The sequence below is a fragment of the Achromobacter sp. FW305-C-30-7 genome (assembly GCF_058783105.1).
Genome location: NZ_JBYSYI010000005.1, coordinates 278,934 through 334,618, shown reverse-complemented (window position 1 = coordinate 334,618; position 55,685 = coordinate 278,934). Strand labels below are relative to the sequence as shown.

At 65.1% G+C, this 55,685-nt stretch carries 53 protein-coding genes (2 of these 53 cut by a window edge); 14 read left to right on the top strand and 39 right to left on the bottom strand.

What is annotated here, in order from left to right:
* Nucleotides 1–333 carry the 3' portion of a CHAT domain-containing protein gene (locus AC3WOB_RS18470; protein WP_492275812.1) on the top strand. Its footprint begins 1,299 nt before the window's first position, so the window shows 333 of its 1,632 coding nt (coding positions 1,300–1,632); its start codon lies off the left edge, out of view; the stop codon is at nt 331–333.
* Nucleotides 334–356: 23 nt separating this feature from the next.
* Complete coding sequence (locus AC3WOB_RS18465) at nt 357–1,700, top strand: hypothetical protein (RefSeq protein ID WP_492275811.1); 1,344 nt, start codon at nt 357–359, stop codon at nt 1,698–1,700.
* Between the two features lie 28 nt (nt 1,701–1,728).
* Here AC3WOB_RS18465 and AC3WOB_RS18460 read toward each other — a convergent pair whose 3' ends face one another.
* The 5 genes from AC3WOB_RS18460 to AC3WOB_RS18440 form a co-directional block, all read right to left on the bottom strand.
* Nucleotides 1,729–2,469 (bottom strand): IclR family transcriptional regulator, encoded by a 741-nt coding sequence (locus AC3WOB_RS18460; protein ID WP_013391022.1) that lies wholly within the window; start codon nt 2,467–2,469, stop codon nt 1,729–1,731.
* A gap of 96 nt (nt 2,470–2,565) precedes the next feature.
* Complete coding sequence (locus tag AC3WOB_RS18455) at nt 2,566–3,342, bottom strand: citryl-CoA lyase (protein ID WP_492275810.1); 777 nt, start codon at nt 3,340–3,342, stop codon at nt 2,566–2,568.
* A 1-nt stretch (nt 3,343) separates the two neighbouring features.
* The gene (locus AC3WOB_RS18450; RefSeq protein ID WP_492275809.1) at nt 3,344–3,874 is read right to left on the bottom strand and encodes a MaoC family dehydratase; all 531 of its coding nucleotides are present in this window, start codon (nt 3,872–3,874) and stop codon (nt 3,344–3,346) included.
* On the bottom strand, nt 3,874–5,040 hold the full coding sequence (locus AC3WOB_RS18445; protein ID WP_492275808.1) for an acyl-CoA dehydrogenase family protein: 1,167 nt from the start codon (nt 5,038–5,040) through the stop codon (nt 3,874–3,876). The genes AC3WOB_RS18450 and AC3WOB_RS18445 overlap by 1 nt, the downstream gene beginning before the upstream one ends.
* Nucleotides 5,041–5,082: 42 nt before the next feature.
* Nucleotides 5,083–5,835: an SDR family NAD(P)-dependent oxidoreductase gene (locus AC3WOB_RS18440; protein WP_492275807.1), complete on the bottom strand. Its 753-nt coding sequence runs from the start codon at nt 5,833–5,835 to the stop codon at nt 5,083–5,085.
* Between the two features lie 265 nt (nt 5,836–6,100).
* Here AC3WOB_RS18440 and AC3WOB_RS18435 point away from each other — a divergent pair, with 265 nt between their 5' ends.
* The 5 genes from AC3WOB_RS18435 to AC3WOB_RS18415 are packed head-to-tail and all read left to right on the top strand — an operon-like array spanning nt 6,101 to nt 12,727.
* The gene (locus AC3WOB_RS18435) at nt 6,101–8,203 is read left to right on the top strand and encodes an acetate--CoA ligase family protein (protein WP_492275806.1); all 2,103 of its coding nucleotides are present in this window, start codon (nt 6,101–6,103) and stop codon (nt 8,201–8,203) included.
* Between the two features lie 55 nt (nt 8,204–8,258).
* Nucleotides 8,259–9,239 (top strand): Bug family tripartite tricarboxylate transporter substrate binding protein, encoded by a 981-nt coding sequence (locus tag AC3WOB_RS18430; protein ID WP_492275805.1) that lies wholly within the window; start codon nt 8,259–8,261, stop codon nt 9,237–9,239.
* A gap of 10 nt (nt 9,240–9,249) precedes the next feature.
* A complete protein-coding gene (locus AC3WOB_RS18425; RefSeq protein WP_492275804.1) occupies nt 9,250–10,311 on the top strand; it encodes a CaiB/BaiF CoA transferase family protein in 1,062 nt (353 codons plus the stop codon).
* Nucleotides 10,312–10,938: a flavin reductase family protein gene (locus AC3WOB_RS18420; protein WP_207469142.1), complete on the top strand. Its 627-nt coding sequence runs from the start codon at nt 10,312–10,314 to the stop codon at nt 10,936–10,938.
* 7 nt (nt 10,939–10,945) lie between these two features.
* A complete protein-coding gene (locus tag AC3WOB_RS18415) occupies nt 10,946–12,727 on the top strand; it encodes an acyl-CoA dehydrogenase family protein (protein ID WP_492275803.1) in 1,782 nt (593 codons plus the stop codon).
* Nucleotides 12,728–12,731: 4 nt separating this feature from the next.
* Here the strand turns inward: AC3WOB_RS18415 and AC3WOB_RS18410 are convergent, their stop codons facing one another.
* The 6 genes from AC3WOB_RS18410 to AC3WOB_RS18385 form a co-directional block, all read right to left on the bottom strand.
* Entirely contained in the window at nt 12,732–13,511 is a 780-nt protein-coding gene (locus tag AC3WOB_RS18410) for a fused MFS/spermidine synthase (RefSeq protein ID WP_242702565.1), read from the bottom strand.
* Between the two features lie 69 nt (nt 13,512–13,580).
* On the bottom strand, nt 13,581–14,000 hold the full coding sequence (locus tag AC3WOB_RS18405; protein WP_492275802.1) for a universal stress protein: 420 nt from the start codon (nt 13,998–14,000) through the stop codon (nt 13,581–13,583).
* Nucleotides 14,001–14,023: 23 nt separating this feature from the next.
* On the bottom strand, nt 14,024–15,007 hold the full coding sequence (locus AC3WOB_RS18400; RefSeq protein WP_492275801.1) for a TerC family protein: 984 nt from the start codon (nt 15,005–15,007) through the stop codon (nt 14,024–14,026).
* A 169-nt stretch (nt 15,008–15,176) separates the two neighbouring features.
* Entirely contained in the window at nt 15,177–15,953 is a 777-nt protein-coding gene (locus tag AC3WOB_RS18395) for an SDR family oxidoreductase (protein ID WP_492275800.1), read from the bottom strand.
* Between the two features lie 12 nt (nt 15,954–15,965).
* A complete protein-coding gene (locus AC3WOB_RS18390; protein WP_013391008.1) occupies nt 15,966–16,880 on the bottom strand; it encodes a beta-keto acid cleavage family enzyme in 915 nt (304 codons plus the stop codon).
* A gap of 5 nt (nt 16,881–16,885) precedes the next feature.
* The gene (locus AC3WOB_RS18385; protein WP_492275799.1) at nt 16,886–18,109 is read right to left on the bottom strand and encodes an ABC transporter substrate-binding protein; all 1,224 of its coding nucleotides are present in this window, start codon (nt 18,107–18,109) and stop codon (nt 16,886–16,888) included.
* Nucleotides 18,110–18,250: 141 nt separating this feature from the next.
* Here AC3WOB_RS18385 and AC3WOB_RS18380 point away from each other — a divergent pair, with 141 nt between their 5' ends.
* Both AC3WOB_RS18380 and AC3WOB_RS18375 read left to right on the top strand, forming a co-directional pair.
* On the top strand, nt 18,251–19,000 hold the full coding sequence (locus AC3WOB_RS18380; protein WP_013391006.1) for a Crp/Fnr family transcriptional regulator: 750 nt from the start codon (nt 18,251–18,253) through the stop codon (nt 18,998–19,000).
* A gap of 132 nt (nt 19,001–19,132) precedes the next feature.
* Nucleotides 19,133–19,627 carry an Ohr family peroxiredoxin gene (locus AC3WOB_RS18375; RefSeq protein ID WP_041652077.1) on the top strand — a complete coding sequence of 165 codons (495 nt, stop codon included), beginning with the start codon at nt 19,133–19,135 and terminating at the stop codon, nt 19,625–19,627.
* Nucleotides 19,628–19,690: 63 nt separating this feature from the next.
* On the opposite strand, the gene AC3WOB_RS18370 is transcribed toward AC3WOB_RS18375, so the two are convergent.
* On the bottom strand, nt 19,691–20,821 hold the full coding sequence (locus AC3WOB_RS18370; protein ID WP_492275798.1) for an MFS transporter: 1,131 nt from the start codon (nt 20,819–20,821) through the stop codon (nt 19,691–19,693).
* A gap of 92 nt (nt 20,822–20,913) precedes the next feature.
* Here AC3WOB_RS18370 and AC3WOB_RS18365 point away from each other — a divergent pair, with 92 nt between their 5' ends.
* Nucleotides 20,914–21,702, top strand: a complete 789-nt coding sequence (locus tag AC3WOB_RS18365; protein WP_013391003.1) for a helix-turn-helix domain-containing protein — start codon at nt 20,914–20,916, stop codon at nt 21,700–21,702.
* A gap of 57 nt (nt 21,703–21,759) precedes the next feature.
* Here the strand turns inward: AC3WOB_RS18365 and AC3WOB_RS18360 are convergent, their stop codons facing one another.
* The 10 genes from AC3WOB_RS18360 to glmS all read right to left on the bottom strand — a co-directional run bounded on the left by AC3WOB_RS18360 (nt 21,760) and on the right by glmS (nt 37,542).
* A complete protein-coding gene (locus AC3WOB_RS18360; protein WP_013391002.1) occupies nt 21,760–22,968 on the bottom strand; it encodes a pectate lyase family protein in 1,209 nt (402 codons plus the stop codon).
* A gap of 12 nt (nt 22,969–22,980) precedes the next feature.
* Nucleotides 22,981–24,885: a Vi polysaccharide transport protein VexE gene (locus AC3WOB_RS18355; protein ID WP_492275797.1), complete on the bottom strand. Its 1,905-nt coding sequence runs from the start codon at nt 24,883–24,885 to the stop codon at nt 22,981–22,983.
* Nucleotides 24,878–26,053 (bottom strand): KpsE/RkpR family capsule polysaccharide export protein, encoded by a 1,176-nt coding sequence (locus AC3WOB_RS18350; RefSeq protein ID WP_013391000.1) that lies wholly within the window; start codon nt 26,051–26,053, stop codon nt 24,878–24,880. Before AC3WOB_RS18350 ends, AC3WOB_RS18355 begins: the two co-directional genes overlap by 8 nt.
* Nucleotides 26,031–26,747 (bottom strand): P-loop NTPase family protein, encoded by a 717-nt coding sequence (locus AC3WOB_RS18345; RefSeq protein ID WP_013390999.1) that lies wholly within the window; start codon nt 26,745–26,747, stop codon nt 26,031–26,033. Before AC3WOB_RS18345 ends, AC3WOB_RS18350 begins: the two co-directional genes overlap by 23 nt.
* A 9-nt stretch (nt 26,748–26,756) precedes the next feature.
* A complete protein-coding gene (locus tag AC3WOB_RS18340) occupies nt 26,757–28,097 on the bottom strand; it encodes an ABC transporter permease (protein WP_013390998.1) in 1,341 nt (446 codons plus the stop codon).
* Between the two features lie 7 nt (nt 28,098–28,104).
* Nucleotides 28,105–29,259 carry a polysaccharide biosynthesis/export family protein gene (locus AC3WOB_RS18335; RefSeq protein WP_492275796.1) on the bottom strand — a complete coding sequence of 385 codons (1,155 nt, stop codon included), beginning with the start codon at nt 29,257–29,259 and terminating at the stop codon, nt 28,105–28,107.
* A gap of 41 nt (nt 29,260–29,300) precedes the next feature.
* Nucleotides 29,301–31,355 carry a glycosyltransferase gene (locus AC3WOB_RS18330; RefSeq protein ID WP_492275795.1) on the bottom strand — a complete coding sequence of 685 codons (2,055 nt, stop codon included), beginning with the start codon at nt 31,353–31,355 and terminating at the stop codon, nt 29,301–29,303.
* Nucleotides 31,352–33,832, bottom strand: a complete 2,481-nt coding sequence (locus tag AC3WOB_RS18325) for a hypothetical protein (protein WP_492275794.1) — start codon at nt 33,830–33,832, stop codon at nt 31,352–31,354. Before AC3WOB_RS18325 ends, AC3WOB_RS18330 begins: the two co-directional genes overlap by 4 nt.
* A 39-nt stretch (nt 33,833–33,871) precedes the next feature.
* Nucleotides 33,872–35,131: a nucleotide sugar dehydrogenase gene (locus tag AC3WOB_RS18320; protein WP_080551036.1), complete on the bottom strand. Its 1,260-nt coding sequence runs from the start codon at nt 35,129–35,131 to the stop codon at nt 33,872–33,874.
* A 578-nt stretch (nt 35,132–35,709) separates the two neighbouring features.
* On the bottom strand, nt 35,710–37,542 hold the full coding sequence (glmS, locus tag AC3WOB_RS18315) for a glutamine--fructose-6-phosphate transaminase (isomerizing) (protein ID WP_013390993.1): 1,833 nt from the start codon (nt 37,540–37,542) through the stop codon (nt 35,710–35,712).
* A gap of 152 nt (nt 37,543–37,694) precedes the next feature.
* On the opposite strand from glmS, the gene AC3WOB_RS18310 reads away from it, so the two are divergent.
* Nucleotides 37,695–38,183 carry an Lrp/AsnC family transcriptional regulator gene (locus AC3WOB_RS18310; protein ID WP_492275793.1) on the top strand — a complete coding sequence of 163 codons (489 nt, stop codon included), beginning with the start codon at nt 37,695–37,697 and terminating at the stop codon, nt 38,181–38,183.
* A gap of 12 nt (nt 38,184–38,195) precedes the next feature.
* On the opposite strand, the gene AC3WOB_RS18305 is transcribed toward AC3WOB_RS18310, so the two are convergent.
* The 6 genes from AC3WOB_RS18305 to AC3WOB_RS18280 all read right to left on the bottom strand — a co-directional run bounded on the left by AC3WOB_RS18305 (nt 38,196) and on the right by AC3WOB_RS18280 (nt 45,015).
* Nucleotides 38,196–39,254: a glycosyltransferase family 4 protein gene (locus tag AC3WOB_RS18305; protein WP_492275792.1), complete on the bottom strand. Its 1,059-nt coding sequence runs from the start codon at nt 39,252–39,254 to the stop codon at nt 38,196–38,198.
* The gene (locus tag AC3WOB_RS18300; RefSeq protein WP_492275791.1) at nt 39,251–40,573 is read right to left on the bottom strand and encodes a UDP-glucose dehydrogenase family protein; all 1,323 of its coding nucleotides are present in this window, start codon (nt 40,571–40,573) and stop codon (nt 39,251–39,253) included. The genes AC3WOB_RS18305 and AC3WOB_RS18300 overlap by 4 nt, the downstream gene beginning before the upstream one ends.
* 127 nt (nt 40,574–40,700) lie before the next feature.
* Nucleotides 40,701–42,113, bottom strand: coding sequence for an MFS transporter (locus AC3WOB_RS18295; protein WP_492275790.1), 1,413 nt, complete (start codon nt 42,111–42,113; stop codon nt 40,701–40,703).
* Nucleotides 42,086–43,459 carry a bifunctional UDP-N-acetylglucosamine diphosphorylase/glucosamine-1-phosphate N-acetyltransferase GlmU gene (gene glmU, locus AC3WOB_RS18290; RefSeq protein ID WP_492275789.1) on the bottom strand — a complete coding sequence of 458 codons (1,374 nt, stop codon included), beginning with the start codon at nt 43,457–43,459 and terminating at the stop codon, nt 42,086–42,088. Before glmU ends, AC3WOB_RS18295 begins: the two co-directional genes overlap by 28 nt.
* 75 nt (nt 43,460–43,534) lie before the next feature.
* A complete protein-coding gene (locus AC3WOB_RS18285) occupies nt 43,535–44,305 on the bottom strand; it encodes a PhaM family polyhydroxyalkanoate granule multifunctional regulatory protein (protein WP_492275788.1) in 771 nt (256 codons plus the stop codon).
* 44 nt (nt 44,306–44,349) lie between these two features.
* The gene (locus AC3WOB_RS18280) at nt 44,350–45,015 is read right to left on the bottom strand and encodes a glycine zipper 2TM domain-containing protein (RefSeq protein WP_492275787.1); all 666 of its coding nucleotides are present in this window, start codon (nt 45,013–45,015) and stop codon (nt 44,350–44,352) included.
* A 131-nt stretch (nt 45,016–45,146) separates the two neighbouring features.
* Between AC3WOB_RS18280 and AC3WOB_RS18275 the strand changes: the two genes are divergently transcribed.
* A complete protein-coding gene (locus AC3WOB_RS18275; RefSeq protein ID WP_492275786.1) occupies nt 45,147–45,365 on the top strand; it encodes a DUF3717 domain-containing protein in 219 nt (72 codons plus the stop codon).
* A gap of 46 nt (nt 45,366–45,411) precedes the next feature.
* On the opposite strand, the gene AC3WOB_RS18270 is transcribed toward AC3WOB_RS18275, so the two are convergent.
* The 5 genes from AC3WOB_RS18270 to AC3WOB_RS18250 all read right to left on the bottom strand — a co-directional run bounded on the left by AC3WOB_RS18270 (nt 45,412) and on the right by AC3WOB_RS18250 (nt 49,614).
* Complete coding sequence (locus AC3WOB_RS18270) at nt 45,412–46,017, bottom strand: SCO family protein (RefSeq protein ID WP_492275785.1); 606 nt, start codon at nt 46,015–46,017, stop codon at nt 45,412–45,414.
* 17 nt (nt 46,018–46,034) lie between these two features.
* Nucleotides 46,035–46,928 (bottom strand): heme o synthase, encoded by an 894-nt coding sequence (cyoE, locus tag AC3WOB_RS18265; RefSeq protein ID WP_013390983.1) that lies wholly within the window; start codon nt 46,926–46,928, stop codon nt 46,035–46,037.
* A 13-nt stretch (nt 46,929–46,941) separates the two neighbouring features.
* Complete coding sequence (locus AC3WOB_RS18260; RefSeq protein WP_492275954.1) at nt 46,942–47,976, bottom strand: COX15/CtaA family protein; 1,035 nt, start codon at nt 47,974–47,976, stop codon at nt 46,942–46,944.
* A 156-nt stretch (nt 47,977–48,132) separates the two neighbouring features.
* Nucleotides 48,133–48,714: an SCO family protein gene (locus tag AC3WOB_RS18255; RefSeq protein WP_492275953.1), complete on the bottom strand. Its 582-nt coding sequence runs from the start codon at nt 48,712–48,714 to the stop codon at nt 48,133–48,135.
* A gap of 93 nt (nt 48,715–48,807) precedes the next feature.
* Nucleotides 48,808–49,614, bottom strand: coding sequence for an SURF1 family protein (locus tag AC3WOB_RS18250; protein ID WP_013390980.1), 807 nt, complete (start codon nt 49,612–49,614; stop codon nt 48,808–48,810).
* Between the two features lie 39 nt (nt 49,615–49,653).
* Between AC3WOB_RS18250 and AC3WOB_RS18245 the strand changes: the two genes are divergently transcribed.
* A complete protein-coding gene (locus AC3WOB_RS18245) occupies nt 49,654–49,854 on the top strand; it encodes a twin transmembrane helix small protein (RefSeq protein ID WP_006224570.1) in 201 nt (66 codons plus the stop codon).
* Nucleotides 49,855–49,958: 104 nt separating this feature from the next.
* Here the strand turns inward: AC3WOB_RS18245 and AC3WOB_RS18240 are convergent, their stop codons facing one another.
* The 5 genes from AC3WOB_RS18240 to coxB all read right to left on the bottom strand — a co-directional run bounded on the left by AC3WOB_RS18240 (nt 49,959) and on the right by coxB (nt 54,133).
* Nucleotides 49,959–50,834, bottom strand: a complete 876-nt coding sequence (locus AC3WOB_RS18240; protein ID WP_013390979.1) for a cytochrome c oxidase subunit 3 — start codon at nt 50,832–50,834, stop codon at nt 49,959–49,961.
* A gap of 38 nt (nt 50,835–50,872) precedes the next feature.
* Entirely contained in the window at nt 50,873–51,097 is a 225-nt protein-coding gene (locus AC3WOB_RS18235) for a DUF2970 domain-containing protein (RefSeq protein ID WP_013390978.1), read from the bottom strand.
* 9 nt (nt 51,098–51,106) lie between these two features.
* Nucleotides 51,107–51,232 (bottom strand): cytochrome oxidase small assembly protein, encoded by a 126-nt coding sequence (locus AC3WOB_RS18230; protein ID WP_013390977.1) that lies wholly within the window; start codon nt 51,230–51,232, stop codon nt 51,107–51,109.
* A 31-nt stretch (nt 51,233–51,263) separates the two neighbouring features.
* Nucleotides 51,264–52,871, bottom strand: coding sequence for a cytochrome c oxidase subunit I (ctaD, locus tag AC3WOB_RS18225; RefSeq protein WP_173144564.1), 1,608 nt, complete (start codon nt 52,869–52,871; stop codon nt 51,264–51,266).
* 104 nt (nt 52,872–52,975) lie between these two features.
* Complete coding sequence (gene coxB / locus AC3WOB_RS18220) at nt 52,976–54,133, bottom strand: cytochrome c oxidase subunit II (RefSeq protein ID WP_041652075.1); 1,158 nt, start codon at nt 54,131–54,133, stop codon at nt 52,976–52,978.
* 289 nt (nt 54,134–54,422) lie between these two features.
* Here coxB and AC3WOB_RS18215 point away from each other — a divergent pair, with 289 nt between their 5' ends.
* Nucleotides 54,423–55,235 (top strand): NUDIX hydrolase, encoded by an 813-nt coding sequence (locus tag AC3WOB_RS18215; RefSeq protein WP_492275784.1) that lies wholly within the window; start codon nt 54,423–54,425, stop codon nt 55,233–55,235.
* Between the two features lie 42 nt (nt 55,236–55,277).
* Here the strand turns inward: AC3WOB_RS18215 and AC3WOB_RS18210 are convergent, their stop codons facing one another.
* Nucleotides 55,278–55,685: the end of a cation:proton antiporter gene (locus AC3WOB_RS18210; RefSeq protein WP_492275783.1), read on the bottom strand. 2,331 nt of this gene lie beyond the right edge of the window; the window shows 408 of its 2,739 coding nt (coding positions 2,332–2,739); its start codon lies beyond the right edge, outside the window; the stop codon is at nt 55,278–55,280.

Sequence of the window (55,685 nt, the reverse complement as noted above, 5' to 3'; positions counted from 1 at the left end):
GAAGGCGAGGGCCTGCAACTGTCCATACGCCTGGTGGGCCGCTGGATGAAGGCCGGCAATTGCAAGCTGCTGGTGCTGTCGTCATGCCGCGGCGCCTCGGTGCGGACGGCGCTGGAGGTCATGCGGGCCGGCGCCATGGGCGTGCTGGCCTTCCGTTGGCAGGTCGAGGAAAGAACCTGCGCGCGCTTCATCAGGCGTTTTTATGCCGCCTATTTCGATCCCGCCAATACCCAGGGATTCGCGGAAGCCTACCGGCGCGCCTGCGCCGGTTCGCACGACGAATCCCGGGGCTCGCCCACCTGGGCTTCCGCGCTGGCGGTCGTGCGCGACTGACACCGCAATCAGGAACGGACATCATGGCTTCGTTATTCGGCATGCTGCGCAAGATCGGCGACCTGGGAACTTCGGCGGACGGCGTGGGCGCCTTGATGGCGACCGTGCCAGCAGGCCGCAACTTCTATGCGGAGATCGATCCGCCGCCCGGCGGCGCGGCTGCGGGCGAAGCAGGACTGAACGGCGAAGCCTTCATTCCGGGACAGTGCTATTTCAGCGTCCGCATGGTCGAAATGCGCCTGACCGATGCCGGCAACTACATTGCCGCCTTCCTGCCCCTGTGCGCCTTTTTCCTGCGCTACACCGAGGCCGGCGCGCAGCGCGAGATTCCATACGTCGTAGGCTATGACGCGATCCAGCAGGCGATGGGCGCGGCGGCGCCGCAATCAGGCGCGGGCAGGGTCGTGTTCCGCGACGTCTATATCGCCCGCAACGTACCCTACAACAGCGACGGGCTGGAGATGTTCGCCGCGCTGTGCCGCTTCAGCGACAGCAGCCTCACCCGCGGCATACTCGACTTCGTCGCGACCACGGTCAGCATGTTCGGCGGCGCGGTGGGCGGCGCCGTCGTCAAGGCCGGCGAAGGCCTGCTCAAGCCCCTGAGCAAGCTTTTCGGTACCGATGGCGTCAGCATCCGCTTCGGCGTCTTCGACGGCTTGGCGCTGCGCCGCAGCGGCTATCGCGTATTGGCGGGCACCGACTCGCAAGACAGGCTGCAAGGACTGCAACTGGTGGACGGCGTGCTGCACCGGCAGAATGGAAGCGGCGGCCTGGAGCCCGTGAACGACGTGGACTACCTGGTGCTGGCCTTCGAGCAGCGCGCCACGCTGGGAGAGGACATGTTCAGCGCCGCCGCGGCCCTGCCGTTCCATCGCAAATGGACCGAGACGACCACGGCCCTGCTGAGCGACAACGCCGTGGCCGCGCGCGCCGCGTTTCAGTCGCTGGCGGTCGACATCGCGGGCTCGCCGCTGCTGATCGAGCGCGACCGTTTCGCGCTGCTGGCGGCCTACTCCAGCGAAAGGGAAAAGTGGAAGGCCAGGAAGAAGTCCCTGAAATCCGCTGCCGGCGACGGCAAGAGCCAGAACATCACGTCCGCGGTGGCGGACAGGCAGAAAGCCGCGGCCGCCAGGAACAGTCCCGTTGCGCAACCGCTGGACGCCGCGAGGCTCCTGCTGGCGAAATCGGCGGCGGCAGGCGCGGGCACGCCCCCCGCCGGGCAAGACAATGCTTCGTTGACGCTGGCGCTTTCCGCACTGCTGGATACGCTGCAACCCGGCGCAAACGGCAAGCCCGGCGCACCGCCCGCCGCCTTGTCCGGAGCCTCCCGGGAGATGCTGTCGGCGATACTGGGAGAATCGTCCTAGCGGCCGGTCGGCGACCGCGCGATGCCGCCTACGGCTCGCGCGTGAAGACTTTCCCGGCGACGCCGCGCAGGACCTCGACGTACTCGTCACGCTTGCTTTGGAAGCGGTCGGAAGGGCCCGAGATGGCCATGGCGACGCATTCTTCGCCCAGCCAACCCGACACGGCCAGCGCGTCCGCGCCGTCCCCGCCTTCACCATGAGTGTGATACCAGCCTCGTTCGCGGCTCTTGTCGATTTCGGCCAGGAGCGCATCGGGCTCGGTAACCGTGGCGGACGTCAGCTTGCGCAGCGGCTTGGCGGCCAGCAGCTTGCGCGCCGCCTCCGGCGGCAAGCCGCCCAGCAAGGACTTGCCCATGGCGGACGCATGCAGCGCAATGCGCTCGCCCAGGCCCAGGATATAGCGCAGCGGATACTTGCCATCGCGCACGGCGACGATCTTGACCGCGGCGCCGTCGATGCGCCCGATGTAGGCGGTTTCCCCGGTACGCTCGGACAACTGCTCGAGCGCTTCGCGCGTGGCATGGATGATGGGATCGACCGTGCTTATCTGCTGGACGGCAAGCAACAGTTTGCCGGTCGGGTAGTAGCGCCGCGACTGCGTGCGGAACAGGTAGCCCAATTGATGCAAGGTGTGCAGCAGGTCCAGGCAGCTGCTGTCGGCCAGATCCAGCAGCCGGGCCAGGTCGGAATTTGAGAGTTCTCTTTTCTCTCGCGCGAAGACTTCGAATACCGCCATGGCACGGGCGGCGGCGCTAACAAAGGTCGGCATATGACGCTCAATTACCTGGAGTTTGCCATCGGCCTGCGATACAAGCGCAGCAAGTTGAAAAGGCGTGGTTAAACGGCGTCGGAAGTGTAGTCCATGTCAACGAACAGGGGCAACATTGCGCTCGTCCTGCGCCAGCACCAGATCCCATATGTGCTGACCGATAGGATGCTCGCGCTCTTCGTACAGATGGGCCAGCAAACCGCCCGCGCGTCCCACCAGCATGAGGCCGCGCGCAATCATCGGATCCAGATCCATGTCGCAGATGATGGCGCCGATCGCGCCTACCACGTTCATGGGCAGGTTCTTGTTCCGGTCTTGCAGCAGCACGCGGTGCACGGCGTCCATCAGGCGCCAGTGCTTGCCGTGGAAACCCAGCTCCTGCGCCAGCTGGCGCAACGTAGGCACGCGCGGGTCGCCATTCACATGTATGGGATGGCCGATGCCGTAGACAGGCTGCTTCTTTTCCCTGCTGGCGCTGAGCATGGCGCGCGCCGCGGCGTCGCACTCGGCTTCGTCCGGGTCATCGGACAGGCCGGCGGCGCCGGCGGCCAGCATCTCGGCGCAGTTCTGGGTAGTGCCCAGGAAGACGCTGCCCGCGCCCAGCAGGCCGGCGGCCACGGCGGCCTGCATCGCTTCCGGCGCGCCCAGGTAGGTCAGCCGGGCGCTCATGGCGCTGGGCGTCAAGCCGTGGTCGCAGGCGGTGACCAGGATATGGTTGATCATGGTCTTCTCGGCCGCGCTGGGCGTGCGGTTGAAGATCACCAGCAGCATCATGTCCACGAAGTCCACTTTTCCCAGCAACTCGGTGGCCAGGTTCTTGCCGCGCACGGTAATGACTTCCGGGGTGGTGTACCCGATTTCGGTCTTGATCAATTCATTTCTCCGCTATCTGTTCAATGGACTGCGACGCGCGGCAGGCGACCAGCATCTTCACGCTGCAGACGCATACCGTTTCCCCATGCTGATTAATGCCTTGCCGTTCGAACTCGACCACGCCCCGGCTGGTATCGCTGGCCAGGCGCCGGCCGGCCACCAGGATCCTGACCTTGATCGTGTCGCCGACAAACGTGGGCTTGGCGAAGCGATAGGACATCTCCAGCAGGCCCAGGATCGACGGTTCCAGGCACTGGTTCAGCACGGTGCGGGTGTTCAGGCCGGACATGATGGAGCCGACCAGCATGCCGTGCGCGATGCGCCGGCCGAATTTGCTTTGGCCCGCATAGACCGCGTCCGTGTGCAGGCGGTTGTAGTCGCCGCTCAGGCCGGCGAAGGCGACGACGTCGGCTTCGGTGATGGTGCGCGCCGCGGTCTCTACCGCCAGGCCCGGCGACAGTTCGTCCCAGTAATAACGCAAGTCCGCCAGCGCGCCGGGCGCGGGCGCCTCGACTGCAATCTGCGCTGCCATCACTTCGCCGTCTCCGCCGCGTTGATCGCGGACAGGCCCAACACCTCGCGGCCCACGATCAGCGTCTGCACTTCCGCCGTGCCTTCCGGTATCGTGCCGCCGCTGGTATCGCGGAAGATGCGCTCCAACGGGTATTCGGTCGAATACCCCAGGCCGCCATGGACGCTCAGCGCAATCTTGGCGACTTCGTGCGCGGCTTCGGCGCCGTACAGTTTGGCGATGGAGCATTCGACGCGCGCGGGCAGGCCTTTCTGCACGGCCACGGCCGCCTTGTAGCCCAGCGCCCGCGCCGCTTCGGTGCGGACCATCATGTCGACGATATGCTTCTGCACGAGTTGGAATTCACCGATGGGGCGGCCGAACTGGCGCCGGGTCTTGGCGTATTCAATGGACAAATCCAGTGCGGCCTGCGCCGCGCCCACGGCGCCCATTGCGATGTTCAGGCGGCCATAGTTCAGGCCCGTCAGCATGGTCTTGAGCGCAGTGCCCTCGGCGCCCAGCAGGCTCTCCTTGGGTACGCGCACGCCGTCAAAACGCAGCTCGGCGGTGCCGGACGCTTTCAGGACCATTTTGTCGACCAGGCGCGCCTCGTAGGGCGACTGTTCGCGTTCGACCAGGAACAGCGAGAGCTTGCCGTCGCAGCCGGCGCTGAAGGTACGCGCCAGGACGATCGCGTAGTCGGCGTTGACCCCGTTGGTAATCCACAGCTTGCTGCCGTTCAGCACATAGTGGTCGCCCTGGTCTTCCGCCTTGAGCTCGATGCCGGCCACGTTGGAGCCGTGGTTGGGTTCGCTGATCGCCACGCAGACATTCTTGGCCGACGCCAGCACGGGCCGCAGGAATTTCTCTTTCTGGGCCGGCGTACCGTAGGCATTGACGAGGCGCAGGAAGATATTCGTGATGTTGAGGATGGTGCGCAACGATCCCCAGCAATACCCGGCCTCTTCGACCATCATCGCCCACGTGACGAAATCCAGGCCGAAGCCGCCGTCGTCCTCCGGAAGCAGTCCGCCGATGTAGCCGAATGGCGCCAGCCCCTCCAGCACGTCCGCAGGGATGCGCTTGTCGGCCTCGCAAGCGGCGATGCGCGGGCCCACCTCGGCCTTCATATAGCGCCTGATGCTGTCGCGCAGGGCCAGTTGATCGGTATCGAAATCAAAATCCATGTTGTCCTCCAGGCGGCCAATTCAAGATATGGGGTGTGCGTCTCAAGACGAAAAACGTCCGCCCGTCACGTACAGGGTGACGCCGGTGATGTAGCGGGCGCGCTCCGAAGCGATGAAGGCGACGGACGACGCGATATCGTCCGGCTGGCCCAGGAAGCCGACCGGATTCTTGGCCAATGCCGCATCCCGCAATGCCGGATAGGACGGCAGGGACTGGATCAGCTCGGTCTCGACGAAGCCGGGCGCGATGGCGTTGACGGTAATGCCGAACTTGGCCTGTTCCAGCGACAGGGCGCGGGTGAAGCCCACCAGGCCCAGCTTGGCGGTGGTGTAGTTGGTCTGGCCAGGGTTGCCGAACACAGAACGCGAGGCGATATTGATGATGCGCCCCCACTTGCGCTCCATCATGCCCGGCAGCACGGCGCGGGTGCAATGGAAGGCGCCTTTCAGGATGGTGTCGACCACCGAATCCCAATCGGACTCGGCCATCTTTCCCAGATACTTGTCGCGCGTGAAACCCGCGTTGTTGACCAGGATGTCGACGCCACCGTAGGCAGAAGCCGCAGCGTCCACCATGGCGGCGACGGCGTCGCGCTCACAGACGTCGCACTGGAGGCCGATCGCCTCGAGGCCCTCATCGCGCAGCCGCTGCGCCGTCACCGCGGCGGTCTGGCCGTCGATGTCGGTGATCACGACGCGCGCTCCTTCTTCGGCCAGCACCCGCGCCGTCTGGGCGCCTATGCCGCGACCCGATCCGGTCACCAGCGCCACTTTTCCCGCAATTTTCAAATCCATGCGTAACTCTTTCCTGTGTGGATGGAACGGCCGGCGGCCGTGCGTGCCATCACGCAATTCCCCTGGGCGCGCCACCCCGTTCCGGGGCGGTGGCAACCCCTGCGGGAGGGCTTATTAAATTCATAATATCGTATAGAACAACGAGATGTCGAATTTATTTCCGATTGACCTATGCGGTATCTCGAATTAGTATCCGACCTGTTGTATTAATTGCACCATCAACCATTGCCAGGCGGGCATGCGCGACATGCCCGGAGGACCTCGAATGTTTTCAGACCTTGCCCCGCTGTTCGATCCCAGCTCCCTCGTCCTGATCGGCGCCTCGGACCGGCCCGCCAGCATCGGCCAGCGCGCCTTGACCAATATCGTCGAGCACTCCAGCTACACCGGCGAACTATTTCTGGTCAACGCCACCAAGGACACGGTCATGGGCAGGCGCGCGTATCGCTCGGTGATGGATCTGCCCTATGCGCCACAGACTGCGATCGTGGTCGTGCCGGCGCCGGCGGCGGTCAGCGTGCTGGCGGACTGCGGCCGCAAGGGTGTCAAGTTCGCCATCGTCCTGACCTCTGGCTTCGGCGAGACCGGCGAGGCGGGCCGCCAGCTCGAAAAACAGATGCGCGCCATCGTCCGCGAAACCGGCATCCGGATCTACGGACCGAACTGCCCCGGCATGAACAACAACAACCGCGGCCTGGGCTTCACGTTCTCGCCCGCCTTCCAGTACGACCGCATGCCCGGCCCGATCGGCCTGGTCACGCAGGGCGGCGGACTCGGCCGCACATTCCTGCAAGCCAGCGGCCGCGGCATCGGCATCGGCCTGTGGTGTTCGAGCGGCAACGAGGTCGACCTGACCGCCAGCGACTACATCAACCACATGGCCGCGATGCCCGAAATCAAAGTCATCGTCACGCTGCTGGAAGGCATCAACGACGCGCCCCGTTTCGCTGCCGCAGCGCTCAATGCCGCGCGCCAGGACAAACCCATCGTGGCCCTGAAGGTTGGCAAGTCCGCCTACGGCGTCAAGGCCACGCAATCCCATACCGCCGCGCTGTCGGGCAGCGCGGACATCAACAGCGCCGCCTTCCGACAACTGGGCATCGTGGAGGTCGACGACATCGATGAACTAATCGATACCGCCGCGCTGCTGGCCCGCGGCGTGCCTGCGCGCGCCATTCGCACCGCCGTGTATTCGTTCTCGGGCGGCACCGTCGCGCTGGCTGCGGACATGCTGGGTTCCGCGGACCTGGCGCTCGCCGAGTTCGAACCGCGGACCCGCCAGGCCCTGGCGGAGCTGCTTCCCAGCTATGCGGCCATCGACAATCCCGTCGACACCACCGCGGAGATCCTGGTCCAGAGCGACATCAGCTACGGTTCGCTGCTGCGCGTAGCCCAGGACCCGAATGTGGACGTCGTGCTCTATCCCATTCCCATGGAATACGGCGACACGACACTGGCCGCCTGCCAGAACCTGGTCAAGGTGCAGGCCGAAGTCGATATCCCCATCGTGCCGGTCTGGATGAGCGACAAGCTGGGAACCGGCTACCAATGCCTGGTCGATGCAGGCATCGCACCCATCCGGACACTGGGCAAGGCCATCAAGGCGCTGGCGAAATGGAACGGCCATGGCGCATCCGCCCGCGCCTTCGATCCGGCATGGGAGCCCTCCATCATGCATGCGGCGCCCCAACGCGATACGCAGGCGCCGCAAGCCTACGCCGAGCGCACCGCCAAGCAGTTGCTGAGCGAAGCCGGGGTCGCCGTGCCCTTCGGGCGCGTCTGCCGCACGGTCGATGACGCCGTGGCCGCGGCCGCGCAATGCGGCGGCCCGGTGGTGGCCAAGATCGTCAGCCCGCAGATCCTCCACAAGTCGGACATCGGCGGCGTCATCGTCGGACTGCGCGCGGCCGAGGAAATCCGCAACGCATGGGAGCTGATCATGGCGCGGGCGCGCGAGGCGTATCCGCAGGCGGACATCGAAGGCATCCTGATCGAACAAATGATGGCGCAACGCGGCGTGGAAACCCTGGTCGGCGTGCACCGCGACGACCTGTTCGGCCATGTCCTGACCTTCGGCCTGGGCGGCGTCTATGTCGAGGTCTTCAGGGACGTGAGCCGCCGCCTCTTGCCGCTCACGCCCGCCGACGCGCGCGCCATGATCGCGGAGACCCGCTGCCATCAGCTGCTTGCCGGGTGCCGAGGCCAGGCGCCTGCCGATATCGGCGCCCTGGAAAAACTGCTGCTGGCCGTGTCCGACTTCGTGACGCGCGGCCCCTATGAGGTCCAGGAACTTGATCTGAATCCCGTGCTGGTCAGCCCGGACGGCGCCGTCGCGCTGGACGCCGTGCTGATCGCATCCGCGCGATAGCGCACTTCAACATCCGCCGCTCCAGATGGCGGACCCATACAACAGGAGACTACCCATGTTCAACAAGCTCTTCGGACCCGCGGCGGGCGTGCTCGCCGCCGCCATGGCGCTCGCGCCGCTCAACGCCTCGGCCGACGCCGCCTTTCCGGACCGCCCGATACGGTTCATCGTCCCGTTCACCGCCGGCGGCATCACGGACAATGTGGCGCGCACGGTCGGCGCCCGCGCCTCCGAACTGCTGGGGCAGCCCATCATCGTCGAGAATCGCGCCGGAGCGGGCGGCAACATCGGCGCGGAATACGCGGCCAACAGCAAGCCGGACGGCTATACGATCTTTCTCGGCACGCAGGGCACCCAGGTCACCAATCCCCTGATCTACAAGAACGCCAGCAAGCCTGACAAGGCCCTGGTCGCCGTGCAGGGGCTCACGGCCATTCCCAATATCCTTGTCGTCAACGAATCCCGCCCGTACAACACGCTGGAAAAGCTCGTCGCCTATGCCAGGGCCAATCCGGGCAAGCTGAACACGTCCAGCGCTGGCGCCGGCACCGGCACGCACCTTGCGGCCGAGCTGTTCCAGTCCGTCGCTGGCGTGAAATTCAGCCATATCCCGTTCAAGGGCAGCGCGCCTTCGATCACCGCGCTGATCGGCGGCCAGGTCGACATTTCCTTCGACTACCCGGTCTCGACCGAATCCTTCATCAAGAGCGGCAAGATCCGCGCGCTCGCCGTCACCGGAGAAGCCAGGCTGCCGTCCTTCCCCGAAGTGCCCACACTCGCGGAACTCGGCTATCCGGGCGCCACCTCCGTGTCCTGGATGGGCCTCTTCGTGCCCGCCGACACGCCCGCGCAAGTGAGCTCCAAACTCGAAAAGGCGTTCGCCCAGGCCATCGACGATCCGCAGATCGCCTCGCGCCTGATCGCCTTCGGCGGCGTGCCGTTGAAGAAATCCGGCGTGGATTTCTCCTCTTTCGTGAAGGATGAATCCGTCAAGTGGGGCAATGTGGTCAAGGAAGCCAAGGTGCAGCTGGACTAGGAGCCTTGCCATGCCTCACCCGCACCCCCTTCCCCTTTCCGGCATCGCGGTTGCCGACTTTTCCGAACTGCTGCCAGGGCCGTTCCTGACCCAGAACCTTCTGGAACTGGGCGCCGCCGTCACAAAGATCGAGCGCCCTCCGCACGGCGACAACGCGCGCCGGCTCTACCCCGGCGTGTTCGATGCCGTCAACCGCGACAAGCCATGCGTCATGCTTGATCTCAAGCAGCCGGCAGGTGTGCAGGCGGCCCGCGAAATCATCGCGCGCAGCGATGTCCTGGTCGAGGGATTCCGTCCGGGCGTCATGGCGCGTCTGGGCCTGGGCCATGACGAGGCCGCCGCCATCAATCCCGGGCTGGTCTACGTGTCGTTGAGCGGCTACGGCCAGCACGGCCCCAATGCGCAGCGGCCAGGCCATGACATCAACTATCTCGCCACGGCGGGCGCATTGGCGCTGGCGGGCAGCGATCCCGCCATGCCTGCGCCAGGAGCCGGCCTGCCCGTCGCCGACCTTTGCGGCGCCATGTATGCCTTGTCCAGCATCTTGGCGGCGTTGATGCAGCGCCAGCATACGGGCCGCGGGCAACATCTGGACGTGTCGCTGACGGACTGCGTGGCCCACTGGATGAATCCGCGCCTGGGCCAGTTCTCCTCGGCCGGACTCGCCAGCCTGGCCGCGCAGCGCCAGGACGTGTTGAACAAGCCCGCCTATGGCGTGTTCCGCACGCGCGATGGCGCCTGCGTCGCGATTGCGGCGCTGGAGGACCACTTCTGGCTGCGCCTGGTGCAAGCCTTTGCCTTGGACCTGAGCATTGCGGAAACCTCGTCCTATCACCAGCGCGTAACGCTGGCCACGGACATCAACCACGCGATCGCCGGACACGTGGCCGGCCTGGATGCGCCGGACATCATCGCCCGCCTGGAGGCCGCGGACGTGCCGGTATCGCTGGTGGAAGAGCCCCTGGCGCTGCGCGACACACCCCATGCGCGCGCCCGCGGTCTCTTCGACGGCCATGCCGAGGCGCGGTACGTCCGCTACCCGGTACGGCTGGCCCACATGAACGAGGGTTGAATGGCCGCGCACATCGGCCTGGACGCGGCAAAGCTGAGCGCGCGCGAGACCTACCGGCTGCTGACCTCCTGTCTCGTACCCCGGCCCATCGCCTGGGTATCCAGCATGGACGCGATGGGCCGGGGCAATCTGGCCCCCTTCAGCTTCTACACCATGGTGTCGACGGAACCGCCGCTGATCGCCCTGAGCATCAGCCAGCACCAGGGCCAGGATAAGGACACTTCGGCCAACATCCTGGAAACGGGAGACTTCGTCGTCAACTTCGTCACGCTGGAACAGCTTGCCCCCATGCACGCGTCCTCGGGCCGCTACCCGGCGGATGTCGACGAGGCCGCGCTGCTGGGCGTGGACATGGTCGCAAGCACGCGGGTCAGACCGCGTGGCGTCGCGCGCAGCCCCATCCGGCTCGAATGCAAGCTGGCGCAGGCGCTCACCTTCGGCATCCAGTCCGCACGCCTGCTGGTGGGCGAGGTCATCCATTTCAGCATCGCCGAGCACTGCATGAGCGATGGCCGCATCGATGGTTCGCTGCTCGACCCTGCCTGCCGCCTTGGCGGCCCCTGGTATGCGGGCCTGGGCCCCAGAATCTCTGCCGGCCCGGCGCAGTCACTCTCCACTTCTGAATAGGCACTCCATGAGCCAGTATCAAGCGCCATTGCATGACATCGACTTCCTCACGACCGCGGTGTTTCCCCTGGACCCGCATCTACAGCGCTGCGGCTCCGCGCTGGACGCCGGGCTGGCGCGCTCCGTCGTGCTCGAAGCCGGGAAATTCGCGCAAGGCTTGCTGGATCCCCTCAATCGCATCGGCGATCAGCAGGGCTGCCGCCTGCATGAAGGCGGCGTTTCCACGCCCGCCGGGTTCCAGCAGGCCTACCGCGCCTTCTGCGAAGGCGGATGGAATGGCTTGCGCCAACCCGAACAATACGGCGGCCAGGGGCTTTCCTGCGTGCTGTCCACCCTGACCGAAGAGATCTGGCACGCCTGCAACCCCAGCTTCGCCCTCTGCGCCATGCTGACCGGCGGCGCCATCGAAACCCTCCTGCATGCGGCGTCCCCGGCCTTGAAGGACCAGCTGCTGCCCCGGCTGATCAGCGGTGAATGGACCGGCACCATGAACTTGACGGAACCTGCGGCAGGCTCGGACCTTGGCGCCGTGCGCACCCGGGCAATCCCGCTGGAGGACGGATCCTATGCGATATCCGGCCAGAAGATCTTCATCACCTACGGCGACCATGACCTCGCGTCCAACATCATCCATCTGGTGCTGGCCCGCACGCCCGATGCGCCTTCCGGCGCAAAAGGCCTGTCGCTGTTCGCCGTGCCCAAATACCTGATCCAGGACGACGGCTCGCCGGGCGCGCGCAACGATATGCACTGCACGGCCCTGGAGCACAAACTGGGCATCCATGCCAGCCCCACCGCGGTCATGCAGTTCGGCGCCGGGCAGGGCGCCACCGGCTACCTGGTCGGCGAGCTGAACCAGGGCCTGATGCACATGTTCGTCATGATGAACGAAGCCCGCTGCGCCGTCGGCAACCAGGGCCTGGCCGTTGCCGAACGCGCTTTCCAGCATGCGGTCTGGTATGCGCGGGAACGCAGCCAGGGCAAGGTCGTCGGCGAAGAGGGCGCGGCGCTTCCCATCTTGCGCCACCCGGACGTACGCCGCCTGCTGCTTTCCATGAAGACCCGAATTGAATCGATGCGCGCGCTGGGCATGTACCTATCGATGCAGAGGGATCTGGCCCATGCCGGCGCGGACCTCGAAGTCCGCAGCCGCGCCCAGGCCCGCGTCGACCTGCTGATACCCGTCATGAAAGGCTGGTTCACCGAGACCGCCCAACGGATCACGTATGACGCGGTCCAGGTCTTCGGCGGCATGGGCTTCATCGAGGAAACCGGCGCGGCCCAGTACTACCGGGATGCGCGCATCCTGACCATCTACGAAGGCACCACCGCGATCCAGGCCAACGACCTGCTGGGCCGCAAGACGGTCCGGGACGGCGGCGCGCAAGCCACGCTGCTGCTCGATGAGATGTCCCACCTGGCCGAGGCGATGCTGGCGGGCGCGGCGCCGGCCCGCGAGTTCGGCCGCAGTCTGCGGCAGGGCTGCGCGCATTTGCGCGAAGCCATCGCGTGGCTGCTGGAACGCCATGCCGCCGATCCGCGCGCCACCCATGCGGGCGCCGTGTCCTATCTTGAGCTCTGGGGCCTGGTGGCGGGCGCCTGGATGCAAGGGCTGCGCCTGCGCGCAGCGCTGGGCGGCGGGGCCGACGGCGCCGCGCTGCAGGCAATCCAGGCCAGCGCCCAGTTCTATGCAGGCAATCTGCTGGTCCAGTCCGGCGCCTTGCGGCAGGCCATCGGCGAAGGCGGCGCCAGCATTGACGCCTTTCCCGACGCCTGCTGGTCCACTTAGAGTGCTATCTCTGCACCAGCGTCGCGCCGATCACCTTCATCGTCGGCATCAGTTGGCGCCAGGCGTCCTTGGGCATGGACGCCGGCCGCCGCAGCTGCGCCGCGGCGGGATCGTCCAGCAGATCGCCCTTGCAGGCGAAGACGATGCTGTTGGTCATGTCGTCGTCCACCACTTCGAACATGGATGCGCCGAACGATGCACGCACCCGGTCCATGTATTCGTGATGGTCCGGGTGGTTCACATGGAAGTTGATCACCAGGATGCCGTCCTCGCGCAAGGCCCTGAAACAGTCGGCGTAGAACTCAGCCGAACATAGCGGGCCGGGAATCCCGCCTACGCCGAACCCGTCCAGGAATATCACGTCGGCATGGTCCGACAGTCCGCGCATGTGTTCGGCCGCGTCGGCCTGGATCACGCGGAACCGTTCCCCGTCGCGCGGCACCATGAACGCGTCACGCAGGGCGATCACGGCGGGGTCGATCTCGACCACTTCGACAGCGCTGCCCGACAGATAGCGATGGCAGAACTTGGGCAGCGAGCCGCCGCCCAGCCCCACCATCAAGATGCGGTCTGGATCCGGATTGAAGAGCACGAAGCCCATCATCATCCGCGTGTACTCCAGCTCCAGCGCGTCGGGATTGAGCGTGGACATGCTGCTCTGGATTTCCTGCTGCGTGAAATGCAGGGTGCGGCGGGTGCCGGAATTCTGGACAAAGGGGCGCAGGTGCGCCGCCGGCGCGCCGGCAGGCTGGGTATCGGAAGGATTGTGAACGTCGTCGGGCATGAAACACTGCGTATTGCGGAGAAACACGCAGAAGATACCACTGCCGGGCCCGGCGACGCCCGCCGCCCCTCAGACCAGCAGCACCGGGCAGGGCGCATGGGCGATGACCCGCGCGCACACCGACCCCAGCAGGGCGTCCAGAAACGGCGCCCGATGGTGCGAGCCCATCACGATGGCCGTGGCGCCGACCTTGATCGCATGCGCCACGATCTTGTCCGGCGTATGTCCCGTGAGCTCATGGCATTCGAAGCTGATATTCCCCGCGCGCAGGATGTCGACCACGGACTTCATTGCCTTGTCGCTCTCTTCGTGATGCCAGGCGTCGATGTCGGCCTGGCCGATGAAGGCTTTGACATCGCCAGTCACGTCGGCCTCGCAATGCAATACATGCACCGTGAAATCCCGGTTCAGCAACGGCCCTTCGACCAGATAGCGCGCCGCGGCGTCGCTGTAGCTGGACCCATCGGTGGCAAGAATGATCGTGTTCATGACAGATCTCCGGTTCGTGGGACTCAGCCCTTGGGACCCGCGGCCTTGGCCGCGGCCCGTCTGGGCAGGAACATGCTGGCGCCCACGGATGCCAGCAGGATCAGGCCTACCGCTACTAGCGACCACTGCACCGGCACATGGAACCATGGCGCGGCCAGCATCTTGCCGCCGATGATGATGAGCACCGCGGCAAGTCCGTGCTTGAGGTAGCGGAAACGCTCCCGCATGTCGGCCAGCAGGAAATACAGCGCCCGCAGGCCCATGATGGCAAAGATATTGGAAGTAAAGACCAGGAACGGGTCGGTGGTGACGGCGAAGATGGCAGGGATGCTGTCGACCGCGAACACAACGTCGCTCGCCTCTATCATCAGCAGCACGACAAACATGGGCGTGGCATGCCGCAGGCCGCCAATGCGCACGAAGAATGACTCGCCGTGGTAGTCCTTGGTAATGCGCATGGAAGACCGCAGCATGCGCACCAGCGGATTGCGGGCGATATCAGGCTGATGATCCGCCCGGGCCAGCATCCTGGCGCCGGTTACCACCAGCAGCAGGCCGAACACGTAAAACAGCCAGTCGAAGCGCGACAGCAGCCATACGCCGGCGAGTATCATGCAAACCCGCATCACGATGGCGCCCAGCACGCCATACAACAGCACCCGGCGCTGCAATTCCAGCGGCACCACGAAGTAGCCGAAGATCAGCGAAAAGACGAACATATTGTCCACGGACAGGGACAGTTCGATCAGATAGCCGGTGTAGAACTCCAGCGTCTTGCGGTGCGCAACGGCTCGCCCCAGGGTGGCATCCAGATACCACCACATCAGGGCGCCGAACAAGGCTGCCAGCGCCATCCATACGCCCACCCAGAACAGGGCTTCGCGGGGCCGCACGCGGTGCGCATGGCGGCCGCCCAGCACGTAAAGATCCAGTGCCAGCACGACCAGCACAAACCCGACGAACCCCGCCCACATCGGCAGGGTGGCAAAGGTCTCGACCTGAGTCATCAGGACCTCCCGCCGTCGCTGCAAGACCGCTATGCGACGGCCAGCGGTACACAATGCATGTACGAGTCCAGTCTAGAACTTCCGGACACGGCGAACAATTCGCCTGGATCGAACTGACGCTCAGGTTTTCTGGAACCGTCGCCGACGGTTCGCCAGGGGTGCTGTCGCCTCAGCCCAGATACTCCACATTGCCGCAGACGGAGATGCTCTGGCCGCTGATGATGGCGCCCTCGTCGGAACAAAGGTAGGCCACCTGATTGGCGATGTCCTGCGGACTGGTCATGCGGCGCAACGACACCTTGTCCACCAGCTGCTCGCGCATCGCATCGTTGCTCACGCCGCTGGCGGCGGCGCGGGCGGCGATGATCCGTTCGACCCGGTCGCCCGAGACGACGCCCGGCAGCACGGAATTGACGCGGATGTTCGACGGCCCCAGCTCCATGGCCCAGGTCTGCGTCAAGCCGGCCAAGCCGAATTTGCTGGCGCTATAGGGCGTACGCAACGAAAAGCCCAGGCGCCCCGCAACGGACGAGATATTGACGATGGCGCCGCCGCCTGCCGCCCGCAGCAGCGGCACCGCGCTGCGCGCGCACAGGAAGGTTCCGGTCAGATTGACGTCCAGCGTGCGCTGCCATGCGTCCAGCGTGGTTTCCTCCAGCCGGTTGGTCGGACCGGACACCCCCGCATTGTTGACGAGGGTGTCGAGCTTGCCCCATTTTTCCGTCAGCTCGCCGAACATGGCCTGGACTTGCGCTTCGCTGGACACGTCGGTCACGCTGACGCACAGGCGCGGATGCTCGGCGGCGGCAGCCTTGCACGCCGCTTCGTCCACGTCGCAGACATGCACCTCGGCGCCCGCCTCCAGGAACCTGCGCGCGATCGCCAGGCCTATCCCTTGCGCGCCCGCGGTGATGAGGACGCGTTTACCTTGCAGTGAATTGCTCATGGCGTTTCCTTGTCAGAGCGCGAACTCGGGCCGGATTCCGCTTTTGAGCGGCAGGCCCAGGATCTCGCGCGCCTCCGCGGGCGTGGCAGGCTCCATGTCCATTTCGCGGATGACGCGCACGACGCGCTCGGTCAGCTGGACGTTGGTGGCCAGCTCTCCGTGGCGGTAGTACAGGTTGTCTTCCAGGCCGACCCGCGCATGGCCGCCCAGCAACAGGGCGGCGATATTGGCCTCCAGCTGCGCTGGTCCGATGCCGCTGACGCAGAAGATGCTGTTCTTGGGCAGCAGATCCACCATCATCTGCAGGTGCCGTACCGAAAACGGCATGGCGTTCTGGAAGTTGCGATGCACGTTCATGACCAGGTTGATGAAATGGGGGCCTTCGTCCAGCCCCTCTTCGATCAGCGTCGTGGCATCTTGCAGGATGTGCGTGGGGCTGAAGACTTCCCATTCTGGCTTGATGCCGCGCGCCTGCATGCCGGCGGCCAGTTCGCGGGCCTTGCTAAGCGGCGTGTTCATCAGGTATTCGCGGTCGCCGAACGCGAGGTTCAAGGTCGTGGCATCCAGCGTGCACATCTCGGCGCCGGCATCCATACCCTTGAGCCGCTCTTCCCACAGGATCTCCCATGTGCCCGGCGTGGTCTCCTTGACCATGTCGCCATGCACCCCGCCGCCGGTGGAGTTGTTCAGCACGATATCGCAGCGGTCACGGATGAGCCGGTTCATTTCCCGGTATACCGAGGCGTCGCAGGTCGCCTGGTCGTCCGGCCGGCGCGCGTGCAGCGCCACCACGCTGGCGCCGGCGTTATAGCAGCGGTATACGTCCTCCGCGATTTCCAGCGGCTGCGTGGGCAGGTGCGGATTCTGGCTCTTGAATGCCATGCCCCCGGTCGGGGCAATGGTGACGATGACTTTGCGTTTGCTCATGAGGTTCACTTCCAGAGCGCGCAGCGGCTCTCTTCCTTGGTGGTGAAGGCCTGGTTGCCGTCGATGGTCTGCACGACGTTGAAGTAGTCCCAGGGCTCCTTGGACTGTTCCGGCGTCTTGACCTGCAGCAGGTACATGTCGTGCACGACCCGCCCGTCCGGCCGCACCACGCCGTTCTTGATGTAGACGTCGTTCAGCTTGTTTTCGCGCAGATAGACCAGCACGCGGTCGGCGTCGTCAGTGCCCGTGGCCTTGACCGCCCGCAGGTATTGCAGCGCCGCGGAGTAATCAGCCGCCTGCAATGAGGAAGGCATGGCCTTACGCCGCTCGAAGAAGGCGCGGCCCCAGGCGCGGGTTTCGTCCGACGTATTCCAGTACCAGCTGTCCGTCAGGTACATGCCTTGCGAAGCCGGCAGCCCCATGGCGTGGATGTCGTTGATGAACATGATCAGCCCCGCCAGACGCATGGTCTTGGTGATGCCGAATTCATTGGCGGCCTTGATCGAGTTGGTGGCGTCCGCGCCGGCGTTGGCCAAGGCGAGGATATCCGCCTTGCTGCTTTGCGCCTGCAACAGGAAGGACGAAAAGTCGCTGGCGGCCAGTGGGTGCCTGACCGATCCGACGACGGTGCCGCCGCCGGCCTCGACCACCTTCGTCGTGTCGGCCTGCAAGGCATTGCCGAACGCGTAATCCGCGGTCAGGAAGTACCATTTCTTGCCGCCTGCCTTGACCACCGCCGCGCCGGTGCCGCGCGCCTGCGCCACGGTGTCGTAAGCGTAGTTCAGGGTGTAGGGCGTGCATTGCTCGTTGGTCAACGCCGGGGCGCCCGCGCCCACCACGATGATGGGCCGCTTCTTGTCGGCCGCGACCTTCGACATTGCCAGCGCCGTGCTGGAATTGGTGCCCCCGATCAGCATGTCCAGGCCCGCCTGGTCGAACCATTCGCGCGCCTTGGCCGAAGCGATGTCCGCCTTGTTCTGATGGTCGGCCGTCAGCAGCTCGATCTTCTTGCCGCTGATCTCGCCGCCCATCTCCTGGATCGCCATCTTGATGGCCTCGGCGCCGCCGGGGCCATCCGGCCCCGAGTACACGCCGGACATGTCGGTGATGAAGCCGATTCGAATAACATCGTCAGAAATCTGCGCCTGGGCCGCAGGGGCCTGCAGCAGCGACACGGCCAGACCGCAGGCCAGGGCGCTGCGGCACATCATGCCTTGCATGGGCAACATGCTTGTCTCCTCTTGTGGGTTTTGGCGTCTGGAACCTCGGCTATTCTGGTGCTGGGTCCCGGCGGCGGACAGTCATCATGGTGACAAAGCGGCCTAGGGTTTACCTGAGCGGCACCACAAGAGCGACGAAGGAGGAAGACGATGCGCGAACCGCCAGCCGATGCCGGCAATGAACGCTTGAGCGCGACGCGGCGGCGCGCGCAGGGCGCGGTGGACAAGATGCTCGACGTGGTTCCTTGGTACAAGGGCCTGCCGGAACTCGAACGCACCATGATCCGCGCGGAACTGCGAGTCGTATCGCTGGCAGCCGGCGAATTCCTGTTCCGGGCGGGCAGCCGTTCGCCGGGATGGTATGGCGTGGTACAGGGCTTGGTGAAATGGTCCTCGCCCGGCGCCGACGGCAAGACGCTGTCCCTGGCCGGGTTCAGCACCGGCAGCTGGTTCGGCGAAGCCACCATGATCCGTCGCCAGCGGTTTGAATACGAGGTGGTCGCCCTCAGGCCCAGCCAGATCGTGATATTGCCGCGCGAGACCTGTGAACGCCTGTGGAACCACAACATCGAATTCACCAAGGCGCTGATGACGCACCTGGCGCAGCGGGTGGACTGGCTGATGAGCAGCTTCACCTCCAATGTGCTGCTGGACGTCGACACGACGGTTGCGCGCGCCGTCGCGGCGCAATTCAACGCGGAGAGGCATTCCGGCACGAATGGACGCCTCAAGGTTTCCCAAGAGGAAATCGCAGGCCTGTGCGGCATTTCGCGGCAACGCTGCAATGCAGCGCTTGCCAGGCTCGCCCGAGCGGGCGTGCTGGAAACCTACTATGGCGGGCTGGCCATCCTCGACGTGGACGAGCTGCACAGGCTGGCCGACGTCAAGCGGAGCACCTAAGAAACCGAACCCAGCGGTATAAGAAAAGATACCGCGCAGAACAGAAATTCTGTCTTTTCGCACGATGGGGACGACTCTATAGTTGCCGCGGCTAAAACAACAAACCGCCCTTCCGCACCTGAGGAGTCTGCCTTGAAAACCCCGTACGCGCCGCCCGTTTCGCTCCTGGATCCCTATGTCGGCACAGATGATCTGCCTCTGTACACGACTACCGTCTCCGTGACCGGCGGCGCGTCCGGACACGGCCGCGCGTCCGGCAAGGCCGTCTCGAATGACGGCGAACTGGAGCTCGAACTCAGGCTGCCCAAGGAACTGGGCGGCAATGGCGGCGGCACCAATCCCGAGCAATTGTTCGCGGCGGGCTTTGCCGCGTGCTTTCATGGCGCCATGAGACTGGTCGCCATGAAAAACAATGTCCCGCTGCCGGCAGATTTCGCCATCCACTGCACCACCACTTTCGCGCGCGAAGCGTTTGACGGCCTGTTCTGCATCAAGGCCAGGCTGGAGATTTCCTTGCCTGGGATGGCCAAGGACATGGCATTGGCGCTGGTCCACGAAACCGAAACGATCTGCCCGTATTCGAAGATGGCGGATCAGGGCATCGCGTCTTCCGTGCATCTCAGCTAAGCAGCCAGTGGCCTGGTAGGGGCGGAACCACATGCTCCACTGGCTGCGGTCTCGCCCATGTTCTCAGATACCCCGCGCCTTCATCGCATACGCAGCCACCGCAAGCGCAGCACAGCAGGCCAGCAGCAGATCCAGCCTTTGCCCCAGCCCGGCAAGAACCAGCCCAGCCCCCAGCAGGTTGTAGTAGATCAGACTCAGGATTGCGCCCGCCGTGCCGGCAGCGTTCGCATAGGCCCGCAGCGCGTGGGCCAGGATATTGGGAATGGCAATCGCGTATGCCGCTGCAATCAACGCCATGCCGACGAGGAACGCGGAACTCTGACTAAGCGCCGCCACCAGCCCGGCCCCTAGCGCCAGCAGCACGATGCCCAGCAGGACGAGGCGTTCGGGTGCGCACCCGCGCCGCAGCAACACCGTGTTGAGGAAGGCGCCGCATAGCGAGGCCGCGGCCAGCGCCACGCCGCTTGCGCCGAAACCAAGCCAGGAATTCTCCAGGCGAGCGAAAAGGAAAGGGCCCAGCTGGTAGTAGCCGAAGATCGCGAGATTGAAGATGGCGATCAGCGCCGCGCTGCGCCAGATTGCGCGGTCCTGCAACATGGCGCGCAATGTCGGCCCGAAGGGTGGCGTCGAGTGCGGCTGGGGCCGGGTCTCGGGCCAGCGTAGCGCGCTGGCGCCGAGCAGCGCGACGGCGAGCAGGGCAAGCGCGAAGAAGACGCCATGAACCCCGCCCGCCACCGCGATCTCCTGCCCGGCATACATGCCGATGGCAGGACTCACGGCCAGTGCCATACCCAGAATCGAAAAGACCCGGGCCAGTTCCAGGCCCCGGTAGCTATCGCGCAAGGCGGTCTGCGTTACGATTGAGCCCACGGCAGCGCCAAAAGCGGAGATCAACCTGGCCGCGAGCAACTGCGTGAAATCGCCCGCCGCCATGGCGCAGCCCGCGCCCAGCGCGTAGATCGCCAGCCCTGCCAGCAATGCCGGCCTGCGGCCCCATAAATCGCAGAGCCGTCCCCACGCCACCACGCCGAAGGCGAAGGCCACAAACCAAAGCGACAGCGTCTGCGCCGCTTCCTCGGGCGCGGCCTGATAGGCTGTCGCGATCAGCGGCAAAGCAGGGCTGTATATCGTCTCGACTATCTGCGGAAAACTCAGCAGCAGGATGACAAGCGGAAGAGGCGGGCGGCGGTACATGGCAGCGTCGGTAAACAGGGAGTCCGTTTTTTAGCCGGACGCCGCCACCGCCGTTGTAGCCCGGAAGACAAAAAACATCGGAACTCGGACAAATGGCCAGGCTTGCCCCCACCGACGCGTTCAACCCCGACACCATGGCGCAGCCCGTGACGGGCATTGCGTCGCGCTTGATACAGCACGACTCCGGACTGCATAGCCACGGCCGGGGTCAGCTATTGTTCGCCCATGCGGGATCGATCCGCCTTGCGATGCCGGGGCTGATCGCGGTGCTGCCTCCCATCCGCGTGGCCTGGATCCCGCCAGCAACCGAGCACCGCGTCCTGATCCGCGGCGAAGTCGAATACCGTTCGATCTATCTGGACCCGGCGCGTATCGCCGCACCCGCCGCCAACCCCGCCATACTTTCGATGACCCCGCTGTTGCGCGAGGTATTCGAGCGCATCAGTCTGGAACCCTTCGATACCGACTGGTCCGCGGACGCGCCGCGCAACCTGCTGGCCGTCTGCATGGACGAACTGCGCATGGCGCGGCAGGAGCCCATGCTGCTGCCCGTGCCCACCGACCGCCGCCTGGCCGGCCTGGACCTGGAGGAACTTCCGCCCGAACTCGACGCGCTGTCCGGGCGCGTCGGCGCGAGCGCGCGCACCATCACCCGGATATTCCAGCGCGAAACCGGCATGAGCTATCAGGCCTGGCGCCAGCTCTGGCGCCTGCTGCGCGCCGTGGATCTGCTGGCCGCGGGCCAGAGCGTGACCGCGGTGGCGTTCGATCTGGGCTTTGCCAGCGACAGCGCGTTCATTGCGTACTTCCGCCAGATGACGGGGAAGACGCCGGGGCGGTATCTTGCCCCAGCTTACAAACCACAGGCTGTATTTCGATAATACAAATCCCAGGCCGCACTCATCGCCGCTCTGCGCAGGCCCGCCATCCAGGCAAGCTCAGCCAGGGCAACCCGATCCGAGCCTGGAAGCTGGCAACGGCGTATCGCCGCCCGTATTCCCCGCGAACTTGCGGATCTTCTCCGCCAGCTCCGGCGTCGGCTTTTCATAACCGTAGCAATACGGCGGCGTCGGCGCGGACTCGGCCCGGTAATCCTGCAGCACCGGCTTCGCATCGCCCAGATACAGATTGTCCTTCAACCGCAGGAAGGCCTTGTAGTCGCGCGTGTAGCCATGCTCGGACTTCAGTTTCTCGTAGGCGCCGCGGTCGGATTCACCGTTTTCCAGCGCGCTGCGCTTGGCGGCGATGGGGATGTAGTGGCAGTAGTTCACGTTGATTCCTTCCACCGTCGGAAAGAACTCGGGCTCCACGCATTTGCGTTGCGTGGAGTTCTTGAAGATATTGCCTTCGACCAGCGCGCGGGCCTCCAGGCTGAAACTCATGCCGTAGAAATCCCAGTCTTCCAGCAGATTGTTGAAGAGGTGGAAAGTGCCGAACTGCGCGCGGGGATTGCGCTGCACCGTGTTGAGGAAATAATTGTGGTGCAGTGTCACTCGCGCAATCGAATCGCGGTCGTAGTTGGCGTAGAGGTTCTTCGAGGTAATGTTGTTGAGCAGCATGACCTTGTTCGAATTATGAAACTTGGTCCATGAAATCGTGACATCGGTAGAACCGTTCTTCACGTTCAGCAGCCGGTCCGACATGCGCGAAAGATCCATGTGGTCGACCCACACGTCGCGGCTGTTGTTGGCCACGTTCACGGCTTGCGTCAGCCGCGACAGGCGCCCGTCTATCGTCAGGTGCGTAAGGATGACGTTCTTGCTGCCATACACGCCCAGCCCGTCGTCGATCAGCGTGACGCGTTTGCCGCGCCCGTCTATCGTCGTGTTCGACGGCACGCGCAGCTGCGTATCCAGGACGATGGTCATGTCGGACGCGAAGCGGATCCACGTGGGGCCTTTCTTCGCCTGCGCCAGCGCGGCGCGCAGCGTCCCAGGGCCCGAGTCCTGATCGGACGTGACGTCGATGAACTTGCCGCCCAAGCCGCCCGTGGCCTGCGCACCGTAGCCCTCGCGCTGCTGCAGCAGCGCCGCAATGGACGGACAGTGCTCGTCCGGGCTCTTGCACGCTTCGCTGGCAGCGGCCGCCCCGCCGTACAGAACAGCCAGGGCGAACAGCCAATGCGCGGTTTTGATTGCAGCCTTCATCGGCATTGGCTCCTATTGCTGCGCGGACCGGTCCGCGGCGGTGACGTGGCGCCAGATGCCTCCGCTCAGGCGCAGGTTTTCCGGGGGACCGGCCACGTGCTCCCTCAGCCGTTCGAAATAGGCCTGCTGCCAGCGCAGGGAGTACGCATCGGCGTCCTCGCCGGGCTGGGGTGCGGGCAGCATCTCCAGCGTATAGGCGACGTGGCCGTTCTCCCAGCGTGGCGCGTAGAACACCGAGGGCACGCCCATGCGATGCGCCAGGTGCGACGCGAAGCTGGAATACGTTACTTCCTGCCCTTCGAAGGTGGTGCGCGGCGCCGCCGGATTGGCGGCCCCGTCTATGGCCAGGCACAGCACATAGCCCGAGCTCAGCGCCCGCATGCAGGCCTTGGCGACCTGCGCCTCGGTCTGGTCCGCCGTGGAGATCAGGGCAGCGGAATAACTGCTCTGCGCAATGCTGGGCGCGGTCGCCAGCCAGCGCGACGGGATGCCCACCAGTTCCAGCGCCATCAGTCCGGCATACATGGGGCCGACGTGCGCCGTGGCGACCACCACCCCCTTGCCGGCGGCCAGCAGCGGCGCAAAGAAGCGCTCGCCGGTGTCGAGTTCTCCCAACACCTGCATCGCCTCTTCGACGCTCTCTTCGCGGCATTCAAGCCAGTCGAACAGCAGGTGATCCACCAGATGGCCCCAGCGCGCGCGACGCTCCCATTGCGCGCGGTCGATGCTGGTGTCGCCGCGCATCGACCAGGCCCAGTCCAGGCGCGCCTGCGGAATAGGGGCGGTAGGCAGCCGATCCTCCAGCTGCGCCATGGCCTCCTGGAAAGTCGCCGGCAGCCGCTCGCCGCGTTGCGCGACGTATTTCCCGAACAGCGTCTCGGCCTCCTGCTTGCGCCCGGCCTGCGACAGCGCGCTGATGGTCGCGCGCTGCCAGAGCGGCTTCTCCGGCGATTTCTCCAGCAGATGCATCATCTGGTCGGCCGCGGCGTCGTACTGCAGCGTATAGCGCAAGGCGCGCGCATAGAAGGCCCGCGTCTGCTCCAGATCCGGCGCCAGATCAACAGCCTGCTTCAGCGGCGCCAGGGCCTCCTTGTAGCGTCCAGCGCGCAGCAGGGTCTCGCCATGCAACGTCAAGAGCCTCACGTCCGCAGGCGCCGCGTTCAGGCCGGCCTCGAAATGCGCCAGCGCATGCACCTTGCGGTCGTCCTCGTTGCCGCGCCGCAAATGCGCCAGCCCCAGGGACGAGCGCAAGACAGCGCAATCGTGGCCCGCGCCCAAGGCCGCATCGCCGAACCGGATCGCCGCCTCCACCCTACCGTCTTCCAGCAGGGCGCGCACGCCCATCGTCGCCACGCGCTCGTTGGGCAGTTCGCGCGGGTCCAGCGCCGCCGCCATGTCCGCCGCCTCTGCCGCGTCGCCATTGCGCACGAAGGCCATCAGCCAGGCATGGGCTTCGCCGGGCTCGTTTTCCGCCATGCTCCTGGTCGCGCGGGCGACCTCGGCAGCCTCGACCATCCGGCCGGCCTGCACGCGCAACTGGATGCGCGCCGCATGCAGGGCCGCGGCGCCGGGCTCGATGCCGGCGGCGGCGTCCGCCTCGGCGATGGCGCGATCCCATTGCTCGGTGCGGCCGAAGAGGCTGGCGAGCAGGCGCCGCTCGTCGGCGCGCGCGGGATAGACCGCGACCATGATCTCCAACGCGGCAATGGCGGCGGCCAGCTTGCCCTCCCGCACCAGGGGAGAAACCAGCAGGCGGCGCGCATCGCGCCAGCCGTCGGCCGCCTGCCGCAGCGCCGGCTCCAGCGCGGGCATTTCATTCAGCGGCTCGGCCGACGAATGAATCTGCTTGATCAGATCGCGCAGGCGCGCCGTGGCGTCGACTCCGACAGGACGATCCGCAATTGCCATATCAACCATGACGCAATCCCCTCAACAAAGCCATCGCCACACGCGCGATGAACATCAGCACAAAGCCCAGCGCCAGCGCCTGCAGCAACAGGATTCCCGTGCGCGGACTGCTCGGGCGGTCCGTCGGCACCGGCTGCGCAATGATGGACAGGTAGCGCTGCAGGCGCAGCGTGTCGGTCATGGCCTGCTGGTAGGTCTGCTGCGCCAGGGTCAGGTTCGAATCCGCGAACACCTGGGCATTCCTCAGCGCTTCGTAGGATTTGAGCTGTTTGGCTTCCGTGTTGCCGCCGCCGCTCAGGCGCTGACGCACCGCCGCAATCCGCTTTTTCAAGGACGTCACCTGCATCTCGGCGGGCCGCAGCATGAAATGGTCCTTGTTGCCCAGCGCGCGGATCTTGTCGAGATTGATCTGCGCGGTGTTCAGCTCACCTTCCAGCTGGCTGGAGAGGTTCAGCAGCATCGTCACCGTCGCGGTGGGGTCGATGTTGCCATGGGTGGTGCGCCACGCGGTCAGCGTCTCTCTGGCGGCAAGTGCCTTCTGCTCCGCGAGCTTCACTGCCTCCTCGCTCACTTTCAGTTTGTCGGCGACGCCCTTTTCGTTCATGGAGCTGACGAAGTTCTCGGCCAGCTCGATGAGCGCCCTGGACAGAATCGCGGCGTCTTCCGACGAAAACGCGCTCACGCGCAGCACGTCGATCTGCTCCAGCGCGTTGAAGGACACCTTCACCGAAGCCTGGTAGGCGCGGAAGAGATCGTCCTCGCTGGAATCCTCGGCCAGATGGTTTATCGGATCCATGCCCGCGCGGATCAGGTACTGGCGCAGCCCGACCTTCTTGTCGAGCTGCTGCATGGCGTCGCGCGACTTGAGAAAATCGGCGACCGCCCATCCGTCCACGAAGCCGCCCAGCATGCCGCCCGCGTTGCCCGTGGTCAGGAGGCTGGCCGCCGCGCCACCGCCGCCTTGCTGGCCGGAGGCTGACTGCACGAAGAAGCGCGACTCGGCCTCGTAGCGCGGCGTGGCAAACAGAGAAACATAGATCAGGGCGCACACCACCGGCGCCAGCACCATGAGCGTGTTGATCCAGCGATGGCGGCGCCGCTCGCGCAGCGCCGATTGGCGCTCGCGGCGGCGGCGTTCGATTTCGGACCTGCCCTCAGAGGCCGATTCCGCCCTCATCGAAGCCGCCTCCGAAGACGTCGTCGCCTGTGCCGGATTCGCTCCTTGATCGTCGCGGAGGATACTTGCGGATGCACTGGTCGAGGTCGTCTTCGATGCTGAGCGCGCTTCGTTCATAAATCAAACCCTTGAAGCAATAGTCCGCCAACTGATTCTGGCGATAACTGGAAAGAATGAGTGTCCGGCCAACCAGCCGCTCTTCGAAAAGAGCCAGCCACAGGCGGGTGAAACGGCAAGGCTCGAAGGGGATGGCCCCTTCGATCACATAGACGTCGAACGCTGGCGCCAACGCCAGCGCAAAGGAGAATTCCTGCCGCGCGTAGAGCGGCCAATGCTCCATGGGCTTGGCCAGGGTCCTGGGATCGCTGACCAGGTCGGCGACCAGTTCGTGCGTGGCATCCGCGTCGATCTCGTACATCTCGCTGACGAAGTCGATCATGCTCAGGCCGTTGGCCTTGCCCCGGATGAAGCCCTGCCGGCCTATCGCCCACGAGACGTTGCCGTCGTGCTTGACGAAGCCCTGGCGCGGCGGACGCAGCCCGCACAACACGTCGACGATCTGGCGATGCAGCTCTGGCGCGGGCGACAGCAGCGCATAGCGCCCGACCGGGATCGCGAGATCGACATTGGAAAGCAGCGCTTGCCTGCTTCCGAATGCATAGGGCTCGTCAGTGACGCCATTGAAATGGATCATCTACTTGCCTCACATCGGCTGGACATTGGGACGGGCCAGACGTTCGGCCGCCAATGCAAGCACCATCAAGAAAACCAAAGAGGTCAGGAAATACCCCAAGCTCGCATCATGCGAGGTGTAGGCCTCGAAATAGGCCGAGCGCAGCAACTGCATGCCATGCGCCAACGGCAGCCACAGCATCCAGGGACGCAGGTTCTCCGGCAACTGCTCCGAGACAAAGAACACCGCTGCGAAAATCTGCAGAAAGCGTTCTATGATCGGCGCCAGCCTGAGAAAGAAATGCCAGTAGGTCGCGATCGAACCGAACAGCAGGCCCAGCGCGACCCCGAAACACCCCATCAGCACCACGTAAAGCAGGAACCCCGACCAACTCTTCGGCAGCGTGATCAGCTCCAAGGCATGGCCTGCGCTGATCAGCACCAGGAACACCACCAGATACACCGACACGTAGATGAACGCCTGCACCAGCGCGCACATCAATGGCGTGACGCCCTGGAAATTCAGCAAACCGCGCGCCGACACATAGGCCGTGCTGCTGCGGAAGACGATTTGGCGGAACATGATCCAGGTCGTCGCGCCCAGCAGCGAGAATGTCTGCACATCCATGCCCATGATGTAGTGCGTGCCCATCAGGATGTACAGCGACGAGATCAGCGTCAGCAGCACGACCGGCCCTACCAGCGCCCAAACCAGCGCGATCCGGCTCTCGCCGTGCATGACACGCAGCTGGTAGATGAACATCGCCAACAGCGTGCGGCCGACTGGCCGGACCTTCACGGAGTGGCTCGGATCATGCCCCTCATGCAGGCCTTGCAGGCGATCCCGCAATATCGCGAGATCACCGGCCTCGTCCTGCGAAACCTCGACTTCCAGCGCGATGTCGTTGCGCGAGGCGTGGCGGCGCGCTTCGCGCGCCTCGTCCTGCTTCCTGCGCTCCACGCGCCGCGCATGCGCCGCGGCCAGGCGCTCGTCTTCCGCCACCAGCTTGGCCGGCATGTAGCCCGGCGCGAACACATCGACGCCGTCGCGGATGTCCATTTCAAGCAGACGCACGATGACGCGCAAACGCCGCCGCGAAAAATCGGCCAGCGTCTCGTCGACATCGCCGCGCAAGATTTCCGCATCCAGCTCCGCCTGCACCGCCTCGTACACCGCCCGCCGGGCCGCCACGGAATCGTGCGGCTCGCCCTCCAGGCGCGCGACCAGCGGCTTGAGCAGAACGGCCGGCGGGGCCTTTGCTTCAAACAATGCCGCCGGATCCAGGCGCCAGGCCGCGACGCCGGATCCCACTGCGTAACTGCTGTCCTTCCGGCGCGAACGCCAGCCCTTGATCCTGTCCTCGTTGCTCATCGACACGCTATTGGCTTATGCCGGACGAGCCGCCCGAATCGCTGTCGATGGCACGCGTGGCGCTGAAGCCGGCGCTCATCGTGACGCGGAACGCCGACAAGACCTTCTGCACCTGCGTGAACGGCGCATCGGAGATGTAGATGGCCTGGCCTTCATGCACGGTGAACTCGCGCGCCAGCGCCACCTGCTCCGGACGCGTCAGGTCGAACTGGTAGACCACCGGCAGCAGGTCCGGCTTGCCCTCGACACCGGCCTTGGCGGGCGTGAACAGGAATACGGAACGCGGATCCGCCAGCTTGTCGTCCAGGCCCTTGGAATCCGCCAGCGCGTCCAGCACGCTGTAGTTGCGTTTGCTGATGGCCACGCGCCCCTGGTTGCCAGCCGCGCCCAACACGGTCAGATACTCCTTCGAGTCATAGGCGGTGATGACGTCGCCGGCTCGCAGCAGGATGTCGTTGTTCTGGTTGCGGTAGATATCCGACAGCCGCACCGACGCCACCTGGTTGTCGCGGCGCAGGCTGATGACGAGTTGCTCGGGATTCGTCTGCACCGGCGCGGCCTGCGCCAGCGCGCTGCTCAGGCGCTGGGAGGTCTGCGTGATGGCATACATGCCGGGCTTGGTCAGGTTGCCCTGCACGGTCACCATCTGCCCGCGCGCATCCGCGGCGCGCGTCACGCTGACGTCGGCGCCGACCACCAGCCTGGCCAGGCGCGCCACGACGGCGTCATGCAGCTGCGCCAGGGTCATGCCGGCGGCCTGGAATTTTCCAAGGATGGGGAAACTCACGTTCCCCGCCGAATTTATCTCCTGGTTGCCCAGGTCGCTCACGCCGGACGGATCCGCCGCGAACACGCCCAGCCCACCGCGTTCCCACACCTTCACGTTGATGCCATCGCCGGGAACCAGGCGGTCGAATCCGGCCTGCGTGAGATCGCGGTAACGCACCGGAAAGTCGGCCACGTCGGGCACCCGGCTGGCCTGCACCAGTTCGCGCGACGCGGGCATCACGATGGCATCCTTGTCGTCGTGCGCGCCCGTCATTTCGCTCAACATGGGGCCGGAACGGGGCAGCTGGCACCCCGCAAGAGTCAACGTGGCAAGAACCACCATGGTCAGGGCTGCTTTGCGCCGCAGCCCTGAACCCGGGACGTACATATGCATAGGATCCTTTCGTTTCAGCAGCTTGATTGGCCGAATGCCAATCAAGCTTGCATCAGGCGCATGGGCTCGATATCCATGCGTTCGTCGTTCTCGGACACCACGGGCATGCACAAGCCCATGAACTTGGTCAGCATGGCATCGAGCGAGAACAGCTTCTGCGCCCGGTGGCGGCTGTGCTCCCTCAATTGCTCGTTGTCGCGCACCTGGTCCACCATGGAGGCGACTTTCTCGCATGCCTCGTGCAGATCCGGGTGATCGACGCAGCTGAGCAGGTGGCCGGTCTCGTTCTCCACAAAGCACTCGCCGGCGCCGCCCGCGGGCGTCGAGATCACCGGCACGCCCACCAACTGGGCTTCGATCAGCACGTTGGGCAGGCCTTCGTAGCGCGAAAGCAGGACGCTGGCGTCCATTTGCGAATACCAATAGCCCACGTGGTTGGAAAGACCGACCAGCAAGAGCCTGTCCGTCACGTTGAGTTCGTCGGCCAGCGCCTCGATGTTCTCGCGCAGGCGTCCGTCGCCCACGATGACGAAGCGCGCCTGCGGCCTATCCTTCAGGTACATCGCCGCCAGCTTGATCCACAACTGAGGCCGCTTGTCCGGCTCCAGGCGGAACACGCCGCCGATGGTCTCCGTGGCATCGGTGGTGCTCTCGTGGAAAGCCTTCCACTTTTCCTCGTCCGCCGCCGAAGCGTCGGTCGCCAGATCCGGCACGCCGTTGTACAGGATGTGGAAACGCGTGATCGGGATGCCCAGCCATTCCGCGTAGGCTTCCGCGGCCTTGCAGCTATTGCTCACGAATACCACGCCGGGAACCTGGGCCAGGGCCTGGTACAGCTCGGGATATTCTTCGCGGAAGCGGTCCTTTCGGATGTTGGGCGGCAACCCGCGGAAGACCAGGTGTATGGTCGGGGCGCCAGCCAGCAGCGCGGCCAGCGCGCCGAACAGGCAGGTGCCGTCTTGCCACAAGCTCACCACATCGAAGGGGTTGGCCCGCAGCACCGGCGCCAGCCGCGTGACGCCGTAATGCACCGGAGGCGGCAATTGCTCCAGCAGACGGCTCAGGCTGCCCTCGGGAACGGCTTGATGCGCCACCGACACCGCCGGCAGCTTGTTGATTTCCGTGACCTGGATCTGCGCCTTCACCAGCACAGGCAGGAAAAAGTCCAGCCCCTGCTTCTTGGTGGAGCCGGCGGGTTCGGTGTGCTGCTTCACCATGACTTCCACTTTCTTCGGCATCATGATGACATCGGCCGGACGGCGCTCGGGAGACTCCGCCAGACGGGTCAATTCGCCTGCAAGCCGCGTCAGCTGGCGCTCGGCGCCGCCGGGCCCGAGGCTGCCCGTTACCAGTGCCACCGACACCGGCTTCTCCGCCGACTGCTCGACGATCTGGCGGTCACGGAAGTGCAGGATCGCATGCTTCATCGACACGATCCTGACGTCCTTGCCGATCAGTCCCTCTTCAGACTCGAAGCGCTGGTAGAAGGCATAGTCGCTGGCCAGCTCGTTGGCCAGTTCCGCCGCCTTGCTGCCGGGCGTCAAGTGCTTCATGACGGGCGCGATGGCGTCGAACGCGTCGGCCAGCAGGCCGCGCTTGCGCAGGCGCTTGGCGAACTCGACGCGCATGTTGCGATCGGTGTTCTCCGATATCAAGCGGCGGAACAGCGCGTCGGACTGCTCGTGCGCACGGATGTCGCTAAGCAGCTTGGCGCGCGAGAACAAGCGGTCGGGGTTCTGCGTCGACGGCGGCAGATGGCGATCGACCAGGGACAACGCCTCATCGATCTTCCGTTCCTTCACCAGCCGGGTCGCGCAATAGCGGACGATCAGGAAGTCGTCCGGGCACTCTTCCAGCAGCGTGGCCCACTGCTGGGCCATGCCTTCGTTCAGGCCCGCCGCTTCCTTCAGCCTGAGCAGCAGGAAGCGGACCTTGGAGTCTGCCACGTGGTCGGCCGCGAGCGTCTGAGCGCGGGCCAGGTTTTCCTGCGCCACTTGAACCCGCACCGACGCCGTGACGATCTCTTCCAATTGGGCTTGCACCGCTTTCAGGTCGGACGCAGCCGCCGCTAGCTCGGCAATCAATGGCGGATTCATGCTGCCTTCCTCCGATTGATCTTCTCGATCCAAACCTGGCAGCGCTGAATGTAGTGATCGAACTGCGCCGGATTCTCTGAACGTTCCTGCAACTTGCGCCAGTACGGCAGGGCCTGCTCGAAGCGGTGCAGGCGCATGGCGCCCACGGCGGCCAGGCGCAGGCCGATGGGATCATCCGGCACCAGCTTCACGATGCGCTCGCCCAGGGCAAGGCGCTCGGTCGTGCTCGCCGGATCCAGCGCGCGCGATTCCGCGTACAGCACGGCGAGGATGCGCCGCTTCTCGTGGTCGACTTCCGTCATTGCGGGCCACGATTGCGCCACGCGGTCCAGCAGGTTCCAGGCAGCCTGGTGATCGCCTGCGGACAGGATCTCGCGGGCGCCCCGGATGGCGCGCGGTCCGAGCCTGCCAAGCTGACGCTCGGCCTCGTCGCGGGCGCTCTGGTCGGCGCCCTCGTGGCCCAGCACCGTCTTGTAGGCGTCGATGGCTTCGCCGTACCAGCCGCCATTGAAGGCCACACGCGCAAAATGCAGCTTCGTGCTGAACGGGGCGGCATCGCCTGCCGCCGCCTGCTCGAGGTGCCGCATGGCGGTCTGCTTGTCTCCCAATGCGTCAGCCGCCCGGCCGCGCATGGCGTGCAGTTCGGGGAAATCGATCTGGGTGTCCAGCGCGATATCCGTCAGGTCGATGACTTCCTTGTGATTGCCCGCCACCAGCGCGGCGCGCACGCCCAGGCGCATGGCGCGCTCGAATGCACGCTGTGCGCGCACACCGGCCAGGGCATCCGGCGTCAGCAGACGGTGCGCGCAGATGCGCTCCGCGGCGTCGCGCAAACGCCCTTCTTCCAGGGCTCGATCGCCTTCGTCGGCCCATGCCTGCGACTGCGACTTCAGCCAGGAACCGATATCCTCCTGCTCGCTGTTTGCCAGCTTGCACGAGACGGCCAGCGTGGCCGCTGCCATGATGCAGCCGCGCCAGGACGCTTCCTTGACGAGTTCGAGAACCTGGATGTCATTGAGCGCGGGCGATTCGGACGCCATGTTGCGCAGTCCGACGCGGTCGCCAGCCAGCAAGCGGTCGCGCCACAGCATCGCAAAGCCGCGGCCGTGCGTGGGCATGACCGCGCGTACCTCGTTGACCCAACGTATGGCGGCTTCCATGTCGCCACTGGCCTGCAGCAGCGCGAGCACCGTGTCGGCGGCTTCCACCGCTACCGCATCTTGCGGGGAAGAAATGCGGAACAGCTGCTTCCAATTGCCCAGGGCCTCGTCCACGTAGCCCAGATGTCCAGCGGAAAATGCCGCGATGCGCACGATTTCCGGGGTTTCGATCTCATCGCCCAGCAGGCCGGCGGCGAGCGAGTACGCGACGTCATGGCGTCCCAGCTTGAACTGGTTGCGCATCAGGATCTGCTCGGCCTTGCTGCCGGAAGCCATCGCACCATCGGCGCTGCCCAGCAGCGCCAGCGAGCCTTCATAGTCGCCCAGTTCTTCCTGGATGCGCGCAAACAGCAGCGTGTGATCCGGCAGGCCGGGGTGGCGGCGCAGCACTTCGCGTACACGACGCGAGGCTTCGCGCAGTTGTCCCGAGTCCCAGAGCTTTTCGATGCGGTCCGCGCTTTCGTCGGCGGCAAGCTTGGGCGCGGAAGGCTGCGTCGTCGAGGCATCCATGCGCGGACGCATATAGGTCTTGAACCACTCGGCGCACAGGCGTTCGGCAAAGGCCGGCGTGTAATGGGTCAGGTCGAGTCCGCCATTTTCCATCGCGTCGCCCTGGCCGATCTTGTTCATCAGCGGCGTGGGGTCGTAGCAAGGCACGCCGATGCGCTGCGCGCTGGCCGCCACCGCGGCGATCAGCTGCTGGCGCTGTTCGATGGGCGCATTGTCCGGCGTCAGGGCATTGACGTGGGTGACGAACACCACCTTGTCGCGGCCCAGCAGTTCGACCAGCTGGTTCATTTCCTGCTCGATCTCCTCGTCCGTCTGATCGCGCTTGACGATGCGGGCGAGCAGGTCGCGGTCTTCCGGCGTGAGTCCCTTGAAGACCGGGTCCTGATCCAGCTGCGCGCGCCGCTCGGCCAGGCGGTCGGCATGGGCCATGGACCAGAACATCCGGGTGCGCGTGCGGTCGGCGAAGAACTCGCTGAAGTAGCGCACCAGGTAATTGGACTGGATCGGATAGCCGTCTATGGCCAGCAGCTTGCGCGACGACAGTTCGACCACATAGAGGTCAGCCGGCTTGTGGGCGCCTTTGCGCGCCTGCTCGCCATTCGAGGGCCGGAAGATCACGCGCTGGACGTCGGCAGGGATGTCGCCCTGGCCGAACATGAATCGCGCCTGCTGCAGCGCCTCGGCGCTGGTGTGCACGAAACCGTAGTTGCGCCCGAGTTGCAGCTTGATCGGGTAGCGGCCCACGGCATCGCGCAGCGGCGTATGGATGCGGCAGGTTCCAATCGGAGCGGTGGTAAAAGCAGCCATTCGGAGGCTCTCCTCTAGTGATCGATAGTGAGCCTGAACTTAAAGAGTCCAGTACAGGAGGTCGGACTGAAGCCGTTTGCTGTCCAGCACGGACTTCAGGTCGCACACCATGCCGCCGCTCTTGACCAGAGCCGGCATGTCGTCCCAGATGGAGTCCATGGTTTCGCGGTGCGGCACCGCCAGGATCAGCACGTCCATGTCGCGGAACTGGTCGCGTTCCACGAGCTTGATGCCGTACTCGTGCTCCATCTGCTCCGGATCGACCATCGGGTCGCAGGCGACCGGAGTGATGCCGTATGCGCCCAGGGCCTTGTAGAGATCGACCACCTTGGAGTTGCGGATATCGGGCACGTTTTCCTTGAACGTCATGCCCAGGATGCCGACGCGGGTCGTGGCATTGAGGCGGCCGTTGCGGGCCAGCGTCTGGACCACGCGCGAGGCCACGTGGCTGGCCATGCCGTCATTGATGCGGCGGCCCGACAGGATGACCTCGGGGTGATAGCCCAGTTCCTGCGCCTTGGAGGTCAGGTAGTACGGGTCGACGCCGATGCAGTGGCCGCCCACCAGGCCGGGGGAGAACTTGAGGAAGTTCCACTTGGTACCGGCGGCCGCCAGCACTTCCGAGGTGCGGATGCCGACCAGGTCGCAGATCTTCGACATCTCGTTCATCAACGCGATGTTGATGTCGCGCTGCGTGTTCTCCAGCACCTTGGCGGCTTCGGCGACCTTGATGGAGGAGGCGCGGTGCACGCCCGCGTCGATGATCTTCTCGTAGACGCCGGCAATGATTTCCAGCGATTCCTCGTCCTGGCCGGACACGATCTTGACGATCTTCTCCAGCGGATGCTCACGGTCGCCCGGGTTGATCCGCTCGGGGCTGTAGCCCAGCTTGAAATCGACGCCGCAGCGCAGGCCGGAGATTTTCTCCAGTTCCGGTCCGCAGATTTCCTCGGTGGCGCCAGGATGGACGGTGGATTCGAAAACGACAATGCAACCGGGACGCAGCACGGGGCCGATCGAACGGCACGCACGCACCAGCAGCGAAAAATCCGGGTTGTTCTTTTCGTCGACGGGGGTCGGAACGGCCACTACGAAGAAATCGCAGTTTTCCAGCTCCGATACCTGATCGGTGAACTGCATAGGAGAGGCAAGCAACACGTCGCGTTCGATCTCGCCAGTCCAGTCATCACCCTCTTTCAGCCGTGCGATTCTGCGCTTGTCCACGTCAAAGCCGATGACATCAAAGCGCTTGGAAAATGCGACGGCTACGGGCAGGCCGACATATCCAAGGCCACACACTGCGATTCTCTTTACCACGGGGGACCTCACTGTTTCGTCGTGTCGTGGACACTAGAAATTGACGCCCGGGGACAGGAAATCGATGCGGAATCGAATATGTTTGCCCCGGTTCGGGCGGGCGTATTGCTTAAGAATGTTTACAGCTCGATACGTGTTTAGACGTGCCAAACGACGAGCCAACGAATCGTACGGGGCGTAGACAGCGAATTTCTTTCTAAATATTTTTATCGCTGTTGAAATAAATCAGATTCGCCGCAATAAACCCAGGGAAATCCCTCAAACAATTACATTCATTACATGGACCGCAACATGGGGCGATCTTGAGAATGTTAGCAAATATATAAAAGAGTTTTTCTTGGTCCGGTTTAACCAAAATGAAAAAACATAATAGCCACAAGGAGTTATTTATTAATGACCCAGGGGCATGTCATATTCCAAAACAGCCTGGATACAGTCATTATTCAGACATAACAAAGCCTGACTCCCGCTACCGCCATAGTAAGTATTCGCACACGCGGCCCCGCAAATGAAAAAAGCCCACCGCGCGCGGTGGGCTTTTTGCTCAATTGCAGGCGGCCTTACTCGACCGTCACGCTCTTGGCCAGATTGCGCGGCTTGTCCACGTCCGTGCCCCGCGCGCATGCCGTGTGATACGACAGCAGCTGCAGCGGGATGGTGTGCAGGATGGGCGAGAGCTTGCCGTAGTTCTCCGGCATGCGGATCACATGCATGCCTTCGGCGCTCTGGATCTTGCTGTCGGCGTCGGCAAAGACGTACAGTTCGCCACCGCGGGCGCGCACTTCCTGCATGTTGGACTTCAGCTTTTCCAGCAACTCGTCCTTGGGCGCGATGGTGACGACGGGCATGTGCTCGGTCACCAGGGCCAGCGGGCCGTGCTTGAGTTCGCCGGCCGGGTAGGCTTCGGCGTGGATGTAGCTGATTTCCTTGAGCTTGAGCGCGCCTTCCAGGGCGATCGGATAGTGCATGCCGCGGCCCAGGAACAGGGCGTTTTCCTTGGAGGCGAAGCGGTCGGCCCAGGCCATGATTTGCGGTTCCAGGGCCAGCACCGAACCGATGGCCACGGGCAGGTGGCGCAGCGCCTTCAGGTGCTCGGCTTCCTGCTCTTCGGTGAGGTGGCCGCGCACCTGGGCCAAGGTCAGCGTCAGCAGGAACAGGGCCGTCAGCTGGGTGGTAAAGGCCTTGGTGGAGGCCACGCCGATCTCGACGCCGGCGCGCGTGATGTACGACAGCTTGCACTCGCGCACCATGGCGCTGGTGGACACGTTGCAGATGGTCAGCGTGTTTTCCATGCCCAGCGAACGGGCGTGCTTCAGCGCGGCCAGGGTGTCGGCGGTTTCACCAGACTGCGAGATGGTGACCACCAGCGAACGCGGGTTGGGCACGCTGTCGCGGTAGCGGTATTCGCTGGCGATTTCCACCGCCACGGGGATCTTGGCAACGGATTCGATCCAGTACTTGGCGGTCAGGCCGGCGTAGTAGCTGGTGCCGCAAGCCAGGATCAGCAGGGAATCGATGTCCTTGAAGATCTTGTAGGCCTGGTCGCCGAACAGTTCGGGCGTGATGGATTCGATGTCCTGCAGCGTGTCGCCGACGGCGCGCGGTTGTTCGAAGATTTCCTTCTGCATGTAGTGGCGGTAGGGGCCAAGTTCGGCCGCGCCGGTATGCACGTGCACGGTGTGGACTTCGCGGTCCACGTTCTTGCCGTTGGCGTCCACGATCCAGACGCGCGAGAGTTGCAGGTCGACGACGTCGCCGTCTTCCAGATAGATGATCTGGTCGGTGGTGCCGGCCAGGGCCAGCGCGTCGGAAGCCAGGAAGTTCTCGTTCTGGCCCACGCCCACGACCAGCGGCGAGCCTTGGCGCGCGCCGACCACGCGGTGCGGCTCGTCGCGGCAGAACACGGCGATGGCGTAGGCGCCATGCAGGCGGCGCACTGCATTCTGCACGGCTTCGAACAGGTCGCCGGCGTACAGGTGGTTGACCAGGTGCGCGATCACTTCGGTGTCGGTCTGGCTTTCGAAGACGTAGCCCACGGCCTGCAGCTCGGCGCGCAGTTCGTCGTGGTTCTCGATGATGCCGTTGTGGACCAGGGCGATGCGCGGCTCGTCGTTGCCCAGGCGCGAGAAGTGCGGGTGGGCGTTGTGCGTGGCCGGCACGCCATGGGTGGCCCAGCGGGTGTGGGCGATGCCGGTGAAGCCCTGCACCTTGTCCTGCGCGACCTGCTCGGCCAGTTCGGCCACGCGTTGCGTGCTGCGCGTGCGGCGCAGATGGCCGTCGGCGTAGACGGCGACGCCGCAAGAGTCGTAGCCGCGGTATTCAAGGCGCTTGAGGCCTTCAACGAGGATCGGGGTGATGTCGCGCTGGGCGACGGCGCCAACAATGCCGCACATAGGAGGGTGCTCCGGTAAGTTCGTGTACCGACGCATTGTGCTTGTCCCTGCAAGAAATTTGATTTCTTTATGGAACAATAAATGGAAGTTAATTCCCTTACATGAATGTGATTAAATAATATTTCTTCCAAGTCATATTTTTGAAATTAACAATGCAAAACGCACAGATTTCCCTGCCAGAACTGGATGATCTGGACCGGCGCATTCTTGAACAGTTACAACAAGACAGCTCGCTGACCAATCAGGACCTCGCGCAACGGGTCCATGCCTCGCCCCCAACCTGCCTGCGGCGGGTGCGGCGACTGGTCGATGAAGGGGTGATAGACAGGCAGGTGGCGATCCTGGCGGCGGAAAAGCTGGGCAGCACGCTGACCGCCATCGTCGAGATCACGCTGGACGTGCAGGCGGCGGAAAGCCTGGACGCGTTCGAGCAGAGCATCCTGGCCGAACCCGCCGTGCTGCAGTGCTACCGGGTGTCGCCCGGGCCGGATTTCGTGGTGATCGCGCAGGTGAAGGACATGCCGGCCTATCACGCGCTGGTGCACCGGGCCTTCACCGCGCAGGCCAACGTGCGCAATGTGCGCACGTTCTTCTCGGTGCATCGCGCCAAGTTCGAGACCCGGATCGACGTGCGCGCCTGACGCGCGCGAGGGTCAGCGGCGGGCGATCAGACGCTCGAATTGCGCCAGGTAGCGGTTGCCCATTTTCTGCACGTCGTGCTCGTTGCGCACGTATTCATAGGCGCGTTCGGTGACTTCCTGGCGGAAGGCCGCGTCGTCCAGGCAGCGGGCCATGCCTTGGGCCATGGCCTGAAAATCGCCCACGGCGCACAGCACGCCGCGCCCGTCGGCCAGGCTTTCCTTCAGGCCGCCGGCATCGGTGGACACCACCGGCACGCGTTGCAGGAAGGCGTCCAGCACGCTGCTGCCCAGGGCCTCTTCCTCGGAGCTCATGACGAATACGTCTAGGATGCTGTAGAAATCTTCCACGCCCTTGCGAAAGCCCGCAAAGCGATAGACGTCCTCGATGCCGAGCTTGCGCGCTTCATCCTTGGCCTGCTGCTCGCGGTCGCCGCCCGCGCCAAAGTGCAGGAATACGAAGTCGCGGCGCGTCTTGGCCAGTTCGCCCACGGCGCGCACCAGGGTGACCGGATCCTTGTCGCGGATCAGCGCGGCGGACGTCGCCATGACCTTCTTGCCGGTCAGGTCGAATTCGCGCACCAGATTGGCGACGTTTTCAGCGTTGATCTGGTGCGGCTCGACGGCGCTGCGGATGATGACGGGTTCGATCCCCAGGCGGCGCGGCTCGCCGGCGGCCATCTCGCTGATCGCCACGAACAAGTCCGCGTGACGCCATTTGAAGCCGGTCTTCCATTCGTCGCCGGGCTTGACCACGAAGGACGTGCGGCGGGAAAAGACCACCGGACGGCGGTGCAGCCATTTGGTCAACACCGCCCAGGTGATGGTGTTGGCGGTCTGGGCGTGGACGATGTCGTAGCGGCCGGCGCCGGCCAGAAAGGCCAGCTGCCCGGGCACGTTGCGGCAGGTGTGGGCCACAAAGCCCTCCTGGCGCGCGCGCTCGGCCAAGGGCGCGCCTTCGCGGCACATCACTTCGACGTCGTGGCCGGCCTTGCGGAACGCGCGCATGCAATACAGCGTCTGCCGTTCGCCGCCGCGCCAGCCCTTCTCGAAGTTCAGCTGCAGAATCTTCATGCGCGGCCGATGCCCGAATATTCGAAGCCCAGGCCGCGCACGTCGGCGGGCGTGTAGAGGTTGCGGCCGTCGATGATGAGCGGCGTCTTGAGCAGGGCCTTGACACGGTCGAAGTCGGGCGCGCGGAAGACCTTCCATTCGGTCGCGATCAAAAGCGCGTCGGCGCCGTCCAGCGCGTCGTACATGTCGCTGGCGAAGCTGATGCCGGGCTTGCCGGCCAGCACCCGGCCGGCTTCGTGCATGGCGACGGGGTCGTACGCGCGCACTTCGGCGCCACGGCGCGTCAGTTCGGCGATGACGGTCAGGCTGGGCGCTTCGCGCATGTCGTCGGTATTGGGCTTGAAGGACAGGCCCCACAGCGCAATCTTGCGGCCCGTCAGGTCTTCGCCAAAACGTGCGACCACTTTTTCGGACAGGCGGAATTTCTGCGCGTGATTCGCGGCCTCGGCGGCCTCGATGACGCGCATGGGCAGGGCGTTCTCGGCGGCGGTGTTGACCAATGCCTGCACGTCCTTGGGGAAGCAGGAACCGCCGTAGCCCGCGCCGGGATACAGGAAGTGATAACCGATGCGCGGATCGGCGCCGATGCCGCGGCGCACTTGTTCGATGTCCGCGCCCAGCGCTTCGGCCAGGTTCGCCATTTCGTTCATGAAGGAAATGCGCGTGGCCAGCATGGCGTTGGCGGCGTATTTGGTCAGCTCGGCCGAGCGCACGTCCATCACCATCAGGCGATCATGGGTGCGCTGGAAGGGTTCGTAGATGCGGCGCATGACGCCAATGGTGTAGTCGTCGTCCGCGCCGACCACGACCCGGTCCGGGCTCATGAAATCGTTGATGGCGGCGCCTTCCTTCAGGAATTCGGGATTGGACGCAACGCTGAAGGGGATATCCACGCCTCGCGCGGCCAATTCGCGCGTCACCACGTCCCGCACCTTGTCGGCCGTGCCGACGGGAACGGTGGACTTGTCCACGATCAGCTTGCGCGCCGTCATGTGGCGCGCGATGTTCTGGGCGGCGGCCAGCACGTACTTCAGGTCGGCGGAGCCGTCTTCGCCGGGCGGGGTGCCCACGGCGATGAACTGCACGTCGCCGAAGGCCACGCTTTGCGCGACGTCATCGGTGAAATGCAGCCGGCCCGCCTGCACGTTGCGGCGCACCAGGTCTTCGAGGCCCGGTTCGTAGATGGGGATGCCGCCCTGGCGCAGCAGGGCGATCTTCGCCGCGTCCACGTCCAGACACATGACGTCGTTGCCCATGTCGGCCAGGCACGCCCCCGACACCAACCCCACGTAACCGGTACCCACGACCGTGATCTTCATGCCTGAACGCCTTCAAAATAGGTAATCGTTGCGCCGGGTGACTGAAACCCGGCGCCGGTCGCCATTATAGAAGCGGCCGGGGGCCCGAGCCCGTCGGTGCCGCAAAGGCGGTCCCTGGGGGACCGCCCTAGGTCCGCAGCTTGCTGAAGCGGACCGTATTGACCACCACCGCCAACCCGGCGCAGATGGTGCCCAGCACCAGCGCCAGGCCGGGGCCATGCGCCAGGCTGATGCTGAACGCGATGGCAACCAGCGCCGTGCCGAAACTCTGGCCGAACACCCGGGTGGTGGCCTGCAGGCCGCCCGCCGCGCCGCTGCGCGAGCGGGGCGCGGCCGACAGCAAGGCGCGGTTGTTGGGCGTCTGGAAGAAGCCGAAGCCCATTCCCGCCACGAACATGCCGGCCACAATGGGCCAGTTCGAGACCGTGGCCGGCAGCGCCGCCAGCCACAGCATGCCGACCACCATCGCGGCCGCGCCTATGCCGCTGAGCGTGGCGGCCGAATAGCGGTCGGACAGCCTGCCCGCCAGCGGAGCGATGATGGCGGTGCCCACGGGCCAGGCGCCCATCAGCATGCCTACTTCCAGATAGGGCCTGCCCAGCACCTGCTGGAAATAGAACGGCAGGGACACATAGGACGCCATTTGCGCCGCAAAGGTGCAGGCCGAGGCGCCCACCGCGAAGGCCAGCGGGCGGATGCGCAGCAGGTCGACGGGCACCAGCGGCGCCGGCTGCTTGCCGACGCGGCGCACCAGCACGAAGCCGATGACCGTGGCGATCGCCACCAGGCCGATGCCGCGCAGCAGGTCCATGCCCATCATGTCCACGCCCGAAATGAAGACCCCCAGGGTCAGCATGCACAGCAGGGCGCTGATCCAGTCCAGCTTCACGTCATTGCGCGGCACTTCCGGCAGATGGCGCAAGCCCAGCATCGCCAGCGCGCAGATCGGCAGGTTGACGGCGAAGATCCAGGGCCAGGGCGCCACCGACAGGATGGCCGAGCCTATGGTCGGCCCCAGCACCGACATGATGGCCACCGTGGTGGCGTTGATGCTGATCCCGCGTCCCAGCAGCTTGAGCGGATAGATGTTGCGCACCAGCCCGCCGAACATGCACATGAGCGACGCCGCGCCTATGCCCTGGAACACGCGCGCCGCCGTCAGCTGCCACAGCGTGCCGGCCAGGGCGCAGCCCAGCGAGGCCAGGGTGAACAGCATCAGGCCGAAGGTGAACATGCGGCGAAAGCCGATGCGCTCGGCCAGCGCCGACAAGGGCAGCAGCATCATCACCACCGCCAGGTTGTAGGCGTTCACGATCCAGACTGCCTGGGCCGGCGACGCGTTGAGGTCGACGGCGATCGTGGGCAACGCCACGTTGGCGATGGTGGTGTCCAGGACCGACAGGCTGATGCCTGTCATCACTGTGGCCGCCGCCCAATAGCGGCGCGGCGTGGGCAGACCGTCGGGCGGGGCGGGCTTGGCGCCGCTTGCCGGCGCCTGCTCGCTCTGGCCCGTCACGACTTCTTGACCGGGCGCTGCCATCCGTCGACGGTGACCTGCTTGGCGCGCGACACCGTCAGTTTCTCGGCCGGCGCATCGCGGGTCAGGGTGGTGCCCGCGCCCAGCGTGGCGCCGCGGCCGACGCGTACCGGCGCCACCAGCTGCGTGTCGGAGCCGATGAAGGCGTCGTCCTCGATGACGGTGCGATGCTTGTTCACGCCGTCATAGTTGCAGGTGATGGTGCCCGCGCCCACGTTCACGCGGGCGCCAATGTCGGCGTCGCCGATGTAGGCCAGGTGGTTGGCCTTGCTGTCTGCGCCCAGCACGCTCTTCTTGATCTCGACGAAGTTGCCGACATGGCTGCGGTCGCCCAGTTCGGCGCCGGGACGCAGGCGCGCGTAGGGGCCGACGCGCGCATCGCGGCCGACCTGCGCCTGCTGCAGATGGCTGTAGGCCTCGATATGCGTACCCAGGCCGACGCTGACGTCGCGCAGCACGCAATGCGGGCCCACGCGCACGCCGTCGGCCAGCGACACCTGGCCTTCGAAGACGCAGCCCACGTCGATGAACACGTCGCGTCCGCAGGTGAGCGAGCCGCGCACGTCAAAGCGCGCCGGGTCGGCCAGCGTGACGCCGGCTTCCAGTTGGCGGCGGGCCTGCTCGGCCTGCCAGCGGCGCTCCAGTTCGGCTTGCTGCACGCGGCTGTTCACGCCCAGCGTTTCCCAGGATGCGCCCGGCTGGGCCGCGCCCACCGGCACGCCGTCGACCACCGCCAGGCCGACCACATCGGTCAGGTAGTACTCGCCCTGGGCGTTGTTGTTGTCGATGCGGGACAACCAGTCCTTCAGCTTCGCGGTCGGCGCAGTAAGGATGCCGGTGTTCACTTCCTTGATCTCGCGCTCGGCGTCGGAGGCGTCCTTGTGCTCGACGATGCGGCACACGTTGCCGCTGGCGTCGCGCACGATGCGGCCATAGCCGGTGGAATCGTCCAACACCTCGGTGAGCACGGCGGCGCCCGCGCCGCGTGCTTGCAGCAGGCGCTGCAGGGTTTCGGGCTGCACCAGCGGCACGTCGCCATACAGCACCAGGGTCACGTCGTCCTTGCCATCGCCTTCGAGCAGCAGCGGCACGGCCTGCTGCACGGCATGGCCGGTGCCTTGCTGCGGCTGCTGCAGCACGAAGAGCAGGTCGTCCTGGCCTGCGTATGCCTGCTTGACGCGGTCCGCGCCATGGCCGACCACGACGATGATGCGCGCCGGCTTCAGTTGGCGCGCGCTGTCCAGCACGTGGCCCAGCATCGGTTTGCCAGCCAGCGTGTGGAGCACTTTGGGGAGATCGGACTGCATGCGTTTACCCAGTCCGGCGGCAAGAATTACTACGTTAAGCATAGGTTCCAGTATGTTGAGTGGCGACCGAGAGGCCTTGCGGCCGTCTCGCCCGACGATTTAAAGAGAGGACCGTCGCTAGCTGGCGTCCGGTCCGGTTTTCTTGGCGGCCTTGCGAGGCGCCGCAGACTTGCGCGCCGCGGGTTTGGACGCCTTGGCTGCGGGCGCGGCTGCGGCTTTGGACTCGCCAGCCTTGGGCTCGGCCTTGGCCGCGGCATCGGCGCCGGAAGCGGCAAGCGCCGCCGGCATGGAGGCCGCGGTGGCGGCGGCGATCTGGTTGAACTGCTGCTGCAGCAGATCCCACCAGGCCTTGGAAGCCGATTGCGCCGCGGCGCCCATCTGCTCGCTCATGCCCGGCGCGGCCGCTTGTTGCTGCTGTTCTGCGGCATCTCCGCCTTTGGTCTTGCCGCCTTCGGCGGCAGGGCCTGCTGCTGCCGCCTTGGCCGCGGATTTAGGCCCGGGCTTCAGGCCCAGCACCACTTCCAGCGGCGAAGCCGCGCCGCTGTCCTTGAAGGCGCCCATGTCCAGGTTGGAGGCACTGTCCACGAAGGCGCGCAGCGTGCTGATGGTGGAACGCTGGACTTCCATGCCCTGGATCGTGCTGGACAGCATGGACAGGTTCATGCGCAGCCAGTTTTCGACGGAACGCAATTCCGCGATCCGGCGATCCAGGTCTTCCAGGTTCATCGGGGGAGCCATGGGCAGGCTGCTGGCCAGGCCTCCGGGTCCGGTCAGGCCCGCCCAGGCCTGGCGCATCATTTCCATGCTGGCCAGTAGCGGGTTGCCCGACAGGTCGGAATGCTGGCCCATGCCGGGCAGAACGAACGGGTTGGTGTGTTGGTCGCTCATTCCTGGTCTCCCCTAAGACAGATGATGGTCGCCGGCAGGCGGGATCATCCGCGCAGCAGCTGATTGTTCTCCACGCGCACATGATCGCCGGACGCAAAGGCGAACGGCTGCGCGCTGCGGAATTGGCGCGTGCTGCCGTCGTTCATGCGCACCGTGAGTTCATAGTGCGTCACCGTTTGTTGCTGTCTGATATTACGCTCAACTTCACGGCCTGCCAAAGCGCCGCCCACCGCGCCCAGCACGGTCAGTGCCGTCTTGCCGCTGCCGCCGCCGAACTGGTTGCCCACGACGCCCCCGACCACGCCGCCGCCGATGGTGCCGATGAGGTGATCGCTATTGTCCTTGACGGGTACCTGCACTTGTCGGACCGATTCCACCACGCCGCAGCTCGCGCAGGCTTGCGGCGCGGGACGCTGGGCAGGTGCTGGCGCCTGGGTCTGGGCCTGGGAACGCGGTGCGGCGGACGCCTGGGCCCCTTGCTGGGCTGGCGCGGGCGGCACGGCGGCCTGTGGCGCGGGCGCCAGGTTGGCGCCTTCCGGGCCGGCCTCGGCCACCGGCTCGTCCGCATGCGGATTGGCCGAAGGCGAGGGCAACCAGCCCATCACGGCGGCCACGCCCACCGTACACATGACGATGACCGCGATCGCGGCCGCAGCAACCAAAGGATGGATGGCGCGGCGCGCGGATTCAATTTTGGCGGAAGTATTCATGACGATGCTCCATCGTTACTAACCGGCAGTGGTATAGCACCCTGGCGCGGTTTCGGCGTGTTGCGATGGTGACGCTTCTTTGCAGGATCTGCGCTGGTGGACAGCGTTGCCCATTCGTGGACAATAGCCGGATGGATCCCATCACCCTGCCCCAGCTCGAACAGGCCATCAACTACTGGCGCAATATTTCGCCGTCAGTGGGCGAAGAATCCCGCCTGTGCCCCGAGGCTGCCGCGCTGGCCACGCCCTACGCGCTGATGATCATGGCGCACCAGCGCGAGATCCCTGCCGCCGAACTGAGCGACAAAGCCCGTGCCGCGCTGGCAGGCTGGGCCGCGGCCGGCAAGTAAGCCTGGCCGCTGCCTATGCGGCGCCGCCTGGGCGGCTCCCATCTGATCAACCCTTGAGCAGGGCCTTGATGTCCTGCGTCAGGGCTTCCACCCCGATGTTGTTATTGGCCAGCACGCGCGATTCGCCCTTGCCGTCCAGCAGGTAGAACGCGGCCGTGTGGTCCATGGTGTAACTGCCGTCCTTGGTGGGCGCCTTGGCGTAATAGGCCTTGAAGGACGCTGCAGCTTTCTTGACCTGGTCGGGCGTGCCGGTCAGCCCAAGAAAGCGCGGATCGAAGGCGGTGACGTACTGCTTGAGGACGTCAGGCGTGTCGCGCTCGGGGTCCACCGTGATCAGCAATACCTGGACGCGATCGGCGTCCGGGCCCAGCTTCTTCATGACTTCGGTCAGTTCGGCGAGCGAGGTCGGGCACACGTCCGGACACTGCGTGAAGCCGAAGAACACGACCACCACCTTGCCGGCGAAATCGCTCAACTGGCGCGTCTTGCCGTTGTAATCGACCAGCTCCATGCCGCGTCCCAATTGGGTGCCGCTGATGTCGCTGCCCTTGAACACGGGCGCGTTGTCGCCGCAGGCGGCCAGGGCAACGGTGAAAGCGGCGGCGGCGCTCACGCGCAGGACCAGCCGGCGGCTGGCGGAAAACACGGACATCAACAACCTCCAGGGGGTCAGCGCAGCAGGCCGACCCAGTGGTCCACCAGCAGGGCGCCGAACAGCAGCGCCAGGTAGAGTATGGAAAAACGGAACATGCTGCGCGCCAGCTCGTCGCTGTAGGCCCGATACAGCCGCCAGGCGTAGGACACGAACATGCCGCCCAGCACCAGCGCCGACAGCAGGTAGAGTTCGCCGCTCATGCGGATGGCGTAAGGCAGCAGCGTGGTGGCAACCAGCGCCACGCTATACAACAGGATGTGCAGGCGCGTGAACTGGTTGCCGTGCGTCACCGGCAGCATGGGCAGGCCAGACTTGGCGTAATCGTGGTTGCGATAGAGCGCCAGCGCCCAAAAGTGCGGCGGCGTCCAGATGAAGATGATCAGCACCAGGATCCAGGCCTCGGCCGGCACCGAGTCCGCCACGGTGGCCCAGCCCAGGGCGGGGGGCATGGCGCCCGACAGGCCGCCGATGACAATGTTCTGCGGCGTGCGCGGCTTGAGGATGACGGTGTAGATGACCGCATAGCCCACGAAGGTGGCGAAGGTCAGCCACATGGTCAGCGGGTTGACCATGTGATACAGCACGAACATGCCGGCGCCGCCCAGCAGGCCGGACATGCTCAGCACCTGGAACGACGAAATCGTGCCGCGCGCCGTGCCGCGGCGCGCGGTGCGCAGCATGCGCGCATCGATTTCCTGTTCGATCAGGCAATTGATGGCGAAGGCGGCCGCGGCCAGCAGCCAGATGCCCAGGGTGCCGAACAGCACCCGGCGCATGTCCGGAATGCCTGGTGCCGCCAGGAACATGCCGATCACGGCGCAAAACACTGCCAGCTGCGTCACGCGCGGCTTGGTGAGGACGAAATACTGGCGGAACAATCCGGGCTGAGGAGCGGCAATACTGGTCATAGTGGGCCCTATTTTAAACGCGCACCGAATTGGGGCCGTAGCCCCAGGCAGGCGCACGTCCAGCTGTGGACAAACGCACCATCAAAACCACCGCGGCCAGGGTCAGGCCGGCGGCGCCTCCATTGTGCAGCACCGCGATCAACAGCGGCCACTGGAAAAAGATCGTGGTCAGCCCAGTCAGCAACTGCGCGCCCAGCAGCGCCAGCATCAGCGTGGCCGGGCCGCGCAGGCCGGGCTCGGCGCGCAGGCGCCAGGCCAGTATGCCCAGGTACAGAAACACCACGAAGGCGAAGTTGCGGTGGACCCAGTGGATCGCGGTCAGCGCCGGCTGGGAAATCATCTCACCCGACGGCAGCTCGCCCAGGGCCCGGATGATCGAATAGCCGCCATGGAAATCCATTTCCGGCACCCAGGCCCCGTGGCACATGGGGAAATCCATGCAGGCCAGCGCGGCATAGTTGGTACTGACCCAGCCGCCCAGCGTCACTTGCACCAGCAGCAGGGCAAAGCCCCCGGCCACCCAGGGCTTCCAGCGCGCAGCCGCCGCGGCTATGGCCAGATGCGGGCGCTCGCGCGCGGACAGCCAGGTCATCAGCGCCAGCACCGACAGGCCGAACACCAGGTGCGCGGTCACGACCACGGGCATCAGCTTGTGCGTCACGGTCCAGGCGCCGAACGCGCCCTGCACGCAAACCGCGATCAGGGTCACGACCGCCAACCTGGGCGAGCGGCCCAGCTGGCTGCGGTAGCGCCACGCCATGTAGACGATGCCGATGATCAGCATGCCCAGGATGGTGCCGACATAGCGGTGGATCATTTCGATCCAGGCCTTGGATAGCGTGACCGGGCCGAACGGCATGGCCTGCGACGCTTCGTGGATATCGCCCATCGCGCCCAGCGGCGTCACGCTGCCGTAGCAGCCGGGCCAGTCGGGACAACCCAGGCCCGAATCCGTCAGCCGCACGAAGGCGCCGAACATGATCAGGTCCAGCGTCAGGAACCAGGTAAAGAAGACCAGCTTGCGATAACGCGCTTTGATGCGTTCGATTTCCATAAACATCCACTCTGCGGCGCCGCGCGCAATGCGCACGACGCAATAAAACTATGCGCCCCGATCCGGGCCGCCATGGAGCCGGCCTTTGCCAGTCCATGCGCGGCCCCCCCCGAGGGGGCAAGCGCCACAGGCGCTTCGGGGGTGGGCCCATCAACCTATTCTTGAGCTGTACACCAGCTTGCTGATGTCCTTGCGCACCTTCACGCCATCGGCTTCGGCAGGGTACTGCATCATCAGGTTGCCCAGCGGGTCGATCACCCAGATCGGCGCCTCCAGCCCCGGCTGGCCGGCGGCAGTATCGCGCGCCAGCAGGAACCGCGCCAATTGGTCGGGGTTGACGCGCACCATGACCGTGCCTTTGTAGGCCTCCAGCACCTTGTCCGGCACCGGGGCATCGTCGGTGATGAACCAGACGCGCGCCAGCCGGTCGACGTTCTTGCCCTGGCTGGCGTGGCTGTTGCGGGCGATGAAGAGCTTGCGGGCGCAGCTTTCCGGGCAAGCGCCGCCATCGGCGGCCACCAGCAGCCACTTGCCCTTCAAGCTCTGCAGATCGAAGGGTTTGCCGTCCAGCGTCGTCAGGCGCAATTCCTCGGCCACGGGCATGGGCCGCTGCGGGCTGAGCAGCGTGCCGTAGTTGCTGGACTCATCGGGCCACCACTGCGGATTCATGTACACCACGATCGCCGCGACGATAGGCGCCAGCGAGCACAGGAACACCAGCAGCATCGGCATCAAGGAGCGCTTGCGTGCGGGCTTGGTAGAGGAAAGATCGCGAGCCACTATGTATCCTGTCGTCGTCTTGCGGGTTAAGAGTTGGCGCCCCGGTCAGGCCCCGGGCGCGTTCTGCGCGCGCCGCATGCGCCGGACGGCGCCCCCCAGCACCACCAACCATGCAACGGCGGCAATCGAGGCAAAAGCAAACCACTGTACGGCATAGGACGTGTTCTGCTGGAAGTCCACGGACGGCTGCGGCCAGTCCCGCACCAGGCCATCGTCCGCATTGCCGGCGGATTGCGACAGCACCGTGGGCAGCAGGGCCAGGCCGGTGGATTTGGCGTATGCGTCCAGTGGCAGGTTCTGCACCTGGGGCAAGACGCCATCCGCCGCCGGCAGCGACGCCGGCAAGGCGGACTGTTCCGCCCCGCCCAGCGTCCAGATCTCGAACAGGCGCGGCACGCGCGGCGAGAGCTCGCCCGTCACCGTCTGCGGCCCCGCAGGCGTGGCCGGCAGCGGCGGCTGCGCGGGGCCTTGCCCCTGGGTCCCCATGACGCGCGGAATCCAGCCGCGCAACACCAGCACGGCGCGGCGCGCATCGGCGTCCAGCAGCAGCGGCGTGGCCAGCCAGTAGCCGGGCTTGCCGTCGTGGTTGCGGTTGTCCAGCAGTACACTGAATTGCGGCAGCCAGACCCCGGAGGCCTGGGCCGAACGCCAGGCGGTCATCTGGGCGGGGTCGGTAGCCGGGGTCAAGGGCAGCGGCGCTTGCTTGCGGCCTGCTTCGATAGCGGCCAGAATGGCGCGTCGCTCATCGCCGCGGCGCAATTGCCATTGCCCCAGCGATGCCAGGATGATCACGGCGACGCCCAGCAACAGCAAGGCGGCTACCGTGTATCGGGTTGAATGCGGTCGGGCCATATATCTACACTAACTACTCTGATTCGTCCGGAGACCACCATGCGCGTTTTCGTCGTCCTGGCCTTCATCGGGATTCTGGCCAGCCTGGCATCGGCCCTGGTCTACCTGATGCGGGACAAGGGAACCACCAGCCGCACGGTCAACGCGCTGACGGTACGCATCGGCTTATCGGTGGCCCTGTTCCTGTTCGTGCTGTTCGCCCACCACATGGGCTGGATCGAGAGCACAGGCCTTAGATAGGCATCCGGGACGCGGGTTCCCGGACATGCATGACGATCGCAGATGAGTAAAACGCGCCAGTTCTCACACAAGAACTGGCGCGCTTCATTTGTTCCGCGTACCGATCAGAACCAGTACACGAACAGGTACAGGCCCAGCCACACCACGTCCACGAAGTGCCAATACCAGGCGGCGCCTTCAAAACCGAAGTGATGATCGGCCGTGAAATGGCCGCGGATCAGGCGGACCAGAATGACCGTCAACATGGTGGCGCCCAGCAGCACATGGAAGCCGTGGAAGCCCGTCAGCATGTAGAACAGCGAACCGTAGGCCCCCGAATTGAACTTCAGGTTCAGCTCGGTATAGGCATGGTGGTATTCGTAAGCCTGACAGGTCACGAACAGGAAGCCCAGCACGACCGTGGCCAGCAGCCAGAAGATGGTCTTGCCGCGATGGTTCTCGCGCAGCGCGTGGTGGGCAATGGTCAGCGTGACGCCGGAGCTCAGCAACAGCGCGGTGTTGATGGTGGGCAGCCAGAAGGGACCGACAGTCTGGAAGTGCTCGACCACGCCGGCAGGGCCGAAGTTCGGCCACACGGCCTGGAAGTCGGGCCACAGCATCAGGCGGTGATCCATGTCGCCCAGCCAGGGCGTGGTGATGGTGCGCGTGTACCAGAGGGCGCCGAAGAACGCCGCGAAGAACATGACTTCCGAGAAGATGAACCAGCTCATGCCCCAACGGTAGGAACCGTCGATGCGCTTGCTGTTCAGGCCGATTTCGGATTCGTGGATGGCGTCGCCAAACCAGTAGTACAGCACCACGATCAGGCCGATGAAGCCTCCCAGCAGGGTCCATTTGGCCCAACTGACGCCGTTGATCCAGGCCGCGGCGCTCAGGCCCATGAACAGCAGCGCCACAGCCGTACGCACGGGATGACCCGAATCGGCGGGCACGAAGTAATACGGTGCCTCTTTACCTTGAACCGAGTGGCTTGCACTCATGGCTTTCTCCCTGGTACAGATTTATAGAATTAAGTGATTCAAGTCAGGCTGGAAACGGCCCAACGCACAATTAATACCAGCACAGTAACGAAGATGGCCGCTGCCAGCAGCCCCGCCACGATCACATGGACCGGGTTGAGCTTGGCGACGTCTTCCCGGTGGCCCGCCCCCTTGCGCACCCCGAAAAACCCCCACGCCACCGCCTTCATGGTCTGAAGGAAACTCAGCTTGCGCTGGGAGGTTTCGCGCAGGTCGTCGCTCATGGCCTGCGCCTAGCTGACGGCGACGCCGGACAACAGCGCCGAGCCGCGCAACACGGTCCAGGCAAACACGGCGATGACGAAAGCCAGCAGGACCAGACCTGCAATCTTGTTGCGGCGGCGCTGCTCGGGTGTCATTGCTGTGGTACCTGGAACATGAAAGGCTGCTTCACTTCACTTCGGGCGGGGTTTCGAAGGTGTGGAAAGGCGCGGGCGACGGCACGGTCCATTCCAGGCCTTCGGCGCCTTCCCACGGCTTGGCCGAGGCGACGTCGCCCTTGCCGCGGTAGCAACGCACCATCGCCCACAGGAAGATCAACTGCGACAGGCCGAACCAGAACGCGCCTATGGTGGCCATCTGGTGGAAAGTCGTGAACTGGCCGGCGTAGTCGGCATAGCGGCGCGGCATGCCTGCCAGGCCCAGGAAGTGCATCGGGAAGAAGGTGACGTTGAACGAAATCAGCGTCGACCAGAAGTGCAGCTTGCCCAGCTTTTCGCTGTACATGCGGCCCGTCCACTTGGGCACCCAGTAGTAGGCGCCGGCGAACAGGGCGAACAGCGAGCCCGCCACCAGCACGTAGTGGAAGTGCGCGACCACGTAGTAGGTGTCATGGACCTGGATGTCGATCGGAGCCACCGACAGGATCAGCCCGGTAAAGCCGCCCATGGTGAACACGAAGATGAAGCCGATCGAGAACAGCATGGGTGTCTCGAACGTCATGGAGCCGCGCCACATCGTGGCGACCCAGTTGAACACCTTCACCCCGGTCGGGATGGAGATGAGCATGGTGGCGTACATGAAGTAGAGCTGGCCCGTCACCGGCATGCCGGTGGTGAACATGTGGTGCGCCCACACGATGAAGGACAGCACGGCGATCGAAGCGGTGGCGTAGACCATGGAGGCGTAGCCGAACAGCTTCTTGCGGGCGAACGCGGGCACGATGGCCGACACGATGCCGAACGCCGGCAAGATCATGATGTAGACCTCGGGGTGCCCGAAGAACCAGAACACGTGCTGGTACAGGACCGGGTCACCGCCGGCGGCGGCGTTGAAGAAGCCCGTGCCGAAATGGCGGTCGGTCAGCACCATGGTGATGGCGGCGGCCAGCACCGGCATCACGGCCAGCAGCAGGAAGGCGGTGATCAGCCAGGTCCAGCAGAACAGCGGCATCTTCATCAGCGTCAGGCCGGGCGCGCGCATGTTCAGGATGGTGACGATGATGTTGATCGCGCCCATGATGGACGAAGCGCCCATGATGTGCAGCGCGAAGATCGCCAGGTCCATGCCCGGGCCCATCTGCAGTGACAGCGGCGCGTACAGCGTCCAGCCGGCCGCGGTGGCGCCGCCAGGCACGAAGAACGACGCGGTCAGCATGATCGCGGCCACCGGCAGCAGCCAGAAGCTGAAGTTGTTCATGCGGGCGAACGCCATGTCGGAGGCGCCGATCTGCATCGGGATCATCCAGTTGGCGAAGCCCACGAAGGCCGGCATGACTGCGCCGAACACCATGACGAGGCCGTGCATGGTGGTGAACTGGTTGAAGAGTTCGGGGCGGAAGAACTGCAGGCCCGGCTCGAAGAGCTCGGTGCGCAGCAGCAGTGCCAGCGTGCCGCCTTCCAGCAGCATGACGAACGAGAAGATGAGATACATCGTCCCGATGTCTTTGTGGTTCGTGGCGAAAAGCCAGCGGCGCCAACCAGTGGGGATGGCGTGGTGGTGGTCATCGTGACCGTGGCCGTGGCCCGGCGACACGTGGTCTACAGTGACGCTGCTCATGATGGACTCCTTCCTGCTGAGTGCCGGGCCCGATTCACGGGGCCGGCAGGGTATCTCTAACTAAACGGAACCGGTTCTGCGAGGGTGTGACCAGGCGCGCGCAATCAGCGCGCAGCCGCCACGTCCTTCGGTAGAACCGTCGGGTCCTGCCCCTTGCCTGCATTGCTCCAGGCATGGCGCGTATAGCTGATGACCGCTGCGATCTCGACATCGTTGAGCTGCCCGCCGAATGCCGCCATCGCGGTGCCGGGCTTGCCCTTCAGCACGGTGTTGATCTGTTCCGCCTTCGGGCCCAGAACAACCTTGTCTCCGTCGAGCGGGGGGAAACTGCCCGGGATGCCCTTGCCGTTGGCCTGGTGACAGGCCACGCAATTCGCCGCGAAAACCTTTTCGCCGCGGGCAACCAGTTCGGCTTCCGTCCACTCTTTATTGGGATCGTCGGCGTTTGCCGCCATCTTCTTCTTTTGGTCTTCAACCCACTTATCGTAGTCGGCTTGCGCCATGACTTCCACGACGATGGGCATGAATGCGTGATCCTTGCCGCACAGTTCCGCGCACTGGCCACGGTAGATACCGGGCTTGTCGGCGTTGAACCAGGTGTCGCGCAGGAAGCCGGGGATGGCGTCCTGCTTCACGCCGAAGTCCGGAATCATCCAGGAGTGGATGACGTCGGCCGCGGTCAGTACGATACGGACTTTCTTGTTCGCGGGGACGACCAGGTGGTTGTCCACTTCCATCAGGTAGAACTCGCCCTTGGGCTCGCGGTTCTCGATCTGCGCGCGCGGCGTGGACAGCGTCGAGAGGAACTTGATGCCGGTGGCCGAGCCGTCGAGGTATTCGTAGCCCCACTTCCATTGATAGCCGGTGACCTTCACGGTGAGGTCGGCGCTGGAGGTGTCTTTCATCGCGACCACCGTCTTGGTGGCCGGCAACGCCATGGCGATGACGATGATGAACGGGATGACGGTCCAGGCAACTTCCACGCCCAGATGCTCGTGGAAGGTCGCGGCCTTGTGGCCCCTGGATTTGCGGTGCGCCCAGATGGAGTAGAACATCACTCCGAAGACGCCGATGAAGATCACGATACAGATCGTGAGCAACATCCAATGCAACCACATGATGTCGCGCGAGATCGCCGTGACACCTTCATGCAGGTTGAGCTGATTGACCTTCGGGCCGCCGGGCATGTCTTGCACCTGAGCACCTGCCACGCTGCCAATCAGCATCGCACAAGCCCCCAGTATCCCTCTCCACTTCTTCATGCTTACCTCGAAACACGGCGCGAAGGTCCGTTCGCTAGTGGCGGAAGTCGCCGGAACCGGGCAACGCGCAATTATTAGATGGTAGGGCGTGGCAGGGAGATAGAGCGGCCCCTGTCGTTCCCACTCGAAATCACAAAGAAACTGCCGGATTATAGCGGACGCGCAAACAGATGTAAGTTAGCGCCCTTGAATTCATCGGCCCCGCCCCCATCTGGCCGCGCCCCTTGACCGCGCGCCGTAAAACAGGGTGGCATAAAATCGTCGGCAACATCATCACCACGGTCCCACGATGCCCAAGCAGTTGTCCGACTTGTACGCCGACCTGCGCGCCCGCGCGCAAGAGCCCGCCCCCGAAGGCGCGCGCGCTTTATATATAGCGGGGCGCCGCTGCGGCTGGGCCACGCATGCGGCGTGCGACGCGTTGCGCGACGCGCCCGGCATCGTGACGGACGGTGAAACCTTGCGCATCGGGGCGGACCTGCAACCCGGCGCAGACCTGAACAGCGTGCTCGAACAAGCCGCGCAACTGTTGCGCCAAGCCAACTGCCTGCGCGGCTGGCGCGACGAATTGCTGGATGTTTTGGATGGCGACGATGCGCTGGGAGTGATCGAACGCGCGGCGGTGCGGCCGCTGGGCCTGCTTACCAAGGCCGTGCATCTGAATGCCTGGACGCCGGGTGGCCGCCTGTGGGTCGCACGACGTGCGCTCAGCAAGTCAACCGATCCCGGTATGTGGGACACACTGGTTGGCGGCCTGGCCGGCAGTCGTGAAGACCTGGAACTGGCGCTGGTGCGCGAATGCGGCGAAGAAGCGGGATTGGACGAGCCCGACCTGCAGCGGCGTTCGCCCCTGCGCACCATCCTGCGCATCCATCGCCGCCTGCCCGAGGGCTATCAGGTGGAAGACGTCCTGACCAGCACCTGCGTGCTCGCGGCTGATGCCCGTCCCGCCAACCGGGATGGCGAGGTAATGGAGATTGCCACCATCGAAGCGGCCGCCGCCGTGCGTCAGATCGCGGAAGGCGAATTCACGCTGGAAGCGGCGCTGGTGATCGTCGAAGACATCATGCAGCGCCGCGCGGCAGGCGAAATCCCGGCCTAGCATCCCGTCCCGCGGATGCGCGGGCATCCACGGGGGCTAGCGTTAGCGCGGAACGATGCCCGGCTCGCCCAAAGGCGGGGTATTCGCGGGCTTGTCCACCGGGTTGTCTGCGGGACTATCCGCGGGGTTGTCCCGGACGTCGCTTGCGGCCGGCGCGTCCGCGCCCCGGGCCTCGCGGGCCGCAAGCACCTCGGAACCCGACGCAGCGCCTGCCGCTTCCGCAGCCTCGGCGGCCTGCGCTGGTGTCGGCGCCGACACCGGCGCGGGGACCGGAGCGGGCGCCGCATTGGCCTGCGAAAACTGCTTCCACACTTCGATCGCGCGCAGGCGCTGCTTGGCCACGACCTGGATGCGTTCGCGCAGATGCTCGTCACGCGCCAGCAGGGCGTGGAAATCGCGCGAGGACAGCATCAGCAGCTTGCTGTAGCCCAGCGACGTCACTTCCGGCAT

Excerpts from the sequence above, each read along its gene's own strand:
- cyoE (WP_013390983.1), bottom strand. The coding sequence starts at position 46,928 with ATGACCAGTATTGCCGCTCCTCAGCCCGGATTGTTCCGCCAGTATTTC.
- AC3WOB_RS18345 (WP_013390999.1), bottom strand. The coding sequence starts at position 26,747 with ATGATCCATTTCAATGGCGTCACTGACGAGCCCTATGCATTCGGAAGC.
- AC3WOB_RS18305 (WP_492275792.1), bottom strand. The coding sequence starts at position 39,254 with ATGAAGATTCTGCAGCTGAACTTCGAGAAGGGCTGGCGCGGCGGCGAA.
- AC3WOB_RS18325 (WP_492275794.1), bottom strand. The coding sequence starts at position 33,832 with ATGGCTGCTTTTACCACCGCTCCGATTGGAACCTGCCGCATCCATACG.
- AC3WOB_RS18255 (WP_492275953.1), bottom strand. The coding sequence starts at position 48,714 with ATGCCGATGCTGCTGGTGTTCCTGTGCTCGCTGGCGCCTATCGTCGCG.
- AC3WOB_RS18450 (WP_492275809.1), bottom strand. The coding sequence starts at position 3,874 with ATGGCAGCGCAGATTGCAGTCGAGGCGCCCGCGCCCGGCGCGCTGGCG.
- AC3WOB_RS18310 (WP_492275793.1), top strand. The coding sequence starts at position 37,695 with ATGCAAAACGCACAGATTTCCCTGCCAGAACTGGATGATCTGGACCGG.
- AC3WOB_RS18330 (WP_492275795.1), bottom strand. The coding sequence starts at position 31,355 with ATGAATCCGCCATTGATTGCCGAGCTAGCGGCGGCTGCGTCCGACCTG.
- AC3WOB_RS18295 (WP_492275790.1), bottom strand. The coding sequence starts at position 42,113 with ATGGCAGCGCCCGGTCAAGAAGTCGTGACGGGCCAGAGCGAGCAGGCG.
- AC3WOB_RS18360 (WP_013391002.1), bottom strand. The coding sequence starts at position 22,968 with ATGAAGGCTGCAATCAAAACCGCGCATTGGCTGTTCGCCCTGGCTGTT.
- AC3WOB_RS18445 (WP_492275808.1), bottom strand. The coding sequence starts at position 5,040 with ATGGATTTTGATTTCGATACCGATCAACTGGCCCTGCGCGACAGCATC.
- AC3WOB_RS18420 (WP_207469142.1), top strand. The coding sequence starts at position 10,312 with ATGGCCGCGCACATCGGCCTGGACGCGGCAAAGCTGAGCGCGCGCGAG.
- AC3WOB_RS18400 (WP_492275801.1), bottom strand. The coding sequence starts at position 15,007 with ATGACTCAGGTCGAGACCTTTGCCACCCTGCCGATGTGGGCGGGGTTC.
- AC3WOB_RS18380 (WP_013391006.1), top strand. The coding sequence starts at position 18,251 with ATGCGCGAACCGCCAGCCGATGCCGGCAATGAACGCTTGAGCGCGACG.
- AC3WOB_RS18460 (WP_013391022.1), bottom strand. The coding sequence starts at position 2,469 with ATGCCGACCTTTGTTAGCGCCGCCGCCCGTGCCATGGCGGTATTCGAA.
- AC3WOB_RS18335 (WP_492275796.1), bottom strand. The coding sequence starts at position 29,259 with ATGCATATGTACGTCCCGGGTTCAGGGCTGCGGCGCAAAGCAGCCCTG.
- AC3WOB_RS18465 (WP_492275811.1), top strand. The coding sequence starts at position 357 with ATGGCTTCGTTATTCGGCATGCTGCGCAAGATCGGCGACCTGGGAACT.
- AC3WOB_RS18430 (WP_492275805.1), top strand. The coding sequence starts at position 8,259 with ATGTTCAACAAGCTCTTCGGACCCGCGGCGGGCGTGCTCGCCGCCGCC.
- AC3WOB_RS18285 (WP_492275788.1), bottom strand. The coding sequence starts at position 44,305 with ATGAGCGACCAACACACCAACCCGTTCGTTCTGCCCGGCATGGGCCAG.
- AC3WOB_RS18270 (WP_492275785.1), bottom strand. The coding sequence starts at position 46,017 with ATGTCCGTGTTTTCCGCCAGCCGCCGGCTGGTCCTGCGCGTGAGCGCC.
- AC3WOB_RS18405 (WP_492275802.1), bottom strand. The coding sequence starts at position 14,000 with ATGAACACGATCATTCTTGCCACCGATGGGTCCAGCTACAGCGACGCC.
- AC3WOB_RS18340 (WP_013390998.1), bottom strand. The coding sequence starts at position 28,097 with ATGAGCAACGAGGACAGGATCAAGGGCTGGCGTTCGCGCCGGAAGGAC.
- AC3WOB_RS18365 (WP_013391003.1), top strand. The coding sequence starts at position 20,914 with ATGGCCAGGCTTGCCCCCACCGACGCGTTCAACCCCGACACCATGGCG.
- AC3WOB_RS18240 (WP_013390979.1), bottom strand. The coding sequence starts at position 50,834 with ATGAGTGCAAGCCACTCGGTTCAAGGTAAAGAGGCACCGTATTACTTC.
- coxB (WP_041652075.1), bottom strand. The coding sequence starts at position 54,133 with ATGAAGAAGTGGAGAGGGATACTGGGGGCTTGTGCGATGCTGATTGGC.
- AC3WOB_RS18245 (WP_006224570.1), top strand. The coding sequence starts at position 49,654 with ATGCGCGTTTTCGTCGTCCTGGCCTTCATCGGGATTCTGGCCAGCCTG.
- AC3WOB_RS18300 (WP_492275791.1), bottom strand. The coding sequence starts at position 40,573 with ATGAAGATCACGGTCGTGGGTACCGGTTACGTGGGGTTGGTGTCGGGG.
- AC3WOB_RS18215 (WP_492275784.1), top strand. The coding sequence starts at position 54,423 with ATGCCCAAGCAGTTGTCCGACTTGTACGCCGACCTGCGCGCCCGCGCG.
- AC3WOB_RS18390 (WP_013391008.1), bottom strand. The coding sequence starts at position 16,880 with ATGAGCAAACGCAAAGTCATCGTCACCATTGCCCCGACCGGGGGCATG.
- AC3WOB_RS18395 (WP_492275800.1), bottom strand. The coding sequence starts at position 15,953 with ATGAGCAATTCACTGCAAGGTAAACGCGTCCTCATCACCGCGGGCGCG.
- AC3WOB_RS18230 (WP_013390977.1), bottom strand. The coding sequence starts at position 51,232 with ATGACACCCGAGCAGCGCCGCCGCAACAAGATTGCAGGTCTGGTCCTG.
- AC3WOB_RS18350 (WP_013391000.1), bottom strand. The coding sequence starts at position 26,053 with ATGAGGGCGGAATCGGCCTCTGAGGGCAGGTCCGAAATCGAACGCCGC.
- AC3WOB_RS18385 (WP_492275799.1), bottom strand. The coding sequence starts at position 18,109 with ATGTTGCCCATGCAAGGCATGATGTGCCGCAGCGCCCTGGCCTGCGGT.
- AC3WOB_RS18235 (WP_013390978.1), bottom strand. The coding sequence starts at position 51,097 with ATGAGCGACGACCTGCGCGAAACCTCCCAGCGCAAGCTGAGTTTCCTT.
- AC3WOB_RS18250 (WP_013390980.1), bottom strand. The coding sequence starts at position 49,614 with ATGGCCCGACCGCATTCAACCCGATACACGGTAGCCGCCTTGCTGTTG.
- AC3WOB_RS18435 (WP_492275806.1), top strand. The coding sequence starts at position 6,101 with ATGTTTTCAGACCTTGCCCCGCTGTTCGATCCCAGCTCCCTCGTCCTG.
- AC3WOB_RS18275 (WP_492275786.1), top strand. The coding sequence starts at position 45,147 with ATGGATCCCATCACCCTGCCCCAGCTCGAACAGGCCATCAACTACTGG.
- AC3WOB_RS18355 (WP_492275797.1), bottom strand. The coding sequence starts at position 24,885 with ATGGTTGATATGGCAATTGCGGATCGTCCTGTCGGAGTCGACGCCACG.
- AC3WOB_RS18425 (WP_492275804.1), top strand. The coding sequence starts at position 9,250 with ATGCCTCACCCGCACCCCCTTCCCCTTTCCGGCATCGCGGTTGCCGAC.
- AC3WOB_RS18415 (WP_492275803.1), top strand. The coding sequence starts at position 10,946 with ATGAGCCAGTATCAAGCGCCATTGCATGACATCGACTTCCTCACGACC.
- glmU (WP_492275789.1), bottom strand. The coding sequence starts at position 43,459 with ATGCTTAACGTAGTAATTCTTGCCGCCGGACTGGGTAAACGCATGCAG.
- AC3WOB_RS18370 (WP_492275798.1), bottom strand. The coding sequence starts at position 20,821 with ATGTACCGCCGCCCGCCTCTTCCGCTTGTCATCCTGCTGCTGAGTTTT.
- AC3WOB_RS18410 (WP_242702565.1), bottom strand. The coding sequence starts at position 13,511 with ATGCCCGACGACGTTCACAATCCTTCCGATACCCAGCCTGCCGGCGCG.
- ctaD (WP_173144564.1), bottom strand. The coding sequence starts at position 52,871 with ATGAGCAGCGTCACTGTAGACCACGTGTCGCCGGGCCACGGCCACGGT.
- glmS (WP_013390993.1), bottom strand. The coding sequence starts at position 37,542 with ATGTGCGGCATTGTTGGCGCCGTCGCCCAGCGCGACATCACCCCGATC.
- AC3WOB_RS18440 (WP_492275807.1), bottom strand. The coding sequence starts at position 5,835 with ATGGATTTGAAAATTGCGGGAAAAGTGGCGCTGGTGACCGGATCGGGT.
- AC3WOB_RS18280 (WP_492275787.1), bottom strand. The coding sequence starts at position 45,015 with ATGAATACTTCCGCCAAAATTGAATCCGCGCGCCGCGCCATCCATCCT.